The sequence below is a fragment of the Streptomyces misionensis genome (genome assembly GCF_007896895.1).
In the GTDB taxonomy this organism is placed as follows: domain Bacteria; phylum Actinomycetota; class Actinomycetes; order Streptomycetales; family Streptomycetaceae; genus Streptomyces; species Streptomyces misionensis_A.
This window is the reverse complement of record NZ_VOGW01000183.1, coordinates 85,185-127,295: the sequence shown is the minus strand read 5'-3', so window position 1 is coordinate 127,295 and position 42,111 is coordinate 85,185. Positions and strand designations below refer to the sequence as shown.

Genomic DNA, 42,111 nt, shown 5'->3' with positions numbered 1-42,111 from the left:
GTCGAAGGCGGAGGTGGCGGGGAGGCGGAGTCCGGTGGCCTCGGTGAGGCGGTTGCGCAGTTCGACCACGGTGACCGAGGTCAGGCCCAGGTCGGTGAAGGGGCGTCCGGGCTGGACGGCCTGCCTGCCGGTCAGGCCGAGCAGGTCGGCGAGCTGGTCGCGGACCAGGTCGGTGAGGAGCCGGTCGCGGTCGGCGTCTGGAACGTCGGCGAGGCGCTCGCGCAGGGCGTTCGTGACGGCCTCGTCCGCGGTGGCGGTCCGGGCCGGCACATCGATCAGGTCGTGCAGGAGCGGTGAGCCGGGAGCGGCGGACGGGTCGAGCTTCATCACGACGAGCTGGGCGTCGTCCACGGTGAGGGCGGTGTCCAGGGCGGCCATCGCCTGCTGTTCGGTGAGCGCACCGCTCGTCGCGCCGCTCGCCGTGTCACCCTCGCCCTCCCAGGGGCCCCAGGCGAGGGACCGGGCCGGGATGCCCTGGACGCGCAGGTTCTGGGCGTAGGCGTCGAGGAAGGCGGCCGAAGCGGCCTCGGTGGTCTCGCCGGCCGCGCCCAGCAGGCCCTTGGTCGAAGAGGACAGTACGAAGGCGGTGAGGGCGGCGTCGCGGGTGAGGTCGTGCAGGGTGCGGACCTCGGCGGCCACGCGGGTCTCGGAGGGCTCGTCCACGGCGTCCCAGGCGTGGACGACCAGGGTCAGGGGAGAGGGTGCCTTGGCCAGCGCTCGCTTGAGTTTCGCGCGGTCGTCGAGGTCGGCCTCCGCGAGCCGGACCTCCGTGCCCTGCCGGGTGAGCCAGGCGCGCAGGCCGGCCGCTCCGGCGCCCTGTCCGGGCGGGGTGATCAGCAGCAGGCTGCGGGCGCCGTGGGCGGTGGCGAGGTGGCGGGCGATCGCCGTGCCGCGCCGGGTGTCGGCTCCGGTGACGACGGCGGTGCCCGCGCGGTCGAAGGCTTGATCGGGCTGCGCGACCGTGTCCGTCGCGGCGTCGAGGGTCACGCGTTCCAACCGGGGCAGCAGGACGACACCGTCGCGGATGGCGCTCTGCGGTTCACCGGACGCCACCGTGGCGGCCAGGGCGGCCGTGGCCGCGTCGTCGGCCACGTCGTCCAGGTCCACGACGGCGACACGGCCGGGGTGGGCGGCCTGGAGGGAGCGGACCAGGCCCCACAGCGCCGCCTGGCCGAGGTCCCGCACCGTCTCGCCCGGGTGGGTGGCCACGGCGCCGCGGGTGAGCACGACCAGCCGGGGGCCGGCCGGGTCGGCGGACGTGAGCCAGGGTTCGGCCGTACGCAGGAAGTCCTCGACGCTCGTGCCCGCGGCGGCCGGCAGCAGGGCCACAGAGGGCGTGTCGCCGGTCAGGTCGGTGCCGCAGGCCCGGAGGTGGTCGGCGAGGGCGGTGCCGGGGTCACCGAGGAGCGTCCAGTGGCCGTCGGCCGGCGCGGGCGCGGACGGCTGGGGAACCCAATGGGTGCGGAAAAGGGTGTCGTGGTGGGCGTTGCCGACCGCGCGGAGCCGGGCGGGACCGTCCAGGAGCCGGTGCCGGGTGACCTTACCGGTGGCCGTGCGCGGGATGCTCTCGATCTCGTACAGCTCCTCGGGGACCTTGAAGTACGAGAGCCTCTCGCGGCACAGGGAGAGCGCCTGAGCCGGGTCGAAGCCGCCGGGGGCGGGGACGACGAAGGCGACCGGTACTTCGCCGAAGACGTCGTGCGGCTTGCCGGCCACGGCGGCGTCGGTGACGCCGGGGACCTGGCGCAGCACGTCCTCCACCTCACCGGGGTGGATGTTCTCCCCGGCGCGGATGATGAGTTCCTTGAGCCGTCCGGTGACGGTCAGGTAGCCCGCGCGGTCGCGGACGGCGAGGTCACCGGTGTGGAACCAGCCGTCGCGCAGCGCCTCGGCGGTGGCGTCGGGCTGGTCGTGGTAGCCGACCATGATGTTCGGGCCGCGCACCCAGACCTCGCCCTCGGTTCCGTCGGGCACGTCGAGGCCGGTGCGGTGGTCGACGACCCGCAGCGCGAGGCCCGGCACGGGAAGACCGCAGGAGCCTTCGACGCGGGCGCCGGTCGGCCAGTTGATGGCGATGGAACCGGAGGTCTCGGTGGAGCCGTAGGCGTCGATGAGGGGGGCGTCGAAGGTCTCCTCGACGGAGCGGCGCAGCGCGGCGGTGAGGACGGCGCCGCCGACCAGGCCGACCCGCAGCCGGGGCGCGGTGAAACCGGGGGCCCGCGCGGCGCGGACGAGATAGTGGTAGAGCGTGGGGACACCGGCGATGACCGTGGAGCGGTCCTGTTCCCACAGGTCGAGTACGTCGTCGGCGGAGTGGCCGTCGGTGATGCGGGCGGTGGCACCGACGGCCGTCACGGCCAGCACGCAGACGATGTGGGACAGGCTGTGGAACAGCGGCAGCGGCCACAGCACCCGGTCCTCGGCGGTGAGGCCGAGCGCGGGGACGTAGGCGGCGGCGACCGACCACAGGCAGTTGCGCTGGGTGGCGAGGACGCCTTTGGGGCTGCTGGTGGTGCCGGAGGTGAAGAGCATCCAGGCGACGTCGTCGAGCCCCTGGTCGTCGCGGGCCGGGGTGGCGGGCTCGGTAGCGGCGAAGTGCTCGTAGGCGAGGCACCCGGCGGGGACGGGTCCGTCACCGTCCACCACGATCACGGTCAGCGGGCCGGTGCGGGGGGCCAGCCGGCGCACCGCGGGCACGTGGGCGGCGTCGGTGATGACGACTCGGCTGCCGCTGACGGTGAGCAGGTGCTCCAGCTCTGCAGCGGAGAGGTGCGGGTTGACCGGGACGCCGATGCCGCCGGCGCGGACGACCGCGAAGTAGCTCTCCACCGTCTCGACCCGGTTGCCGAGAAACATCGCCACCCGGTCGCCGGGCAGCAGGCCCAGTCCGGCGAGGTGCCCGGCGAGGCGGCGGGTACGGGCTTCCAGACCGGCGTAGCTGACGGCGCGCCGGGCGTCGAGGTAGGCGGTTCTGTCGCCGAGGCGCTTGCTTTGTTCGGTGAGGAGTTCGTGGATCGGGCGGATCAACTCGGCACGCAGCATGCTGCCTCCACACTCCCGTTTGCTGAGGTACGCGTGCCGCTGCGGCGGCTTCGGCCACGTCCAGCTTCACCCGCGCCGGGCCTCGGGGATCCCCTGAATCACCCCCTCAACTCCCCCTACTTGTGACCCGAGGGGCTTTCTCCGCGGTGTGCAGCGGAACGTCGTTGGTAGGTTCGCCGCACTTCCGGAGGGAGGGGCCGATGCGCACGTCGCAGGCGGATGTCCTGATCGTCGGGTACGGGCCCGTGGGTCAGGTGTTGTCGGTACTGCTTGCCGAGCGGGGCCGGCGCGTGACGGTGGTCGAGCGGTGGGAAGCCCCCTACACGCTGCCGCGGGCGACCAGTTTCGACGGCGAGACGGCGAGGACGCTGGCGGCGCTGGGGGTGGGCGACGCGTTCGCGGAGATCGGACTGCCGGCCGACGCCTACGACTGGCGCAACGCCGACGGCGCGTCGCTGCTCCGCGTCGAGCTGGCGCGGCGGGGCGCGCACGGCTGGCCGGAGGCGACGACCATGCACCAGCCCGCCCTGGAGGAGGCACTGTCCGCCCGCGCGCGGCGGCTGCCGGGGATCGAGGTGGTTCGCGGATGCACGGTGACGGAGCTGTCCGACGACGGGGACCGGGTGGCGGTGACGGCGGCCGACGCGGCGGGGCGGGAGCGGCGGTGGACGGCCTCGTGGGTCGTCGGGTGCGACGGCGCGAACAGTTTCGTACGGGAGCGGCTGCGGGTGCGGTGGAACGACCTGGGCTTCTCCTACGACTGGCTGCTGTGTGACGTGACGCTGGACGTGCCGAGGAAGTTCTCGCCGCTCAACGTGCAGTTCTGCGATCCAGCTCGGCCGACGACGGCGGTGGGCAGCGGACCCGGCCGCAGGCGCTGGGAGTTCATGCGGCTGCCCGGGGAGAGCGTGGCCGAGCTGAACCGGGAGGAGACGGCGTGGCGGCTGCTGGCGCCGTTCGACGTGACCCCGGCCAACGCCACGCTGCGGCGGCACGGCGTCTACCGCTTCCGGGCGGCCTGGGCCGAGGAGTGGCGGCGCGGCCGGGTGCTGCTCGCGGGGGACGCGGCCCACCTGATGCCGCCGTTCACCGGCCAGGGCATGTGCGCGGGCGTCCGGGACGTGCTGAACCTGTCGTGGAAACTGGACCTGGTGCTGAGCGGTGACGCTGGTGAGGAACTGCTGGATACGTACGGCCCCGAGCGCGCCGGACATGTGCGGGAGGCGATCGGCACGGCGGTGCGGCTGGGCAAGGTGCTCTGCGTGACCGACGCGGCCGCGGCGGCGGCCAGGGACGCCGCGCTGCTGGCGGGCGCGGACACCGGCCGGGGCGACGGCGTCGGCGTGCCGCTGCGGACCGGTCTGCTGTACACCGGGGCCGGCGCGGAACCGGTGCCGTCGGCCGGGGAGGTGGTGCCGCAGGGCCGGGTGCGGCGGGGAGGTGTGACCGGGTACTTCGACGAGGTGGTCGGCGCCGGTCCGGTGCTGCTGGGGTCGGCCGCTCCGGCGGCGGCACTCGACGGACCGCGGCTCGCCTTCCTCACCGGGCTCGGCACCCGGATCGTGCACCTGGTGGCGGACGGGGCGCCGGACGCCGGGGCCGCGCCGGACGCCGCCGTGGACGTCGACGGCGTGTACCTGCCGCTGCTGCGGGCGGCTCGGGCGCGGTACCTGCTGGTGCGCCCGGACCACCACGTCTACGGCCCGGCCCGCACCTCACGTGAACTGGCGGCGCTGGTCGACGCGTTCCGTTCGGGGCTGACCGGCCGGCCGGTCACAGCAGGTAGGGCAGTTCCTGGCGCCGTTTGACGTTGACCTTGCGGAAGACGCGGGTGAGGTGCTGCTCGACCGTACTGGCGGTGATGTACAGCTTGGCGGCGATCTCCCGGTTGGTGTACCCCTTGGAGGCCAGTGCCGCGATCTTGCGTTCCTGCCGGGTCAGCGAGGAGACGCCCTCGGGGCGTTCCTCCGCGTCGGCGGCGGGCGCGGCCTCGGAGCCGGCCGGGTCGAGGGCGGCCTTGTGGTACAGGTGTTCGATGCCGGTCTGCTTGGCGAGGTGCCAGGCGCGGTGGGCCACCCGGCGGGCGTTGCGCTGGTCGCCGGCGTCACGGAAGGCAGCGCTGAGGTCGATGAGGGCGCGGGTGAGTCCGTAGTCGTCGCCGCTCTCCTTGAGCATGTCGACGGCCTCGGTGAGCAGTTGCGGGCGGCGGGTGACCCGGCTCACCGCGGCCAGGGTGCGCAGGCTCTGCCCACGTTCCCGGGAGGGGCCGGGAAGCAGCCGGGCGAGCTGTTCGCGTACCAGGCGTTTGGCCTGTTCCTGGTCGTTCTGCGCGAGCCAGGCCTCGGCCGCGCTGAGGCGCCAGGGGACCACGTCGGCACCGGGCCTGCCCCAGGTCTCGGCGAAGCGGCCGCAGGCGAGGAAGTCGGCGAGCGCGGCCTGCGGATGGTGGGTGGCGAGCCGATAGTGGCCGCGGGCGTGCAGGTAGGCGGCGCCGTGGCGGCTGTGCAGGGCGTGTTCGGGCAGCGGCAGCGCCACGTACTTCTCGGCCGCCGACAGGTCTCCGGAGCGGGTGGCGGCCAGAATGGCGAACGCCAGAACGCCGGCGAGGCCGACCCCCCAGCCCTGCGGCGGGACGAGGGCCAGGGCGTGGGCGGCCAGGTCGCGGGCGTGGGCGAGGTTGCCGCGCCGCAGGTGGGCCTCGACGCGCACGGCGAGGAACCGGGCCTGTGAGGCGACGGCGTGGTGGGCGGCGGCCTCGGCCTCCAGTTTCTCGCACCAGGCGACCACCTCGTCCGGCCGACCCGCGTGGCAGAGGCCGCGCAGGGCCAGCACCCCGGACTCCACGTTCCACAACGAGTCGTGGTCGAGGCGGTAGGTGCTCAGCAGGAGTTCGGCGCGCTGGACCAGCTGCTCGTGGCGCCCGTCGACGTAGTCGTCGGACAGGGCGACCGCGGAGGGCAGCCATGGGTCGTGGCAGGGGACGGCCGCGGGGGTGGCCGCGGCGACGGAGTGGGCGAGTCTGCGCAGGCCGGTGTGGAGGGGGTAGGCCATCGCCGCCCAGCTCGTCAGGGAGCGGATGTCCTCGGTGCCGGGTCCGGGCCCGGTGTCCTGCCGGTACCGGGTGCGCAGGACGTCGAGCAGGGCGGTCAGGTCGTGCAGGGCGCCGGTGTCGGCGAGACCGAGGACGAGTTCCGAGACGCCCCGCCGGTCCAGGTGGCCGGCCTTGAAGTCGTCGAGCTGGGGGCGGAGGTGGCGGACGGCCGCCTGCGGTTTCAACTGCCGTTCCAGGCGGCTGAGCCGGGTCAGGACGCGGGCGGCGGTGGTGCCGTCGGTCCGGCTGCGCCGGGCGAGGCCGAGACAGCCGAGGGCGGTGCCGACGTCGCCGGCCGCCAGTGCCTCCTGGGAGGCGGTGAGAAGTACGTCGATGCCGTCGTCGATGCCCGCGTCCCCGGCGCTCGTGAGCTGCCGGGCGACCGTGAGAGCGGAGGCGCCGTTCTCCCGCAGCAGTTCCGCGGCGGCGTGGTGCAGCGCGGTCCGGTCGGCGGCGGGCAGGTTGTCCAGGACGGCGGCGGCACCGGCCGGATGCCGGAACGCGTACCGCTCGGCGCGCGCCGGTGCCGCGGTCCCGGTCCCGGCTGCCGGCACCATGACACCGGTACCGGGCAGGCCCGCGTGGGCGCTCGGCACTCGTGCGTCGGCGCTCAGCAAGCCCGCGTCGGCCAGGGCCCGCAGGGCCCAGCGGGTGGTCTTGGTGTCCTGCCCGGCCAGCGGGGCCACGTCGGCCGGCTCCGGGGCGCCGCCGAGCACCGCAAGGGAGCGGACCACGGCCGGTATCGGCGGCCGGGCGTGGGCCACGAGGTCAAGGAGCGCCTGTCCGTACCCTTCCGGGTGGCCGGTGCCGCCCGTCTGCTGATCGACGATCAGAGCACGTACGGCCAGCGGGTTGCCGCCGCTGACGGCGTACAGGTCGGCGGTGAGCCGGGGGGTGGCGGTGCACGGTCCGAGGAGCCGGGTGGCGAGCCTGTGCACGGCGGCTCGGCTGAGCGGGGCCAGAGGGACGCGCTGGACGTGAGGGCTCGGTGCGAGCCCGCCGAGGAGCGGTGAGCGCGGCCGGCGCATGGTCGGGTTGTCGGTGACAAGCACCAGGATGCGGGTGGAGTGCAGCCAGGCCACGACGCCCGCGAGGAAGTGTAAGGAGGGGGCGTCCACGTAGTGGGCGTTGTCGACACAGATCACCAGGGGGGTGCTTTCGGCCAAGTAAGCCAGTTCCACGGTGAGTTTCTGGAACGCGCCCGCGATCCGGGGGTCCGCGGTGTCCTGGGCCGCGGGGGCGGTGCCGCCGTGGAGGAGGGCGTGCTCGACCGCCGCGGCGAGCAGGGAGCGGAACGCCTCCCGGCGGGCCGGCGGGATGGCCAGGCCGTGGGAGAGTTGGGTCAGCACGCCGAACGGCAGCGCCTCTTCGCGCAGCGACGCGGTGGCCCGCAGGACGCGCGCGGTGCCGGGTTCCAGGGTCTCGAGGAACTCGTGGACCAGTCTGCTCTTGCCGCTGCCGAGCGGTCCCTCGACGACGACCAGCCGTCCTTTGCCGCCGGCGGCGTCCGCCAACGACGCGCGCAGCGCGGTCAGTGCGGCGTCGCGCTCGACCAGATCACGTCGGCCGGTGACGGCGGCCGTAGAATCGCGGCATTCTACAAAACCTAATGACATGCCAGCTCCCGACATTCCCTAGTGTTGTGCGGCCGCGAAGGGAACACCGCCGCTCGAACTGCTTGACGTACGGGCAGACGACAGCGGTGACGTTTCACGTCACGGCGAGAATGATGGAGGAAAAAAGACAGGTAAAAACCGGAGTCTTTGTGGTGACGGTGTGTGGTCAAGGCGCGGGTGGGCGCGCACCGAATGAGTGGGAGGACACCGAATGGGTGGGAGCAACTCTCAGAATCATGGATAAATCGCCGCGCACCGAAATGTCAAGCGATTGAGTCGTACGTCACGAACTGCTCCGGCTTCGCGCGCGGGCCGGGTGCGGCGGGGGAACGGGGCACTCGCGCCGAGTGTCCCGTTCTCTCGAAATGTCGGCGTCGTGCCGAGCTGATCCGCTGTCAGACCAGTTGCACGGCTTGCTCGTAGGACGGCCGCGCTCCCCGCTCGCGGAACGCGTTTTCGGCAGGGTGGCCGATGTTGACCAGCAGGATCGACTTCCACCGGCCGTCGGGGAAGAACTCCTCATCGACGGCGCGCGCGTTGAAGCCGCCCATCGGGCCCGCGGCCAGGCCCGCGGCCCGCACGGCCAGCACGAAGTAACCGGCCTGGAGCCTGGCGTTGAGGTCCATCTGGGCCACCCGCAGGGCCTCGTTGGACTCCAGTACCGCCCGGAGCTCAGGGTTGGACGGGGCCAGGAAGGGGACGTACTCCGCGAACTGCGTGTCCGCCGCCAGCACCGCGGTGACCGGGGCCGATGCGGTCTGCTCACGGTTGGGCGGTGCCACGCCGTCGAGGAGTCGGCGCTTGCCGTCCTCGGTGCGGACGTAGAGGATCCGCAGCGGGTTGATATTCGCCGAGGTCGGAGCCCACTTGAAGAGTTCGTATATGGCCTTCAGGTGGTCGTCCCCGACCGGCTCGTCGCGGAAGGCATAGGCCGTCTTCGCCTCGGTGAACAGTAATGCCTGTCCTTCGGGGGAAAGTGCGTACAAGCTCTGGTCCACTTCGGAGACCAGGGTGCTGTCCGACATGTCGAAATGCTCCTCTTTCATGGTACACGCGGTGCGTGATTGCCTGGCACAGCGTACGCGTTCGACGAGCCCGTCCACAGGCCGAAACCCGCTGTTGTGAAGGGGGATTTGGCCGCTGCCGGAAGAAAATGGCGCAAGGACATCGGTGCGGTCTACCGCGGGCTGATCGCACGTGGCAGGCTTGGCGCATGCGCCCGCCGACGATCCGCCGCCGCGACGAGTGGGCGGTCCTTTGAGGGCCGCCGTGCTGACGGAGCCCGGTGTGCTGTCCGTGACCTCCGTGCCGGACCCCACGTGCGGTGCCGGAGAGGTGCTGATCAGGATGCGCGGCACCGGCCTGTGCGGCTCCGACCTCGCGGTGTACGCGGGACGGCGGCCCCCGCCGCGCCGGCCGTGGATCCTGGGCCACGAGGGTGCCGGCCGCGTGGCCGCGATCGGCGTCGGTGTCGAGGGCCTGACGGTCGGTCAGGACGTGGTCATCGAGCCGGACTACTGCTGTCTGGCGTGCCCGCCGTGCCGGGAGGGACGGACGTCGGCCTGTGCCGGCCGGGCCGCGGTCGGGCTGACCGTGCCGGGGCTGCTGAGCGAATACGCGGTGGCGCCGGTGGAGTTCGTGTGGCCGGTCGCGCCGGACGTGCCACTGAAGGACCTGGTCTGCGTGGAGCCGGCGACCGTGGCATGGGCGGCGCTGCGCCGCTCAGGCATCACGCCCGGCCTCTCCTGCCTCGTGACCGGTGCCGGCTCGCAGGGCCTGCTGCTGTGCCGGGCACTGGTCGAGCACGGGGTGACGGTGTACGTCCAGGAGCCCAACGCGGCCCGCCTTGAACGGGCTTGTTCCCTGGGCGCGCTGTCGGCGCCGCAGGGCGGCGAGACATTCCCGTACCTCTTCGAGACCTCCGGCGCCTCCGGAGCCGTCGAGCAGGGGCTGCGGCGCCTCGCCCCGTACGGCACCGCCGTACTGATCGGCCTCGGCACCGCGCCGCTCGAGCTCTCTCCCCGTGACCTGGTGGCCGGGCAGGTCACCCTCATCGGCAGCATGGTCTACGACCACCCCGGAGACTTCGCCCGGACCGTCGGCGCGCTGCGCTCACCGTCATCCTCCCCCCTAGGCGCGGTGGTCAGCGATGGCTACCCCCTGGACGACGTCGACGAGGCGTTCGCCGCGGCGGCCACCGCATCGGGCAAGGTGTGGGTCGACCTCGGGTGACCGGCTGAGGGGGGTGATAGGGGTGGGAACGCCGCTCACGCACAGGGAGACTGTGACGCAGATTGTGACAGGCAAGCGTTCCCAGCGTGCTCCGTGGTTGTCCGTGGAAGGGACTTCTCAGCGACATGGCCGACCCGACCGAGCGGAACAGTGCGTGGATCCGCCGCTACCACCCCCGTTCCGACAGTGACGTCCGGCTGGTCTGTCTGCCCCACGCCGGCGGCTCCGCCTCCTTCTACCACCCGGTCTCGGCGGCGATGCCGCCCTCCGTCGACGTCGTGGCCCTGCAGTACCCGGGCCGGCAGGACCGGCGCGCCGAGCCCTGTGCGACCAGCATCGCCGAGCTGGCCGACGAGGCGGTGGCGGAACTGCTGCCCTGGGCGGACCGGCCATTGCTCTTCTTCGGGCACAGCCTCGGAGCGACCCTCGGCTTCGAGATCGCGCGCCGGCTGGAGAACGACCACGGCATCGTCCTGGGGGGCCTGTTCGTCTCCGCCCGACGTGCACCGTCCCGCGTCCGGGTGGAGACCGTGCACCTGCGGGACGACCAGGGCGTCCTCGCGGAGATACGCCGGCTGAACGGCACGGACGCGGGACTCCTCACCGATCCGGAGGTGCAGCGGATGGTGCTGCCGGCGATCCGCGCCGACTACCGGGCCATCGAGACCTACCGGTACGAGCCGGGGCCGAAGCTGCGGTGCCCGGTGGTGTGCCTGATCGGTGACGACGATCCCAAGGTGACCCTGGACGAGGCGCGGGCCTGGGCCAAGCACACCGAAGGGCCGTTCACGCTCCGGGCCTTCGCCGGCGGCCACTTCTATCTGTCGGCGCACCAGGCGCCGATCGTCGGACTGATCGCGGGGCACGCCGCGACAGCCGTATCCCCGAACACCCCTTACCCCACGGTGCAGGGCCCGACGACGGCGTAAGGGGGGTACCCCTCCTGCACGGGCCCGAGAATCTGGGGTTCCCGCGCTGACCTCGTCACTTTAAGGTGCGGTACGTGGAAGACATGACCAGCGCGCTCCTTTCCGAGGACGTCACCCGGCAGGACTGGGCCGGTGTCCGGATTCCCGATTCCTTCCGCGGCATCGTCACCCGCAAGGACGAGACCGGCCTCTTCGAGGGGGTGGACTCGGCCGACAAGGATCCGCGGAAGTCGCTCCATATGGCGGAAGTGCCGACCCCGTCGCCCGGCCCCGGTGAGGCGCTGGTGGCCGTGATGGCCTCCTCGGTCAACTACAACACCGTGTGGTCGGCCGTCTTCGAACCCCTGCCGACGTTCCGCTTCCTGGAGCGCTACGGCAGGCTCAGTGCGTCGGCCCGCCGGCACGACCTGCCTTACCACGTCCTGGGATCGGACCTGGCGGGCGTGGTGCTGCGCACCGGTCCGGGCGTCAACATCTGGAAGCCCGGCGACGAGGTCGTCGCGCACTGCCTCAGTGTGGAACTGGAGTCCGCCGACGGCCACGGCGACACCATGCTCGACCCCGAGCAGCGCATCTGGGGCTTCGAGACCAACTTCGGCGGCCTGGCGGAGATCGCGCTGGTGAAGTCCAACCAGCTCATGCCCAAGCCCGCGCATCTGAGCTGGGAGGAGGCCGCCGCCCCCGGCCTGGTCAACTCCACCGCCTACCGCCAGCTCGTCTCCCGCAACGGCGCCCAGATGAAGCAGGGCGACAACGTCCTTGTCTGGGGGGCGAGCGGTGGCCTCGGCTCGTACGCCACGCAACTCGTCCTCGCCGGCGGTGCCACACCGGTCTGCGTGGTCTCCTCGCCGCAGAAGGCCGAGATATGCAGGGGGATGGGCGCCGAGGCCGTCATCGACCGCGACGCCGAGGACTACCGCTTCTGGCAGGACGCCCACACCCAGGACCCGAAGGAATGGAAACGGTTCGGCGGCCGCATCCGTGAGCTGACCGGCGGCGAGGACGTCGACATCGTCTTCGAGCACCCCGGCCGCGAGACCTTCGGCGCCAGTGTGTACGTCACGCGCAAGGGGGGCACCGTCGTCACCTGCGCGTCGACGTCCGGCTACGAGCACGTCTACGACAACCGGTACCTGTGGATGTCGCTGAAGCGCATCATCGGCTCGCACTTCGCCAACTACCGCGAGGCGTGGGAGGCCAACCGGCTGATCGCCAAGGGCAGGATCCACCCCACCCTGTCCAAGGTCTACTCCCTCCAGGACACCGGCCAGGCCGCCTACGACGTCCACCGCAACCTGCACCAGGGCAAGGTCGGCGTGCTGTGCCTGGCGCCCGAGGAAGGCCTGGGCGTGCGCGACAAGGAGACGCGGGCCCGGCACATCGAAGCCATCAACCGCTTCCGGGTCACTGAGGACCCGCCCCCGGAGGAGACGGCCACTCCCTGACGACGGGTACCTGCTCACCCGGCGATCACCTTCGGTCACTGTGTACACGTCATGCCGAGAGCCGGGAGCAAGGTTCCTCGGAATCTTCGAGTTCGAGGAGTGCCGATGTACAGTGAACAACGCCCTTGACCTGCACAAAGCAGGCAGGGAGCCGAGTTGAAAATGCTGCGCACCATGTTCAAGTCCAAGATCTAGCATCTGGGCGGATCTGAGCCGGATCACCGGCGCCAAGGCTCCCTCCGGGATGCAGCTCGATGGCGGGCACGCCGTCCCCTGGCCCAAGAACAGCAATGCTCCCTTCCGCAGCCTCGGCACAAGCAAGAGCCCTCCCGCGGCGCCGGTGGCAGGTCCCGAAAGGCGGGCGAGGCCCGCAAGCTCGCCGAGGCCCGCAGGACCGCCCTCGTGCATCGCAACGGCTGAGAGCCGTTGCCCTGGCAGCCTGGCCACGGGATCGACAACTCTTGGCCCGACCCGAAGCCGTCCTGTGTGCCTCACCTACGAAGTCAACGCCGCTGGCCGCGAGAGGGTGCCCGCCGAAACGGACAGGATGATGTTGCCGGCACATCGCACTGCGCCCGGCATGACAAGCTGTGCTTGCCCACCCCCCGAACCCAGGAGGTCAACATGTCCGCAGAGCCCGTATCTACGGAAGGTTCGGAGCCGGCTGCCCCCGAGACGTCTCCTCTGGAGCCGGACAGCGACGGCAACTACGACCTCAAGCGCAAGTTCCGCGAAGCCCTGGCGCGCAAGCGTGGTGTGCAGGCGGATGCCGCTGATATGGCCGCCAAGTCCGATGCATCAAAGGTGCGTTCGGCGCACGGCCCGGCTGCGAGCCAGCGGTCGTTCAGGCGCAAGAGCGGCGGCTGAGTCGATGAGTCCCGCGATCTACTGACCTTGAATGCGTGATGTCGTCATGGTGGCTGGCACCGGAGGCCGGTGCCGGTGAGGCAGGCGTCGAGGACGTCGGGGCGGTACTGGAGCTGGCGTAGGCCGCGCCGGGCAGCGGTGATCAGGTCGTCGGCGTCGGCGAACGCGCGGTTGGCTGTGGTGGTGCGTCGCAGGACGGACCAGATGCCTTCGACCGGGTTGAGGTCGGGTGCGTAGGGCGGCAGTTGGAAGACGGTGAGCCAGTCGCGGTCGGCGATGTAGCGGCGCACTCCGGCCGTCAGGTGTGTGTTGAGACTGTCCCAGACCAGCACGATCGGGCCGCCGAGCTGCCGGTGGGCGGTCTGGCTCAGGTCGCGGTACTCCTTCCAGGAGAAGCTCTTGCGCCCATCAGGCCGGGCGTCCGGGCAGGGACGGTAGATCAGCCGCGAGGGTTCGCCGGCCTTGTAGCAGGCCAGGGCGGCCACCGATAAGCGGCGGCGGGAGCGGCCCCGCACGCGGATCACCGGGGTGTGGCCGCGGCGCGACCAGGTGCGGGTGGTCGGCGGCGTCATCGAGAAACCGGCCTCGTCCTCGAAGACGAGCCAGGCCCCGAGCGCCGCCACGGTCCTTCCACGCTCGGCCAGGTCTCCTTCACCCAGCCGGCCACCGCCGCCTCGTCGCGCTTCACCGCCCGCCGGGCCGCACCTGGCAGCTCGAGCCACGCCTCTTGAGCAGCGCGGCCACACCCTGCACGGTGTAGCTCTTGTGGAACCGGCGCCCGATGAGCGTCTTGATCCGTGACAGGGTCCGGGTCTGGTCCGGCCAGCCGTGTGCCACCGGCCCCTTGGCCAGTTCCCGCTCCAGCACCGCGAACAACTCGTCACTGAGCAGCGGCAATGACGCAGGACCCCTGGATGCCAGGGCTCTCGGCCCGCCCTGGGGCCAGGCCCTGCGCCAGCGCTGCACCGACCGGACACTGACCCGTAGCTCGTGCGCGATGACCGCGTTCTCGTCGCCTTGGACGAACCGCTCGGCCGCCTCCATCCTCAGCTGCTCGCGGAAGGCCCGCCGCTCGTCGGTCAGCCCGCCCCCTTGCGCATACCTCATGCAGTCGGCATACCGCAGGGATCATGAGGCGTCAGCCCCTACGACACCACGCTTTGAAGGTCAGTAACCGCTTCACCGGCACTCGCGCTATCCAGTCGCGCGACCGTGCAGTGGCCCGCGACGTGCGCATGCCCGTGCGCGCGTCGCGGGCGGGGCATAGCCGGGGGACTCGTCTGGGGCCCAGACGCGGTTGGCTCGGGCCGGTGGCGCCGCCGAACTGGAATTCCGGGATGAGGGCACTGCCTTGTCCGAGGGTACGCGGCCGGTGTTGCGCACCTTGCGTGCCCCTGTACCGCTGTCAAAACGACTGCGGCTGTTGTCAGTTCCTCGCCGTCCGGGCCTGAGGCTCGTACGGCGGGGCCACAGCACCGTCTCCTCCACGAAGGCATGGCTGAAGACCAGCTGCACCGCCTGCTTCAGACAGCGTTCCCGCTGATGAAGGTCGTCGAGGGTCAGGTACTGACCCGTCAGCCGCCGTTTCCTCGTGTCACGGCGTTGCCGCACCAGGATGCTGCTGTTTCCACCGAGCTGATCGACGGTCTGGTCCTTGATGGTCTTCGATATGGCCGCTACCGTGCGTGCCGGAGACGGGCCGTGACGCTTGTCGGAACCACCCTGACCTCCACGCCCGCCCGCACCATCTTTTGGGAGAGCAGCCCTTATGCGGGGCGCGCCCCCAGAACGTGCCGAAACGTTGCGCTTCGGCTGGGTCAAAATCTGTGTCCGCGAGCCGAGGTTTCAACGGGACAGGCAGGAAGATTCTCTAACGCATTAAGTGGGGTGGGATTCTTCACCGTACACAGGCCGCTGCGGCGTGCTCCTCTCGATGTCAGTTGCAGTTGTGGTTCCCAAAACTTCAAGTGCTCTCCGGTTCGGCGCCTGCGCTGCTGGAACCGCTTTTGTTATCTGGTTTCTTTTCCGGACGGGGTGATCATCTACTTGTAGCTGGATCCCGCGTCCTTCGGGGTGCGCGCCGCAGCTACTCGCATTTTCCCGGAGTGGTTTCGCCTGCGGGCGACAACCAGGAAAACCGTCGGCTCCCCGCATACGGAGCATCCTTCACGGGTGCCCGCATCCCTTCATCGCGGTGGACTCCCGAACATTGCGTCTGCTTCGCGCCACTCATTCCAGCTCCTGTGCCCGCACGGATTTTTCGTCGGTCAGATTCGCTTTCGCATTCCATCGGTCCATTCTTGCGATTCGCTGTGCTACTGATCCCTGCGGGAATTCCTTGATATGTGCCGCATCGAGGAAGTTTCCGCATGAACCGCACACGCACGAACGACCGCTTCACCCGCACCCGTAACGGCGGCGTCGAATCCGGAAGGGGTGACAGTCGATTCGGTTCGTCGGCCAGGAGCTCCGGCGGGCCGGGCCGTTCCGGTGATTACGGCCGCCGGCCCGCCGCGGTCCAGAAGGAGTTTGCGCTGCCTTCTTCGGGTGACGGGCCGCCCCTCCGCTACATCTCCTGATCGTCCGGCGCGGCTCAGGCCGTCTGACCGCTCGCCCCGGCTCAGGTGGCGTCAGGATCGTAGACGTGCGCGGGAGCCTGCTCCGGCGAGGCTGCTCGGCTCGCCCCACTGTCGGTTCGCGCGCCCCGCTCAGTCGGCTCGCTCGGCTCGTCGTTCACCGCGTCGGCCAGTTCCGCCAACTCCGCCCGTGGGTCCAGGGCGGAGCGGATCTCCTCGATCCCGAGGCCGTCGGCGTCGAGGAGGTGCTTGCGCACGAACGTCTTCGGGTGCAGGTCCGACAGCTCCAGGTCTTTGAACTCCGGACCCAGTTCCGAGCGGACATCCTCCCTGGCGGCCTCAGAGAACGCGCGGACCTTCCGCAGGAACCCGCTCACCTTCTGTATGACCTCGGGCAGCTTGTCGGGGCCGAACAGCAGGATGATCATAATTCCCAGGACGAGCAGGTCCAGGGGGCTCACGTCGAACAACGTCGGTGCCTCCGCTCTGTCACCGAAGGGGATGGCGGGCTCATGGCCGGACCAACTGGGTCTCGGCGGCGCTGACGTCGACGGCCGGTTCCGGCGGAGGTCGGCGGGCCGTGTCGCTGACCTTGATCAGAACAGCGACCAGCAGCCAGTTGGCCACCATGGACGAGCCGCCCTGGGCGAGGAACGGCAGGGCCTTGCCGGTGAGCGGGATGAGCCCGGTGACCCCACCCACGACGACGAAGACCTGGAGAACGAGCGCCGAGGCCAGGCCCCCGGCGAGCAGCTTGCCGAACGGATCGGTGACGGTCAGGGCCGTGCGCAGGCCCCGCTCGGCGAGCAGCGCGTAGAGCAGGATGACGAGCGTCACCCCGACCAGGCCCAGTTCCTCGCCGACCGTGGTGAGGATGAAGTCACTGCGCCCGGCGAACCCGATGAGCTCCGGATGGCCCTCGCCGAGACCGGTGCCGAAGAAGCCGCCCGAGCCGAAGCTGAACAGGGCCTGGGCGGCCTGGTCCGAGATCAGCCCCGGTGGGCGCTTGTCGGGCGGGAGGAAGATGTCCATCGGGTGCAGCCAGGCGACGACACGGCCGTGGACATGCGGTTCGAAGGAGCCGACGACGAAGGCGCCGACGGCGAACATGACGACGCCGAACACCACCCAGCTGGTCCGCTCGGTGGCGACGTACAGCATGATCACGAACAGGCCGAAGAAGATCAGCGAGGTGCCGAGGTCCCGCTCGAAGACCAGGACGAGCAGGCTCAGGATCCACACGGCCGCGACCGGGCCGAGCTGCCGGCCGCGCGGCAGATACATGCCCATGAGCCGCCGCCCGGCGAGCGCGAGGGCGTCCCTGCGCATCGTCAGATACCCGGCGAAGAACACCACGATGACGATCTTCACGAACTCGCCGGGCTGGAAGGACAGCGGCCCGATGAAGATCCACCGCTTGGCACCGTAGACGTCACCGGGGTAGAACGCCGGCGCCATCAACAGGACCATGCCCACGGCGATCGTGACGTACGGATACCGCTGCAGCCTGCGGTGGTCTCGCAGCGGCACCACCGCGGCGGCGAACACCGCCGTAGCTATCCCGCACCACATGAGCTGACCCGGCGCCGCGGCCGTCGAGTGGTGGTAGTGCGACGCGTAGGCGATGTCGAGACGGTGGATCAGGACGAGACCCAGACCGCTCAGCAGGGTGGCCAGGGGCAGGATCAGCGGATCGGCATGCGGCGCGAACCGGCGTACGACAACGTGGCACACCAGGGGCAGCGCGGCTGCGGCCGCGCACGTCGCCGCCATGCCCGGGGGCAGCTTCCCGGTGACGGCGAGGGCCGTCTCGGCGTAACCGTACATGCAGATGAAAATGGCGCCTATCAGCAGGACCAGTTCCAGTCCCCGGTCGCTCAGGCGCCCTGACCGGCCCGACCGCACGGCCAGTTTCGCCGGTCCTTGCCGACCCGTCATGCCTTCCCCCTCGATCGGGTCCATCGCCTTGAACCCCGCTCGGGGACACGGCCAACAGAGTTATATGGTTGCGCAACAGCGCAAACGAACTGTAGTCGAGGCCAGGTAAGAGGAGGGTCGGCGTGGCGGCACGCAGAGGGGGGCGCCGCAAGGCGTGGCCGGTACTGATCGGGCTGGGCGTGGTGCTCGCACTCGTGAGCTATTTCGCCGTCCGGTTCATCCGCTCGACGACTCCCGACGAGTGCACGGCGCACGGCCTGGACGGTACGACGGTCACGCTCGATCTGGACCAGGCGTCCCACGCCGCGACCATCGCGGCCGTGGCCCACGAGCGCGGCCTGCCGGAGCGGGCCGTCACCGTCGCCCTGGCGACCGCGATCCAGGAGTCCAAACTCCGCAATCTCGGCTACGGGGACCGGGATTCCCTCGGCCTGTTCCAGCAGCGCCCGTCCCAGGGCTGGGGCAGCCCTGCGCAGATCCGTGACCCCGTCTACGCGTCTGGCCGGTTCTTCGACGCGCTGGCCAAGGTGCCGGACTACCTCGACCTGCCGGTCACCGTCGCCGCGCAGAAGGTCCAGCGCAGCGGCTATCCCGAGGCGTACGCCCAGCACGAGGACATGGCGGTGACGCTGGCCAACGTGCTGACGGGGCACGACGGACCGGCACTGAGCTGCAGGGTGAGCGCGGCGATGGCGGCCGGAGCCACGGCGGCCGGAACCGAGTCGGGCGCCTCGGGCGAGGAGAGCGCCCCCGCCGGGGGGAACGGCGCAGCGGGCTCGGTGCCGCAGGGCGACGCCGGTGTCGCGGCAGCCGTCCGGCGCGAGTTCGGCCGGGTGCCGGCCGCCCTGCCCGCGACCGGTGGCGGCAACGTCAGCTACCCGATCGCGGCCGATCAGGCGGCCACGGGCTGGTGCCTCGCCCTGTGGCTGGTCTGCCACGCCGCCGAACTGCACGCCACGTCCGTGACGTACGCCGGGCGGCGCTGGAGCAGCACGACGTCAGACCAGGGCTGGACGCACACCGACTCCGCGTCCGTAGCCTCGTCCTCGCCCTCGTCCGGGGAAGTGTCGACGGTGACGGTGACGCTGAGCTAAGCCTGCACGGGCCGCTGGACCTTTATCGACTGGAGCAGCCCCACCGCCACCCACACGGCGAACATGGACGAGCCGCCGTAGGAGACGAACGGCAGCGGGATACCCGCCACCGGCATGATGCCGAGCGCCATCCCGATGTTCTCGAAGGACTGGAACGAGAACCAGGCGACGATCCCCGCGGCGACGACCGTGCTGTACAGCTCGGTCGACTCCCGCGCGATCCGGCAGGCCCGCCACAGGATGACCCCGATCAGGCCGATGATCAGGATGCCGCCGGCGAAGCCCAACTCCTCCCCGGCGACCGTGAACACGAAGTCCGTCTGCTGCTCCGGCACGAACTGCCCGGTGGTCTGCGCCCCGTGGAATAGCCCCTGCCCCGTTAGGCCGCCAGACCCGATGGCGATCCGAGCCTGGTTGGTGTTGTAGCCGACGCCGGAGGGGTCCAGATTCGGGTCGGCGAAGGCCGCGAACCGGTTGATCTGGTACGCGTCCAGCAGATGGAGCTGCCACACCGCGACCGCGCCGACGACCCCGACGGTGAGCAGGCCGAAGATCCACCGGCTGGACGCGCCCGAGGCCAGCAGCACGCCCAGGATCGTCACCGTCATGACCATCGTCGAGCCGAGGTCCGGCATCATCATCACGACCATGATCGGTACGGCGGCCAGCCCCAGTGCCTGGATCACGGTGCGGCTGTCGGGGTATGCCCGGTCGCCCGCGTCGACCTGGGCCGACAGCAGCATAGCCATGCCCAGGACGATCGCGACCTTCACGAACTCCGAGGGCTGGAGCGAGAAGCCGCCGCCCAGCACGATCCAGTTGCGGTTGCCGTTGATGGTGGCACCGAGCGGGGTGAGCACCAGCAGCACGCCGAGGACGGACAGGCCGTAGAGGACCGGCACGGCGTTGCGCAGGGCGCGGTGGCCCAGCCAGATCGTGCCGATCATCAGGACGAACCCGATGCCGAGGTTCATCAGATGCCGGACGAGGAAGTAGTGCGGGTCGCCCTGGTTGATCGTGGTGCGGTTGCGGGTCGCGGAGTAGACCAGCAGCGAGCCGATCAACGACAACGTGAGGGCCGACAACAGTATCGGCCAGTCCAGCCGACGGGTCACGGAGTCGCGCGCGAAGAACCGCGTCCACCACGGGCGTTCGGGGCCGTAGCCGGACACGGAGAAACTCTTCACGCTGGTCATGTCGGCACCCCTCTGGCCAACTGGGCAGTACGGGGATCCGTGCTCCCTTGATCTTCGGATCAGATAGTAGCTGCACAGTTGCGCAAAGCGGCAACTCACAGGGCGTTTCCGGGCTCGGGTCTTGCCGCAGGATACGGATCCTTGCCGACGGTTGACCGGATACGGCCTCACGGCACCTCAGGCCCTCGCGACTCCGGTATGCCGCCGGTCCAGCACCGCAGCGCAGCACTGCCGTATGGCTTGCCGGTTCCCGGCGGATCCTGCCCGTCGGGGACGGAATGCTGGCGGGTGCGCACGCCTGATGACGTCATGCCCCGTGTGCTGGGCCTCAGGAGAGATGCCCTGTGCGCGGATGCGTCGACCCTCCGCTTTGTCGCGCGCTCGGTCAGGAGGAGCCCAGTGCTGTGATCGGAGATGGTGCCCTGCCGATGCGGGCGGCGGACATCCCTCGCCCGGTACGGCGTCCCTGTTTCCGCCGAAGGTCTCATTGCTCGGCGAGGACCACTGCGTCGTTGGCGGTCAGCACCAGCGGCGCTGCCTTGGACGGGTTGAGGAAGACGCCGTACCGGGGTGGCTCCTCGCCATGGCGGACCAGGGCGGTAGCCGATGACATGCTCGGCACTCGGGTCAGTCCCTAGAGTTGCCGAACAGGATGCGGTAGCCGATGAGCAGCACCAGGGAGCCGGCGATCGCCGCACCCCAGGTGTAGGGATCGAAGAAGTTCTTTTCCATGTGGCGGTGGAGGAAGTGGGCGGAGAGCCAGCCGCCGATGAAGGATCCCGCGACGCCGATGAGAGTGGTGCCGATCAGGCCGCCCGGGTCGCGGCCGGGCAGCAGGACCTTGGCGATCCCTCCGGCGAACAGGCCGAGGATGATCCAGCCGATGATGCCCACTTCGTTGTCCTCCAGTCGGGTTGGGTCGGGCGGGGTCCGCCGGACGCCGGTGCTTCGGATTGCTTGTTTGCGCAAGCCTATGGATGGTCGCGAGGACCGGCCAGCCCCTGTGGCGACTGGTAGATAAGCCGTTGAAGTGCTGTCACTGGTTCATGACATTGCGCAAGCCGGGGAGCTGCAAGGGTTTAGGGTCACGTTGATCTCGACGGAGGCGGGGAGCGGAAGCAGCTGCGGAGGACGTGCGTGAGTGCGTCCCTGACCAGGGGCGGCAACGTGTCGCTCAGCAAGCAGGCCCCCGGCCTGACTGCGGCGACGGTCGGGCTGGGCTGGCAGGCGAACACCGGCTACGACTTGGACGCCAGCGCGCTGCTGTGCGACCAGTCGGGCAAGGTGCTGTCCGACGCGCGCTTCGTCTTCCTCAACAACCTGACCAGCCCCGACGGTTCGGTCCGCCACTCCGGCAGCGGCAGCCCCGCCGGCGCAGACGGCCAGCAGATCCACGTCGACCTCACCCTTCGGGGTCTCCGCTCAGGTCGAGAAGATCGTCTTCCCGGTGTCCCTCTACGACGGCGCCCCCCGCAGCCAGACCTTCGGGCAGGTGCACCGGGCGCACATCCGCGTCCTCGACTACGACCTCGCGGCCGGCGGCCTGTCGAGCGAGACCGCGCTGGTCTTCGGCGAGCTGTACCGGCACGGCGCGGAGTGAAAGTTCCGCGCGGTCGGCCAGGGCTACGCCTCGGGGCTCGCCGGAATCGCCACCGACTACGGGGTGGACGTTCTGAGCGAGACGGCGCCGGTCAGGCCGGCCCCGGTCACCCCGCCGCCGACGAGCAGCGCTACATACGCACCGCCGACCCCGACGGCACCGACGCCGACCGTCGTCTCCGCGTCAGCCCCCGCGCTCGCAGGGTCACCGCAACCGACAGGGAGTTCTTCCGTGACGTGTTTCTTCGACCCTAACCACGGCCCGGGCATGATGACCGTGACCTGGTCCCCGCAGTGGGGCGTGCCCCGGCCGGTGCAGGTGTGCGGCGGCTGTGCCCAGCGGGTGCAGACCACGGCGCCGCCGTTCTACACGCCCCCGCAGCAAGAAACGCAACACCGTCGAGCGGACGATCAACCGTCGGAAGCAGTCCCGAGCAGTCGCCACCCGAAACGACAAACGCGGGTACGTCTTCCTCCGCACCGCCACACCAGTGGCCCTGGTCATCTGGCTGCGCACTTGATCGCCCGGACAAGTCCTAGCCGGACGTGGTGGTCAACAACTACTACGAGGACTGATTCCTGCGTCCTGGGTGCGGGAACGCCGGGCATTCGGCCGCCTACACTGGGTGGGCACATGGGTGTCGGCTGTGTAGAAGGCGGGACGGGAGAGAGCTGTGACGGGGAACGTCGGTGGTGTGGAGGATCCGTCCGCCGAGGTTCTCGCCCAGGCGGCTGCCGCGTTCGGACTGCTCGCCTCCGAAGCCCGGCTCCATCTGATGTGGGCGCTGTCGCAGGGCGAGAGCGACGTCACGCACCTCGCCGACCGGGTCGGCGGAGCACTTCCCGCCGTCAGCCAGCATCTGGCCAAGCTGAAGCTGGCCGGGCTCGTGAACTCCCGCCGCGAGGGCCGGCGGCAGGTGTACTACGTCGATGACCCGGACGTCGTCACCGTGGTGCGGGTGATGGTCGGGCAGCTGACGGCACGGTCGCAGCATGCCCTCGCGCTGGTGCGCGAGCTGCGCGGGACCGGTGGCTGAGACCACCGCGGCACCGGGGCAGGACGCGGAGCTGCCTGGCCCGTCGGCCGTATGCGCACCCCGGGAAGGGGCTCCGCAGATCCTGTCCGCGCCGACCGTGCTGGAGACGTTGCGCCGGCTGGACAGCGGGCCGCGTGGTCTGACCGAGGCGCAGGCCGAGGAGCGGCTGGCGCGGCTTGGGGAGAACACCGGCCCGGGCTGGCGCGCGGCCTCCTGGCCACGGCTGTTCCTGAGAAGCCTGCGGGACCCGTTCACCGCGGTGCTGGCCTGCCTCGGGCTGGTTTCGGCGGCGGTCTCCGCCTGGAGTACCGCCTCGGTGATCCTGCTGCTCGTCGTGGTGAGCTGCGTCCTGCGGGCCTCCGGGGAACACCGGGCCGACCGGTCCACGGCGGCACTGCGTGAGCTGGTCGCTACGACCGCCACCGTGCTCCGGCGGGCCGACGAGGAGGCGGCCCCGGCGACCCGTGAGGTACCGGTGGCCGAGCTGGTGCCCGGAGACGTGATCCGGCTGGGGCCGGGCGACCTGGTGCCGGCGGACGTACGCCTGCTGCGGGCGAGCGGCCTCACCGTGCACCAGGCCGCGCTGACCGGGGAGTCCGCACCCGTCGCCAAATCCGCAGACGACCTGCCTCGCGCGGCCGGCGGCGGGCTGTTCTCCCAGCCGCAGCTCTGCTTCCAGGGCAGCAGCGTGGCCTCCGGAAGTGCCACCGCGGTGATTTCCGCGACCGGCGCGCGCACCCGGTTCGCCGCGGCGCACGAGCGCAGGGCCGGTCGGTCGGAGGCGAGTGCCTTCGACCGTTCCGTCCACGGCATCTCCTGGATCCTCATCCGGTTCATGCTGCTCACCCCGCCGCTGGTGCTGATGGCGAACGCGGCGCTGCGCGATCGCGGCCTGGAGACGCTGCCGTTCGCCGTGGCGGTCGCGGTCGGGCTGACCCCGGAGATGCTGCCGGTCCTCGTCACTCTCTGCCTGGCCCGTGGTGCCTCGCTGCTGGCCCGCACGCACGGCGTGATCGTCAAGCGCCTGCCGGCCCTGCACGACGTCGGCGCCGTCGACGTGCTGTGCCTGGACAAGACCGGTACCCTCACCCAGGATCGGCCCGTCACCGACCGCTCCCTGGGCCCGGACGGTCGGGAGGACTCCGAGGTCCTGCACTGGGCCGCCGTCAACGCCTGGTGGACCCTCCAACTTGCCGACCTGCCAGAACCCGACGCCTTCGACGAGGCGATCCTGGACGCCGTCGACGAGGACGCGCTCACGGCCTATGACGGGGTCGCGACCGTGCCCTTCGCCCCGGACCGACGTCTCTCCGTGGCGGTCGTGCGCACCCCCGGCCGGCTCGGCATGCACACGCTGGTCGTCAAGGGAGACGTCGAGGCCGTTCTGGACCGCTGTTTCCTCGCGGACGACGAGCGGGAACGGCTGCGCGCCCTCGCCGCCCGGCAGGCCGACGGCGGGGTACGCGTCCTGGCGGTCGCCACCGCGGAGCGATCCTCTCGCCGGCGCGACTACACGCTGACCGATGCACGCGGCCTGACCTTCCGGGGCCTGATCACCCTGCGGGACGCGCTCGCGCCCACCGCCGCCGATGCCCTGAAGGTCCTCACCAACCGGAGCGTCACCGTCAAGGTCCTCACCGGCGACCATCCGGGAACGGCCGTCCGCGCCTGCATCGATCTGGGGATCCCGGTCGCCGCGGATGCCGTCCTCACCGCCGACGGCATCGACCTCCTGTCGGACGCCGAGCTCGCCGCGGTCGCCTCCCGTACGACCGTCTTCGCGCGCTGCACCCCGGAGCACAAGGCCCGGATCACCGAGGCCCTGCGCACCGTCGGACACACCGTGGGCTTCCTCGGCGACGGCGTCAACGACCTGCCCGCGCTGCGCGCCGCCGACGTCGGCATCGCCCCCCGCAATGCCGCCGACGTGGCCCGGGAAGGCGCCGACGTGGTGCTGGCCGAGAAGGACCTCACCGCGATCGCGCACGCCGTCGCCGCGGGCCGGCACGCGGGCGGCAACATCGTCACCTACCTGCGCATCACGCTGTCGTCCAACCTGGGCAACGTCCTCGCGATGCTCTGCGCCGGTCTGCTGCTGCCCTTCCTGTCGATGCTCCCGGCCCAGGTCCTGCTGCAGAACCTGTGCTTCGACGCCGCCCAGCTCACCTTCGCACACGACCGACCCGCCCCCACCGCCCTACGCCGGCCGACCGTACTGGACCCAAGGGACCTGCTGGGCTTCATCACCGGCTTCGGTGTCCTCAACGCCGTCGCCGACCTGGCCACCTTCGGTGTCCTCGCCCTCGCGATGCACGGGACGGGGACACTGAACGACGAGGCGGTGTTCCACTCCGGGTGGTTCACGGAGAACCTGATCACCCAGGCCATGGTGATGATGTTGCTGCGCGTGGGCCGCCGTACGGCTGAATTCCGCAGACCGGGCCCGGTCGCCTGGGCGGCACTGGCCCTTGCCGTCATCGGCCTGGCGCTTCCCCCTTCACCGCTGGGCCCGATGCTCGGCCTGACCGCCATGTCCGCCGTGTTCTACCTGCTGCTCACCGCTGTTCTGATCCTCTACGCCGCAGGTCTCCTGGCGGCCAGGGCACACTTCGAGCGCCGTGGAGGCAGCGGCTCTGCTCCGGTGAGCCGACCCGAGCGCTCGCCGATGCCCGGCGCCGGCTCACGCCCGTCTTAATCCCCCTGCTGTACAAGGCTGTCGACCGAAGGCGGGGCACGAGGAAGGCGCGACATGACAGAGTCCCGGACCCCGAAGCGCCAACGGTTACTGCTCGTGCTGGCCTTCGCCCTGGTCGTGTACGTCATCGTGCGCGCGGCCGACACCCCGCAGGGCGATCCACCGCCCCACGGGAAGACGTCTGTCTCCCCATCGAGCCCGTCGGCCGGCTCCCCTACACCCTCCCCGTCGTCCGCGACCTCGTCGTACGACCCCGCCGACTACGCCATCCAGGTCCGTACCCGGGCCCGACAGGCCGATGTCAGCGCCCAGCTGGTGATGGCGATCCTCTACAACGAGGCGTACAAGCCACACGACCCGTCCTTCGAACGGGCCTGGCAGAAGTACAAACCGGATGCGGCTTTCGGTATCGCCAACATGCACCGCGCCGCCTTCGACGAGGTCAAGCGGAGCCGGGACTTCGCAGGCCGCCGTTGGGATCAACTGCCGGACGACCGTGACCTCGCCATCGAATCCGAGGCCTGGTACCTGCACGACCTGTCGGCCCAGCTCCCGGCTCACTGGACCGCCCCCTATACGAAGAGCGACCTGCTCGCCCTCGGGTACAACGCCGGGCCGGGCAACATGCTCGCCTTCGCCCGCGGTGCGACCCCGGCCGCCCAGGCCCGCTCGTACCTGGACCGGCTGCATACGAACTGGGCCAAGGCGGGCAAGGCTGTAGAAGCGTCCTGATGCTCCTGGATTGCAGAGTTGCGTAATAATCGAAGTTCAGCGGGGGTCCGCCCCCGGTATCGGGGGGAAGGATGGGCGTGCATGCCGCGCGGGGAGTACCGGCGAGTGCGTGAGGCGAACCTGCGGCTGGGCGCTGCTGTGGCCGAGGTCGAGGGACTCTATTCGGCGTTATTGAGGGCGAGTTCTTCCGAACGGCGGCGGAGGCTGCAGGCGGAACTGGCGCGTTCCGCGGGCCGTCTCGCCGATCTGGCGACTTCGCCACCGCAGGCACGGTCCTCGTCCGTTGGTGTGCGGCGGTCACGGTGGGGACGCAGGCGAGCACTGGCCGAGCGCGGTGCCGCGTGGATCACAGCGCGGTTCGGACAGGACACGCACTGAGATCACCTTCAGCCAAGTCCACCGGTCGCCGGAAAGTACGCATGGGCTGCTGTCCCTTCCAGTAACCCGCTCACGTACGCTGCCGCCACACCCACCGAGCGATCACCCCTGCGTCGGCACAGGCGGACGCATCGCGGCTCGTAGGCGATTCCATGAGATGCCTCACCTGGAATGTGTGGCCGGGGCCGTGCTCCTCGGGCTACAAGTTTGCTAGATTGCGCAACTACGCAACTGAGGCGAGTACCTGCTTCGCCTACCCGTGCACCGCCGCTGACGCCGGGCCGTACATCGACGGCCGGCCTCGCAGGCCCGACCGTTCGTGGGAGTGGTAGATGAGCGACCCGTGGGACGGCCCGGCCGGCCAGGCTACGCGCAGCCGCACCGGCCAGGTGCCCGGACAGCGTAGGGCCGAGATCGACGGGGCGCGTCAGCCGGGCGGTCGGGCTGCGGCACGGGCGGCGTCCCGTGCGCGTGGAGGCCGCAGTCGGTTGCGGCGCCGGACCCGTCCGGCAGGCCGCGGCAGAAGGGTGCTGAAGGCCCTCGGGATCTGCCTGTCGGTGATCATCATGGTCACGGCCGGCGCGGGCTGGTGGTTCTACCAGCACTTGAACGGCAACATCCACAGCTTCGCACTCGACGGCAAGGGCGGCACCGAGAAAGCCGACGCCTTCGGCCGCACCCCGATCAACATCCTGGTCATGGGCTCGGACGGCCGCACCAGCGCAGCCGACTGCAAGCTCGGAGGCGGCTGTTCGAAGACCGGCGTGCAGAGCGGCAACGGGAACGCGGACGTGGAGATGGTGGTGCACATAGCAGCGGACCGCTCCAACGCGACGGTGATGAGCATCCCGCGCGACACCATGATCCAGGTTCCGGCCTGCAGGGACAGTGAGTCCGGTCAGTCCACGTCCGGCTACTACGGCATGATCAACAGTGCGCTGCAGTACGGCCCCGCCTGCCAGGTGGCCACGGTCCACCAGCTCACCGGCATCCCGATCGACCACTTCGTCAAGCTCGACTTCTCCGGCGTGGTGAAGATGTCCGACGCCGTCGGCGGTGTCTCCGTCTGTGTCAGCGACGACGTCTACGACACCTACTCCCACCTGAAGCTGTCCAAGGGCACCCACACCCTCAAGGGCGAGGCGGCGCTGGAGTTCGTCCGCTCCCGGCACGGTTTCGGCGACGGCAGCGACCTCGGCCGTACGGTCTCGCAGCACATCTTCCTCAGCGCGATGATCCGCAAGTTCAAGAGCGCGGGCACCCTCACCGACCCCACCGCGGTCTACGACCTGGCCGACGCCGCCACCAAGGCGCTGACCGTGGACGACGGTCTGGGCAGCGTGAAGAAGCTGATCTCGCTCGCGGACGACGTGAACAAGGTGCCGACGAAGCGGATGACCTTCACGACGATGCAGACGGCCCAGGACCCCAACAACAAGGACCGGCTGGTCGTGGGCCCGGGCGCGAAGACTTTGTTCTCGACCATCGCCAATGACCAGTCACTGACCACCGGTTCCGGCAAGGAGGCCGCGGCGGCCTCGGCGACCGCGAAGGCCACCGCCCCGGCCGTACCCGCGTCGCAGATCGCCGTCACCGTGGAGAACGGCACCACGGTCACCGGCCGCGCCTCCGACATCGCCGGTGCGCTGACCGACCAGGGCTTCAGCTCGGCCACAACCACCGCCAACGCACCGAGCCCCGCCACGACCACCACGCTCACCTACGGCACCGGTCAGAAGGCCGAAGCCCAGATGGTCGCCAAGGCACTCGGGCTGTCCGGTTCGCATCTGGAGCAGGGGAGCAGCACGGGCCTGACCCTGGTGATCGGCGCCGACTGGCCCAGCGGCACCACCTTCCCGGGCGGCAGATCCTCGCCCGCGCCGGCTGACACGAAGGCCGCGGTCGGGGGCGCCCGTGCCTCGACCGCCGACCAGGCCAAGACCTGCGCCAAGGTCAGCACGTACAGGACGGTCGAAATCAACGGCGTCTCCATGACCCCGTCGCAGGCGTATGCGGCGGCGCGCGGCAAGCCCGACTCCGACAGCTGAGATCAGCGTGCGCCCTGTCCGTGGGCTGATGTTGCGGTGCTGGGGGTTTGGATAATTCGCTACTTGCGCAATCACTGAAGAGAGGACGGTCGGCGCAGCTCTCAGGATTCCGGCCAGGACGCCGCCCGCCGCCTGTGACTTCCTGGGAGCCCTGATGCTGCTGCGCCGTCTCTTCCGACGCACAAGCCGTCGGCGGAACCAACCGCAGCACGTCGTCGTGCGGCTTTCCGGAGAGAGCACCTCGAAGAACACCGGGCGCATCGAGGAGGACCTGCGCCATGCCCTTCGTTCGAAGCCCGGGCTCCTGGAAGTCGATCTGCTCCGGGTGACCTACCTCGGCGGCGACGGGGGCAGGTTTTCCTGACCGCGCCGCGAGCGGCACAGCCACTCGGTACCACAGTGATCGCCACCCACGTGAGCCCCCGTAGCACGCTCACTCGCCTCGGCCTCGATCCTCTGCTCACCATCTACGAGGGAGCGGCACCCGGGGCATCGTGAAGGTTCACGTCCCTTGCGGCTCCCTCCACAGTGGCCGACTCCCGGGGTAGTGAGCGAGCGCTCCGATGTCGGGTGGAGTCGGGGTGTTCGTCGTCGCCGACGGCGTCACCAGACTCGTACCTCTCACCGGCAAGGCCCTGCCCTTCCTGACCCAGGGTGGCTCGCCCATGGTCGCCAACTGGCTCCTCGTCGCCTGGTCAAGATCGGCGACACCGCGCGCCGCCCCACCCTCACCCCTGCCACCGACATGAGCGGGCCGTGCGGCGGGTGCACCACCGCGCGCCTGAACGCTTTACCATCTGCGCAACTCTTAAAGTCTCCCCATGGAGAGGCGAACACCGCGTGCCCAGGGCAGCAGCGCCAGAACCCGTACGGTCCCGCGAATCGAAGGCGGCTCTGACGCGGTGGAACGGAGGTACTCAGGTCGCGACACGAGAGCCGCACGGTCGCGGCAAAGTCCCGTCGCCCCATACGCGTTCCGCATGCGGCGCGCCTGGGACCGGCCGTTGACCGCCTACTACCTGGTGGCAGGCAGTGCGGTACTGATCGCCGGCCTCGGTCTGGTGATGGTCTACTCGGCCTCCCAGATCCAGGCAATGCGCTACGGGCTTCCGCCGTCGTACTACCTGCGCCGGCAGGTTGAGGCGGCTGTGATCGGCCTCGCCGTCCTCCTGCTGGCCTCCCGCACGCCGGTGCTGTGGCACCGGTGGACGGCCTACCCGCTCCTGGCCGGAGCCCTGATACTGCTCGGACTGGTACAGGTACCTGGGCTGGGACGGACCGTCAACGGCAGCACCAACTGGCTCGCGCTCGGCGGACCGTTCGTGCTCCAGCCCAGCGAGTTCGGAAAGGCCGCGTTCGTCGTCTGGGGTGCGGACCTGCTGGCCCGCAAGGAGTGCCACCGCCTGCTCAATCAATGGAAGCACCTTCTCGTCCCCCTGGTACCCGGGGCGTTGATTCTGCTCGGCATGGTGCTCATGGGAGGAGACATGGGAACCGCGGTGATCCTCAGCGCGGTGCTGTTCGCCCTCTTGTGGCTGGCCGGCGCGCCGTCGCGACTGTTCCTGAACGTCTTGGTGGGAGCAGGTCTGCTCGCCGCCGTGCTCATCACCAACAGCCAGCACCGCATGTCCCGCTTCGCCTGCCTCGGTGCCACCGACCCAGGACCCGACGACCGCTGCTGGCAGGTGGTGCACGGCCTGTACGCCCTCTCCACCGGCGGCCTGTTGGGCAACGGCATCGGAGCGAGCATCGAGAAATGGGGGCAACTGCCCGAGCCACACACCGACTTCATCTTCGCCGTCACCGGCGAGGAACTCGGCCTGCTGGGCACCCTGTCCGTACTCGGCCTGCTCGCGGCACTGTGCGCGAGCGGACTGCGGATCGCCGCCCGCGCGCAGGAACCCTTCGCGCGGTTCGTCGCCGGAGGAATCGTGATCTGGCTCTCGGTCCAGGCTTCGATCAATCTCGGTGGCGTCCTGGGACTGGTGCCGGTCGCGGGTGTGCCCCTGCCGCTGTTCTCCTACGGCGGCAGTGCCCTCGTGGCAGCCCTCTACGCGATGGGGCTGTTGCTTGCCGTCGCCAGGAGTGAGCCCCCGGTCCGGGCCGCACTCACCGCCCGGACACGCAAGAGAAACGCGACGTTCGTTGGTTTCCGGTCACAGCGCCGCCGACCACGCAACAAGTGAACACCGCGCGCAATCTCCCACCATGCGCAACGGATCCCCTTCGGCTCCGGGACCGCTGTTGGCGTGAGGAAACGTCCTGACGAGGGGCGACCGGCTGTGCGAAACCGACGACGCGGTACCCGGCGCCCCAGACACTGCCGGCTACGCAGCTCCCGGCCCGCCCCAGTCCACCACCCGCGGGGCGGGCCCTCTTCGAAACCGAGACCTGCGCACACGAATCGCACACGCACCGAAGGGGCCACGCCCGTGATCACCACAGGACGCGGCCCCTTCCCATGAACGATGCAGCCGGTCAGCCGGCGGTACCGGCACCGGCGGTCTTGCGGCGGCGCACGATGAACACGGCGCCCGCGCCGACGGCCACCGCGGCGCCACCCGCGAGGGCGATAGCCGGGAGCATGGAGCTGGAACCGGTCTGGGCGAGGTGGCCCTGCGGTTCGATCTTGTTGTTGCCCGTGGGCTGGTGCTTGGGCAGCGGCTTCTTGCCGCCCTGCGGTTTGGCGTCGCCGGGGGTGCCGGGGGCCGTGCCGGCCTTGAGTATGCCGAACTCGTAGTAGCTGTCGTCGCCGGAGAAGACGCAGTTGCCCTTGTCGTCGGCGTACATGCCGATACTGATGGCGTAACCGAGGCCGGCCGGGGCGGTCTTGTCCACGGCCAGGCGCAAGTCGATGGTGAAGGACTCGTGGGCCTTGACGTCGGTGTAGCCGAGGTACCCGGCGCCCTCGTCGTTCTCGTCCAGGGAGATGTTTACCCACTTGCCCGAGGACGGGTCCTTGTACTGCAGGGTGAGGTGGCTGGTGTCGACGAAGTAGTCCTTCTCGTCCACCTGGGCGGCGAAGACACCGAGGTCCACGCGCTGGTAGGCGCGGTCACCGGTGTTGTTCACGTTCAGCTCGAAACCGTGGAAGCCGCTCCCTGCGACGATCTTCGAGGGCAGGCCGGACAGACTGGTGTGGAGGTTCTTGTCGGTCTTGACCTCGTCGCCGTTGCATTCCACGGGGCCCGTCGACGCGGACGCGGACACCGACGGGGGAGCCGAGACGGCCGCGGAAGCCGAGGCGGAGGCGCTGGGCGAGGAGGGCTGAGAGGCGGCCGGGGTGCTCTCGTCCGAGACGGGTATGGACTCCTGCGCGGCCGGGGTCGTGCCATCGGCGGCCGGAGTCGTCTCATCGGCCGTAGGCGTGGACCCATCCGAGGCCGGGGTCGTCTCACTGGTGGTGGGTGCCGGGCTGTCGCCGTCCGACGCGTACGCGATCGGGGCCGCGAGCAGGACGGCCGGGGCGATGGCGGCCGTCGCGGCGGCGAGGGTCAGGGAACGGCGAAGCTTCATGCGAACCTCGGGGTAGGAGTGATCGGGGCGTTCGCAGACATGACCCACAGACCACATAAAGAGTTGCCCAAGCTCTCACGGAATTCTTACGTGACGTGAGTCACGGCGCCGACGGAAGGGAATACGGATCCGGACCCCGGACAGTCGAACACAGGAGGGGGTTGCACCTGGGAGGACCGGATCGTCAGCCATGGCCCGGCAAAGGCTGCGTGAACGATGCGGTGATGCGTCGGCCGGCAGAGCTGGAGGCCGTTCTCCTCGATCCCGATCAGCAGGCGGCGGGCCGGCTGCGTTTCCAGCTCCGCCCCGGCTGCTGCACAGGCCGGGTTGACCCGGGCGGTCCGCCCTCGTTTGGCCGACAGCGCGTGCAGCGCCCCGCTCGTTGAGCCGGTGTGGACGACGAGCGGAGGGTTCTGGACCGGTGGCCGTACGGGGCGGGGCGGCTGCGCCGCGCGCTGAGGCTCCGCATCGAGACGGCCCTCGCCGGGCGCCTGGGGGTGCTGCTGCCCAAGCCGTCAGAGTGGCCCGACCCGGTGAGCGCCAGCGGGACCAGGCCGTGCGACGGCAAATGCCGGGTTCTAGGCTGCGGCCCATGAGCGAGATAAAGACGCCGACGCGCCTTCGAACTGCTGCTGGCCGGTAACCAGCGCTTCGTGGCCATCAGGTGGCGTTCACAGGTCCGGGCGGTCGAGCCGGTCGACATCTCTTCCTGTCGGCGCCGCGTATCTCGTCGTCGAGGCCGCCGAAGTCGGATGATCCGGATCATCTGAATCAGAGGCATGAGGGCGTCGCGACAGTCGCTTGGGGGTCAGCGTCATCAAGGTCTCGTCAAATAGATGCCCGATGTCGTTACGGTGCCGCTAATGAGGCTCGCCGAGTGCGTGACGCAGAACTGTACTAAATAGGTCGGTACTTACCGCCATGCATCCTTTTCCCTGCACCCGCATTGTTTCGCCGTAGCCCAGCGTTCCCATCCCGTCGTCGCTACGGGGGTGACCCGCATGTCAGATCTTGGATTCATCGTTCTCGCCATCGCCGCGTTCGCCCTGATCGGTCTGATTGCCAAGGGGGTGAGCCGGCTGTGAGCGTCGACAACGTGGTCGGCTTGGCCGTCGCCGTCTGCCTGGTGATCTACCTGGTCCTGTGTCTGATCTTCCCCGAGAAGTTCTAGCCGCGTCCCGTATGGTCCGTAGCTGGAGAGGGTCTCCATGAACGCCACTCTCGCGGGCTGGCTGCAGATCATCGCCCTGGTCGGTGCGCTGGGCCTGACCTTCCGACCGCTCGGCGACTACATGGCCCATGTCCTCACCTCCCCCCGTCACTGGCGGGCGGAGCGCCTGGTCTACCGGGCCGGCGGCGTGCACGCGGACGCCGAGCAGACGTGGCCCGGCTATCTGCGCAGCGTGCTGGCGTTCTCCATGGTTTCGGTGCTGTTCCTGTACGGCTTCCTGCGGCTGCAGAACCATCTGCTGCTCTCCCTGGGCACAGAGCCGGTCGCCCCCGACCTGTCCTTCAACACGGCCGCTTCCTTCGTCACCAACACCAATTGGCAGGCTTACTCCGGAGAGTCGGCCCTGGGCCATCTGGTGCAGATGGCGGGCCTGGCGGTGCAGAACTTCGTGTCGGCGGCTGTCGGGATCGCCGTGGTCGCGGCTCTGATCCGCGGATTCACCCGCAAGAAGACCGACCGGGTCGGCAACTTCTGGCAGGACCTCACCAGGATCGTGCTGCGGGTATTGCTGCCGATCTCGTTGGTGATGGCGGTCGTGCTGGTCGCCGCGGGCTCGATCGAGAACTTCCACGGCTTCGAGTCGATCACCACCATCGCCGGGCGGCACCAGTCCGTCCCCGGTGGTCCGGTCGCCTCCCAGGAGGTCATCAAGGAACTGGGTACCAACGGCGGCGGGTTCTACAACGCGAACTCCGCGCACCCCTTCGAGAACCCCAACGCGTTCACCAACTGGCTGGAGATCTACCTGCTGCTGGTGATCGGCTTCGCTCTGCCACGGACCTTCGGGAAGATGGTCGGTGACAACCGCCAGGGCTACGCCATCGTCGCCGTGATGGCGCTGATCTGGGCCGCCTCGGTGGCCATCGTCACGGCCAACGAGCTGCACAGCGTGAGCAGTACGGCCGGGCACGCGGCGGGCGGAATGCTGGAGGGCAAGGAGCAGCGGTTCGGGATCTGGGCCTCGGCTCTGTTCGCCGTGTCCACGACCCTGACCTCGTGCGGTGCGATCAACTCCGCCCATGACTCGCTCACCCCGGGCGGCGGCGGCCTGACGATCTTCAACATGATGCTCGGAGAGATCGCGCCGGGCGGTACCGGGTCCGGCCTCTACGGGATCCTGATCCTGGCCGTCGTGGCAGTGTTCATCGCCGGCCTCATGGTCGGCCGCACCCCCGAGTACCTGGGCAAGAAGCTGCGCGGCCGGGAGATGAAGTACGCCTCGCTGTACATCCTCACCACCCCGGCGATCGTGCTGGCCGGCACCGGTGTCGCGATGGCCCTGCCGGGCGAGCGGGCGGCGATGCTCAACCACGGTCCGCACGGCTTCTCCGAAGTGCTCTACGCCTTCACCTCGGCCGCCAACAACAACGGTTCCGCGTTCGCCGGGCTGAGCGCCAACACGGTCTGGTACAACACCGCGCTCGGGCTTGCGATGATCCTGGGCAGGTTCCTGCCGATGGTGTTCGTGCTTGCGCTGGCCGGATCGCTTGCCCAGCAGCAGCCGGTGCCCGTCACGGCGGGCACGCTGCCCACGCACCGGCCGCAGTTCGTCGGCCTGCTGTCCGCCGTGATCCTCATCGTCGTCGGCCTCACCTACCTGCCCGCGCTCGCGCTGGGACCGCTCGCGGAAGGGTTGCACTGATGCCCACCACCTTGGAAGCCAAGACGTCGAAGCGCCCGCCGGGTGCTGCACCACACCGGATCTCCGCGGGAATGCTGGATCCCAGGCTGGTCATCGGCTCCGCCCCCGGCGCGCTGCGCAAGCTCGACCCGCGCCTCATGGTCAAGAACCCCGTGATGTTCGTGGTCGAGGTCGGCGCCGTGCTGACCACCTTGTCGGCCATCAGGGACCCGAGCGTCTTCGCCTGGGTGATCACTGTCTGGCTCTGGCTGACCGTGGTCTTCGCCAACCTCTCGGAGGCGGTGGCGGAAGGACGCGGGAAGGCGCAGGCGGAGACACTGCGCCGGGCGAAGAAGGACACCATGGCCCGCCGCGTCGTCCGTGCCCGGGAAGCCGGCGCACCGGAGGTCACCGAGGAGGTGCCGGGGACCGAACTGCGGCCGGGCGATCTGGTCGTGGTCGAAGCCGGTGAGATCATTCCCGCTGACGGCGATGTGGTCGAGGGCATCGCGAGCGTGGACGAGTCCGCGATCACGGGTGAGTCTGCACCGGTGATCCGCGAATCGGGCGGCGACCGCTCGGCGGTGACGGGCGGGACGAAGGTGCTTTCCGACCGCATCGTGGTGCGGATCACCTCGAAACCCGGGGAGACCTTCATCGACCGGATGATCGCACTGGTGGAGGGTGCGGCCCGGCAGAAGACCCCTAACGAGATCGCACTCAACATCGTCCTGGCCTCGCTGACCATCATCTTCCTGATCGCTGTGGTGACCCTGCAACCCTTCGCGATCTTCGCCGGCGCCGAACAGTCCATCGTCATCCTCGTGGCGCTGGTCGTCGCCCTGATCCCGACCACGATCGGCGCGCTGCTCTCCGCGATCGGCATCGCGGGAATGGACCGGCTGGTGCAGCGCAACGTGCTGGCCATGTCCGGCCGCGCCGTGGAGGCCGCGGGCGATGTCAACACCCTGCTGCTGGACAAGACCGGCACCATCACCCTGGGCAACCGGCAGGCCGCCGAGTTCCTGCCGGTCAGCGGTGTGGACCTGGGGACGCTGGCGGACGCCGCCCAGCTGTCCTCGATCGCCGACGAGACACCCGAAGGGCGCTCGATCGTGGTCCTCGCCAAGGAACGCCACGCGCTGCGCGCACGGACCGAAGGCGAGTTGGCGCACGCCGAGTTCGTCCCGTTCACCGCGCAGACCCGGATGTCTGGGGTGGACCTCGATGGCGAGCTGGACAATCGCTCCCTGCGCAAGGGCGCGGCCACCGCGGTCATGCGCTGGGTCCGCGAACATGGCGGCCACCCCACCGACGAGGTCGGCCCGCTGGTCGACGGCATCTCTGCCACCGGCGGCACGCCGCTGGTCGTCGGCGAGGTGGTACGGCGGGCAGGGGCCGAGAGCGCCCGGATCCTCGGCGTCATCCACCTCAAGGACGTCGTCAAGCACGGCATGCGCGAACGCTTCGAAGAGCTGCGCCGCATGGGCATCCGCACGGTGATGATCACCGGTGACAACCCGCTCACTGCCAGGGCGATCGCGGAGGAAGCCGACGTCGACGACTTCCTCGCCGAGGCCACCCCCGAGGACAAGATGGCCCTCATCAAGCGGGAACAGGCCGGCGGCAAGCTCGTCGCCATGACCGGTGACGGCACCAACGACGCGCCCGCGCTCGCCCAGGCGGACGTCGGGGTGGCGATGAACACCGGTACGTCGGCCGCCAAGGAGGCCGGCAACATGGTCGACCTCGACTCCAACCCGACCAAGCTGATCGAGATCGTGGAAATCGGCAAGCAGTTGCTGATCACCCGGGGCTCGTTGACGACCTTCTCCATCGCCAACGACATCGCGAAGTATTTCGCGATCATTCCCGCGATGTTCGCGAGCGTCTACCCGGGGCTGCGGCATCTCAACGTCATGGGTCTGCACAGCCCGACCTCGGCCATCTCCTCCGCGATCATCTTCAACGCACTGATCATCATCGCGCTGATCCCGCTGGCCCTGCGCGGGGTGCGCTACCGGCCGTCCTCGGCGGCCGCGCTGCTCAGCCGCAACATCTGGATCTACGGCCTCGGCGGCCTGGTGCTGCCGTTCCTCGGCATCAAGGCCATCGACCTGATCATCCAGTTCGTCCCCGGACTGCACTGACCGACAAGGAGGGCGATCCTCATGCTCGGCTCTCTCGCCCACGTGGTCCGCCACCACCTGGCGGCGCTGCGCATGCTGCTGGTCTTCACCGTGATCACCGGCATCGCCTATCCGCTGGTCGTCACCGGCATTGCCCAGGGACTCTTTCCGCACCAGGCAAACGGATCCATGATCAAGGACAGCGGACGCCCGGTCGCCTCCGCCCTCATCGGGCAGAACTTCGACCACCCGCCGCGCACAGACCAGACCACACCGGCGCCCGACCCCAGGTGGTTCCAGCCCCGCCCGTCGGCGGCGGGAAGCACCGGCTACGACCCGACCAGATCCGGCGCATCCAACCTCGGCCCCAACAACGCCACACTGTCCAAGACGATCGCCCAGCGCCGCACTGCGGTGGCCGCGTTCGACGGCGTTCGGCCGGGCAGCGTGCCCGCCGACGCGGTCACCGCCTCCGGCTCAGGTCTCGACCCGGACATCTCACCCGCGTACGCCTACGAGCAGGTGAACCGGGTGGCGAGGACCCGGGGACTGGACCCGGCCGCGGTCCGCAGGCTCGTCGCCGCGCACGTCAGTGGCCGCCAGCTGGGCTTCCTGGGGCAGGAAAGCGTCAACGTCGTCCAGCTCAACCACGATCTGGCCGCGTTGAAGTGACGATGAATCCCGGTGTGAGAGGCCGTCCGGCGCAAGGAGAGAGACAGAAGGGACAGAGATGACGCGACACGTGCTGGTCATCGACCACGAGCCGCACCTGTTGCGTGCCCTGGATGTCGGTCTCACCGCGCAGAGCTACGCAGTCGCCACCGCGCCCGACGTGGGCGACGCCCTGCGCCTGGCCGCCGGCAAGCCGCCGGACGCGGTCATCGTCGACCTCGACGATCTCGACCCCCCGGATGCGGACGGCACCGACCTCATCACCGGCCTGCGGTCCTGGTCGTCCACGCCGGTCATCGCGCTGTCGGAGCATGCCGCACCCGCCGACGTCGTCGAGGTGCTGGACGCGGGCGCCGACGACTACGTGACCAAGCCGTTCGCCATGGAGGAACTGCTGGCCCGGTTGCGTGCCGTGCTGCGTCGTACGGACCGCGGTGGCGGACCGGCGACGGTCAGCGTCGGTGACTACGCCGTCGACCTGACCGCCCGTACCGTGGTGGGCGCTGCGGGCCGCGGCGAGCCCGTCCACCTCTCACCCACGGAATGGCGGCTTCTCACCCCCCTGCTGCGCAATCCGGGACGGCTGGTCACCGGCCATCAGCTGCTGCGCGACATCTGGGGGCCGGGCCACGACGAGCACTCCAACTACCTGCGCATCTACATCTCGGGCCTGCGCCACAAACTCGAACCCGACCCGACGCACCCGCGCTACCTGATCACCGAGCCGGGCATGGGCTACCGCTTCGAACCCGGCGACGCCCATGCGGCTCCACCAGCCCGATGACCACATCGGTCCCGTGTCCCCGGCGGCGTTGGCCCTCGGCAAGCATGGCGTAGGACTTCCCCACACCCGGGGCGGCCCCAGATACACACGCAGACGCCCGCGAGCCACCGCCGACCACCTTCCCGATCCGGTCGTGCACGAGCCCGGACCGGCCCGTATCCGGCCGCTGATCCGATTCCCATACTGCGGCCGCCACGGCCCAAGCGCCACGACGGTCTGCCAGGCGCGGAAGCGAAGGGGACAGAAAGGTTCCATGCCGAAGCATCGGCCCTTTACGGAGGATCTGCGAGCAGGGGGCCGGTCCCGAGGTGGTGACAAGACGTTGTTGCTGGTCCAGGGGCTGGATCCGGTACCGAGATCCGTAACAAGGGGCCGGGGGCTATCGCTCCCGTGGGCTGGGCCCCGCTGTGTCCAGGGCGGCAGCGGCCTGGTCGGCGAGGGTGACGGCGACCAGGCGGGCTTGGAGATCGGGTCGGGTACCTGGAGCGGGCGCGAGCATGAACCTGCCTTGGAAGCGGCCGCCTGCGCTGGCCCGCAGTTCGATCTCTTGGCGGGGCCAGCCGCGCTGGTCAATGTCCCACCGCTTGCGGCCGACGGTGATGCCGCCGTCTTGTTCAAGACGGGCGGGGTGGCCGAGGAGAGAGCCGTACTCGAACCGGCACCCCCGCAGTTGCAGCAGCTCGGTGAGTTGCTGCTTGACGTGGTCGACCACCGCGTCGGCGGACCTGGCGGTCTGGGCGAGCCGTGCGGTGTCGTGGACGCGGGCCAGGTAGTCGGCATCCGTGACGACGAGCACCTCCAGCCGCCGGGCGCGGGCGGCCAGTTGCGACACGGCCAGGCCCACGGCCAGCAGCAGGACCGCCGTGGTGATGTCCGCGCCGCGGTTGATGGTGAAGCTCTGGTAGGGGCGGGTGAGGAAGAAGTCGAACCATGCGGCCGAGGACAGGGCTGCCAGGCCGCCGGCGAGGCGGTTGCCGGCGGCGGCGATCGCGACGATGGCCACGACCATGATCAGGGCCAGGTTCGTGCTTGACACCCCGCCCCGGAACGGCACCAGGATGAGCGCCAAAAGCAGCGGACCGGCCACGGCTGCTGCCAGCGCGATGCGGTCACGAAGCGGAAACCCGGTCACCGGCGTACCTCCCGTCCCTTGCTTACCACGCTGTGTCCGTTATGTCCCTGCGGCGTGCGTGCGGCGACCTACAGCACCGCACAGGCTGAGGTATCCCTCGCGGTGGCCCTGCACCGCCGTCGGCAAGAGGCGCTCACCGGCGGCGCCACACGAGTGCGCTTAACGCTCTTCTGGCGCCCTGAGCAGGGTCAGCGGGAAACCGGCGGCCTAGAGTCGTGGGGGACCGACTGACTGGCAGAACTTGAGGGGCCTGGTGTCTGCACGCGCTGAGAACGCCGACGGCTCGGGCGGCCATCTGCCAGGTTCCGGCACCCAGCGCGGGGAGCGGGACCGGCTGACGGTGCCACAGGGGCTGGCGGCACTGTCGCTGGATGCTCTGGCGTCCGTGGCCTACGGCCCGGAGGCGATCGTGGTCGTGCTGGCAGCGGCCGGCAGCCGAGGTCTCGGCTTCACCTTGCCGGTCACACTGGCGATCGTTGTACTTCTGGCCGCGCTGACGTTCTCCTACCGCCAGGTGATCGCCGCCTTCCCCAACGGCGGCGGCGCGTATGCGGTGGCCGGGCGCCACCTGGGACGGCGCCTCAGCCTGATCGCCGCAGCCTCGCTGATCATCGACTACGTGCTGAACGTCGCGGTATCGGTCTCCGCCGGCATCGCGGCGCTCACCTCGGCCTTCCCCACCCTGTACGGCGACCGTGTACTGCTGTGCCTCGTGGTCCTGTTTATGATCACTGCGGTCAACTTGTACGGGGTGGCCGAGTCGGCAAAGGTGATGATCGTCCCGACCGTGGTGTTCATCGCGGCGATCGCAGCGGTGATCCTGGGCGGCCTGCTGCGATCACACCCGGTTGTCCAGCCCGTGCACCCCACCGCCTCCGCTGTCCAGACGGTCGGGGTGTTGCTGCTCCTGCGCGCCTTCGCCTCCGGGTGCTCGGCCCTGACGGGGGTGGAGGCGATCGCCAATGCCGTTCCCACCTTCCGCAGCCCCCGGGTCAGCCGGGCCCAGCGCACCGAGCTCGCCCTTGGCGGGCTCCTGGGTGCGATGCTGATCGGCCTGTCGGTGCTGATCGGCAGGTTCCACGTCGCGCCGAGCGGGACCAAAACCGTCCTGGCCCAGCTGGCCGAGGCATCCCTTGGCCACAACATCGGCTTCTTCATCGTCCAGTTCGCCACCATGGTGCTGCTCGCGCTGGCAGCCAACACCTCCTTCGGAGGCATGCCCGTGCTCGCCTCGCTGCTGGCCCGGGACAACCACCTGCCCCACGTCTTCGGGCTGCGCGCCGACCGGCAGGTCTACCGCTACGGTGTCGTCGCCCTCGCGGCAATCGCCGCGGTGCTGCTCGTCGCCGCCGGAGGCGACACGCAAAAGCTCGTGCCGGTCTTCGCCATCGGCGTCTTCATCGGCTTCACGCTCTCCCAGGCCGGCATGGTCCGGCACTGGCATGAGGAAGGCGGCACCGGCTGGCTCGGACGCGCGGCCCTCAACGGCCTGGGCGCGCTCCTGACCGCCGCGGCCCTGGTCATCGAGATGGTGTCCAAGTTCCACGAAGGCGGCTGGCTGGTCCTCGTCACCGTCGCGGTACTGGTCATGCTGTTCGAAGCGGTGCACCACACCTACCAGCGCATCGGCACAGCCCTGCACCTGGGCGAGGTCCCCGACCGCCCGGAACATCGCCGCTCCCTCGTCGTCGTCCCGGTGGGAGCGGTCAACAAACTCACCCAGGAGGCGATCAGCGCCGCCCTCTCACTGGGTGACCAGGTGCGCGCCGTCACGGTCGTCCACCCCGAGGACCCAGAGGCGCCCTCCGCCGACGAGGTCCGCCAGGCATGGAACGCCTGGCAACCCGACGTGCCGCTCACCGTCCTGCACAGCCGCACCCGGTCACTGACGCGGCCGATCGTCGACTACCTGTGCGCCCTCGCCGCGGAGGACGGCCACGACCACCTGGTGGTCCTGATCCCCGAGATGCACCTGCCCAAGCCATGGCAGCGCCTGTTGCAGAACCAGCGCGGCGCGGTCCTGGACCGCGCCATCCGCCGCCACACCGAGGCGGTCATCTGCCGCTTGCGCTTCCGGATCACACTGCCCCGCTGATCACGTCCCCCCCCCCAAGGCATTTCAGGCCGCGATAGGTAGCTGACCTGGTCTTTTTGTGACTGGCTCAGACCTACATCCGCGGGCAGCCCGCCGCCCTGGGGCAGTTGTGCCGATCCACCGTCCTTGCCGTTCAGGAGCCGTTCGAGCAGCCGCGCGGCGTGCAGCCCCGATGCCTCGGCGGCCGCGTTGACGGAGGCCACGAGGCTCGTCTTGCCGCCGGAGTCGCTACCGGTCCAGGGTGCGGACCCACTTCTGCACGCTCTTCGCCCGTCGTCACGGCGCCGCCGCCTCGCCCGTCATATCGGACTTGAAGGGGACCATGCCCGCGTGGACGAAGAGCAGTGTCGGGTCGGGGTGGGCAGCGGGGGCTGGGGACGACGGTGTGACCGCGTTCAGCGAAAACGGCGGCGGAT

The 42,111-nt window shown here is 69.9% G+C and carries 31 protein-coding genes and 4 pseudogenes; 23 read left to right on the top strand and 12 right to left on the bottom strand.

Annotated elements, in window-relative coordinates; genetic code table 11:
- The coding region (locus FRZ03_RS31495) for an AMP-binding protein (protein WP_146468483.1) at positions 1–3,042 on the bottom strand (3,042 nt) is incomplete at its 3' end.
- 200 nt (positions 3,043–3,242) lie between these two features.
- Between FRZ03_RS31495 and mhpA the strand changes: the two genes are divergently transcribed.
- Entirely contained in the window at positions 3,243–4,850 is a 1,608-nt protein-coding gene (mhpA, locus tag FRZ03_RS31490) for a bifunctional 3-(3-hydroxy-phenyl)propionate/3-hydroxycinnamic acid hydroxylase MhpA (protein ID WP_146468482.1), read from the top strand.
- Here the strand turns inward: mhpA and FRZ03_RS31485 are convergent.
- Together FRZ03_RS31485 and FRZ03_RS31480 are read right to left on the bottom strand one after the other, a co-directional pair.
- Positions 4,816–7,749 carry a helix-turn-helix transcriptional regulator gene (locus FRZ03_RS31485; protein ID WP_186785721.1) on the bottom strand — a complete coding sequence of 978 codons (2,934 nt, stop codon included), beginning with the start codon at positions 7,747–7,749 and terminating at the stop codon, positions 4,816–4,818. The two genes, mhpA and FRZ03_RS31485, sit on opposite strands and share 35 nt — an antisense overlap.
- A 395-nt stretch (positions 7,750–8,144) precedes the next feature.
- The gene (locus FRZ03_RS31480) at positions 8,145–8,774 is read right to left on the bottom strand and encodes a malonic semialdehyde reductase (RefSeq protein ID WP_146468480.1); all 630 of its coding nucleotides are present in this window, start codon (positions 8,772–8,774) and stop codon (positions 8,145–8,147) included.
- A gap of 262 nt (positions 8,775–9,036) precedes the next feature.
- Here FRZ03_RS31480 and FRZ03_RS31475 point away from each other — a divergent pair, with 262 nt between their 5' ends.
- From FRZ03_RS31475 to FRZ03_RS31455, 5 genes and pseudogenes are all read left to right on the top strand, one after another.
- A complete protein-coding gene (locus tag FRZ03_RS31475; RefSeq protein WP_261399418.1) occupies positions 9,037–9,981 on the top strand; it encodes a zinc-dependent alcohol dehydrogenase in 945 nt (314 codons plus the stop codon).
- A 125-nt stretch (positions 9,982–10,106) separates the two neighbouring features.
- On the top strand, positions 10,107–10,910 hold the full coding sequence (locus FRZ03_RS31470; RefSeq protein ID WP_146468478.1) for a thioesterase II family protein: 804 nt from the start codon (positions 10,107–10,109) through the stop codon (positions 10,908–10,910).
- 83 nt (positions 10,911–10,993) lie between these two features.
- Complete coding sequence (gene ccrA / locus FRZ03_RS31465; protein WP_146468492.1) at positions 10,994–12,355, top strand: crotonyl-CoA carboxylase/reductase; 1,362 nt, start codon at positions 10,994–10,996, stop codon at positions 12,353–12,355.
- Positions 12,356–12,557: 202 nt separating this feature from the next.
- Positions 12,558–12,775 (top strand): annotated as a pseudogene (locus FRZ03_RS40690) (DEAD/DEAH box helicase); the annotation flags it as partial.
- A 204-nt stretch (positions 12,776–12,979) separates the two neighbouring features.
- Complete coding sequence (locus FRZ03_RS31455) at positions 12,980–13,222, top strand: DUF5302 domain-containing protein (protein WP_146468477.1); 243 nt, start codon at positions 12,980–12,982, stop codon at positions 13,220–13,222.
- A 44-nt stretch (positions 13,223–13,266) separates the two neighbouring features.
- Here FRZ03_RS31455 and FRZ03_RS41480 read toward each other — a convergent pair.
- Positions 13,267–14,329: pseudogene (locus FRZ03_RS41480) on the bottom strand (IS630 family transposase).
- 387 nt (positions 14,330–14,716) lie between these two features.
- Here FRZ03_RS41480 and FRZ03_RS39860 point away from each other — a divergent pair.
- Positions 14,717–15,274, top strand: coding sequence for a hypothetical protein (locus tag FRZ03_RS39860; protein ID WP_222443354.1), 558 nt, complete (start codon positions 14,717–14,719; stop codon positions 15,272–15,274).
- 317 nt (positions 15,275–15,591) lie between these two features.
- On the top strand, positions 15,592–15,801 hold the full coding sequence (locus FRZ03_RS31440; protein WP_261398793.1) for a hypothetical protein: 210 nt from the start codon (positions 15,592–15,594) through the stop codon (positions 15,799–15,801).
- Between the two features lie 41 nt (positions 15,802–15,842).
- On the opposite strand, the gene FRZ03_RS31435 is transcribed toward FRZ03_RS31440, so the two are convergent.
- The gene (locus FRZ03_RS31435) at positions 15,843–16,259 is read right to left on the bottom strand and encodes a Sec-independent protein translocase subunit TatB (RefSeq protein ID WP_315902630.1); all 417 of its coding nucleotides are present in this window, start codon (positions 16,257–16,259) and stop codon (positions 15,843–15,845) included.
- Positions 16,260–16,308: 49 nt separating this feature from the next.
- Entirely contained in the window at positions 16,309–17,625 is a 1,317-nt protein-coding gene (locus FRZ03_RS31430; protein ID WP_261398796.1) for an FtsW/RodA/SpoVE family cell cycle protein, read from the bottom strand.
- 233 nt (positions 17,626–17,858) lie between these two features.
- Between FRZ03_RS31430 and FRZ03_RS31425 the strand changes: the two genes are divergently transcribed.
- A complete protein-coding gene (locus FRZ03_RS31425) occupies positions 17,859–18,830 on the top strand; it encodes a heavy metal transporter (protein WP_146468475.1) in 972 nt (323 codons plus the stop codon).
- Here FRZ03_RS31425 and rodA read toward each other — a convergent pair.
- The 3 genes from rodA to FRZ03_RS31415 all read right to left on the bottom strand — a co-directional run bounded on the left by rodA (position 18,827) and on the right by FRZ03_RS31415 (position 20,920).
- Positions 18,827–20,026, bottom strand: a complete 1,200-nt coding sequence (rodA, locus tag FRZ03_RS31420; protein WP_146468474.1) for a rod shape-determining protein RodA — start codon at positions 20,024–20,026, stop codon at positions 18,827–18,829. The genes FRZ03_RS31425 and rodA overlap by 4 nt on opposite strands.
- A 484-nt stretch (positions 20,027–20,510) precedes the next feature.
- A complete protein-coding gene (locus FRZ03_RS40685) occupies positions 20,511–20,639 on the bottom strand; it encodes a hypothetical protein (RefSeq protein ID WP_261399417.1) in 129 nt (42 codons plus the stop codon).
- Between the two features lie 14 nt (positions 20,640–20,653).
- On the bottom strand, positions 20,654–20,920 hold the full coding sequence (locus FRZ03_RS31415; RefSeq protein WP_146468473.1) for a GlsB/YeaQ/YmgE family stress response membrane protein: 267 nt from the start codon (positions 20,918–20,920) through the stop codon (positions 20,654–20,656).
- 243 nt (positions 20,921–21,163) lie between these two features.
- Here FRZ03_RS31415 and FRZ03_RS40680 point away from each other — a divergent pair.
- The 8 genes and pseudogenes from FRZ03_RS40680 to ftsW form a co-directional block, all read left to right on the top strand.
- A pseudogene (locus FRZ03_RS40680) lies at positions 21,164–21,698 on the top strand (TerD family protein); the annotation flags it as partial.
- A gap of 601 nt (positions 21,699–22,299) precedes the next feature.
- Positions 22,300–22,662, top strand: coding sequence for an ArsR/SmtB family transcription factor (locus FRZ03_RS31390; RefSeq protein WP_146468471.1), 363 nt, complete (start codon positions 22,300–22,302; stop codon positions 22,660–22,662).
- A complete protein-coding gene (gene mgtA, locus FRZ03_RS31385) occupies positions 22,655–25,357 on the top strand; it encodes a magnesium-translocating P-type ATPase (RefSeq protein WP_146468470.1) in 2,703 nt (900 codons plus the stop codon). Before FRZ03_RS31390 ends, mgtA begins: the two co-directional genes overlap by 8 nt.
- A 54-nt stretch (positions 25,358–25,411) precedes the next feature.
- Complete coding sequence (locus FRZ03_RS31380; RefSeq protein WP_146468469.1) at positions 25,412–26,089, top strand: lytic transglycosylase domain-containing protein; 678 nt, start codon at positions 25,412–25,414, stop codon at positions 26,087–26,089.
- 710 nt (positions 26,090–26,799) lie between these two features.
- Positions 26,800–28,515: an LCP family protein gene (locus tag FRZ03_RS31375; protein ID WP_398661496.1), complete on the top strand. Its 1,716-nt coding sequence runs from the start codon at positions 26,800–26,802 to the stop codon at positions 28,513–28,515.
- A 154-nt stretch (positions 28,516–28,669) separates the two neighbouring features.
- Positions 28,670–28,879, top strand: coding sequence for an STAS domain-containing protein (locus FRZ03_RS31370; protein ID WP_146468467.1), 210 nt, complete (start codon positions 28,670–28,672; stop codon positions 28,877–28,879).
- A gap of 199 nt (positions 28,880–29,078) precedes the next feature.
- The gene (locus FRZ03_RS31365) at positions 29,079–29,264 is read left to right on the top strand and encodes a hypothetical protein (protein ID WP_261399423.1); all 186 of its coding nucleotides are present in this window, start codon (positions 29,079–29,081) and stop codon (positions 29,262–29,264) included.
- A gap of 231 nt (positions 29,265–29,495) precedes the next feature.
- Positions 29,496–30,701 (top strand): putative lipid II flippase FtsW, encoded by a 1,206-nt coding sequence (ftsW, locus tag FRZ03_RS31360; RefSeq protein WP_146468466.1) that lies wholly within the window; start codon positions 29,496–29,498, stop codon positions 30,699–30,701.
- A 292-nt stretch (positions 30,702–30,993) separates the two neighbouring features.
- Here ftsW and FRZ03_RS31355 read toward each other — a convergent pair whose 3' ends face one another.
- Positions 30,994–32,031, bottom strand: coding sequence for an LAETG motif-containing sortase-dependent surface protein (locus FRZ03_RS31355; protein WP_146468465.1), 1,038 nt, complete (start codon positions 32,029–32,031; stop codon positions 30,994–30,996).
- Between the two features lie 1,081 nt (positions 32,032–33,112).
- Here FRZ03_RS31355 and kdpF point away from each other — a divergent pair.
- The 5 genes from kdpF to FRZ03_RS31330 all read left to right on the top strand — a co-directional run bounded on the left by kdpF (position 33,113) and on the right by FRZ03_RS31330 (position 38,468).
- Entirely contained in the window at positions 33,113–33,202 is a 90-nt protein-coding gene (gene kdpF / locus FRZ03_RS31350; protein ID WP_146468464.1) for a K(+)-transporting ATPase subunit F, read from the top strand.
- A gap of 37 nt (positions 33,203–33,239) precedes the next feature.
- Complete coding sequence (gene kdpA / locus FRZ03_RS31345) at positions 33,240–34,904, top strand: potassium-transporting ATPase subunit KdpA (protein ID WP_146468463.1); 1,665 nt, start codon at positions 33,240–33,242, stop codon at positions 34,902–34,904.
- Between the two features lie 71 nt (positions 34,905–34,975).
- Complete coding sequence (gene kdpB, locus FRZ03_RS31340; protein ID WP_398661491.1) at positions 34,976–37,033, top strand: potassium-transporting ATPase subunit KdpB; 2,058 nt, start codon at positions 34,976–34,978, stop codon at positions 37,031–37,033.
- Between the two features lie 21 nt (positions 37,034–37,054).
- Positions 37,055–37,684: a potassium-transporting ATPase subunit KdpC gene (gene kdpC / locus FRZ03_RS31335; RefSeq protein ID WP_146468461.1), complete on the top strand. Its 630-nt coding sequence runs from the start codon at positions 37,055–37,057 to the stop codon at positions 37,682–37,684.
- Between the two features lie 58 nt (positions 37,685–37,742).
- On the top strand, positions 37,743–38,468 hold the full coding sequence (locus FRZ03_RS31330; RefSeq protein WP_146468460.1) for a response regulator: 726 nt from the start codon (positions 37,743–37,745) through the stop codon (positions 38,466–38,468).
- On the opposite strand, the pseudogene FRZ03_RS41340 reads toward FRZ03_RS31330, so the two are convergent.
- Positions 38,437–38,576, bottom strand: a pseudogene (locus tag FRZ03_RS41340) (sensor histidine kinase KdpD); the annotation flags it as partial. The gene FRZ03_RS31330 and the pseudogene FRZ03_RS41340 overlap by 32 nt on opposite strands.
- Before the next feature lie 271 nt (positions 38,577–38,847).
- Entirely contained in the window at positions 38,848–39,600 is a 753-nt protein-coding gene (locus FRZ03_RS31320) for a DUF4118 domain-containing protein (RefSeq protein WP_146468459.1), read from the bottom strand.
- A gap of 253 nt (positions 39,601–39,853) precedes the next feature.
- On the opposite strand from FRZ03_RS31320, the gene FRZ03_RS31315 reads away from it, so the two are divergent.
- The gene (locus FRZ03_RS31315) at positions 39,854–41,695 is read left to right on the top strand and encodes an APC family permease (RefSeq protein ID WP_398661487.1); all 1,842 of its coding nucleotides are present in this window, start codon (positions 39,854–39,856) and stop codon (positions 41,693–41,695) included.
- The last annotated feature ends 416 nt before the right edge of the window (positions 41,696–42,111 follow it).

Coding starts and splice junctions, on each gene's coding strand:
- mhpA (WP_146468482.1), top strand. CDS start 3,243: ATGCGCACGTCGCAGGCGGATGTCCTGATCGTCGGGTACGGGCCCGTG.
- FRZ03_RS31485 (WP_186785721.1), bottom strand. CDS start 7,749: ATGTCATTAGGTTTTGTAGAATGCCGCGATTCTACGGCCGCCGTCACC.
- FRZ03_RS31480 (WP_146468480.1), bottom strand. CDS start 8,774: ATGTCGGACAGCACCCTGGTCTCCGAAGTGGACCAGAGCTTGTACGCA.
- FRZ03_RS31470 (WP_146468478.1), top strand. CDS start 10,107: ATGGCCGACCCGACCGAGCGGAACAGTGCGTGGATCCGCCGCTACCAC.
- ccrA (WP_146468492.1), top strand. CDS start 10,994: ATGACCAGCGCGCTCCTTTCCGAGGACGTCACCCGGCAGGACTGGGCC.
- FRZ03_RS31455 (WP_146468477.1), top strand. CDS start 12,980: ATGTCCGCAGAGCCCGTATCTACGGAAGGTTCGGAGCCGGCTGCCCCC.
- FRZ03_RS39860 (WP_222443354.1), top strand. CDS start 14,717: ATGGCTGAAGACCAGCTGCACCGCCTGCTTCAGACAGCGTTCCCGCTG.
- FRZ03_RS31440 (WP_261398793.1), top strand. CDS start 15,592: ATGAACCGCACACGCACGAACGACCGCTTCACCCGCACCCGTAACGGC.
- FRZ03_RS31430 (WP_261398796.1), bottom strand. CDS start 17,625: ATGTACGGTTACGCCGAGACGGCCCTCGCCGTCACCGGGAAGCTGCCC.
- rodA (WP_146468474.1), bottom strand. CDS start 20,026: ATGACCAGCGTGAAGAGTTTCTCCGTGTCCGGCTACGGCCCCGAACGC.
- FRZ03_RS40685 (WP_261399417.1), bottom strand. CDS start 20,639: ATGTCATCGGCTACCGCCCTGGTCCGCCATGGCGAGGAGCCACCCCGG.
- FRZ03_RS31380 (WP_146468469.1), top strand. CDS start 25,412: ATGACAGAGTCCCGGACCCCGAAGCGCCAACGGTTACTGCTCGTGCTG.
- FRZ03_RS31375 (WP_398661496.1), top strand. CDS start 26,800: ATGAGCGACCCGTGGGACGGCCCGGCCGGCCAGGCTACGCGCAGCCGC.
- FRZ03_RS31370 (WP_146468467.1), top strand. CDS start 28,670: ATGCTGCTGCGCCGTCTCTTCCGACGCACAAGCCGTCGGCGGAACCAA.
- FRZ03_RS31365 (WP_261399423.1), top strand. CDS start 29,079: ATGTCGGGTGGAGTCGGGGTGTTCGTCGTCGCCGACGGCGTCACCAGA.
- ftsW (WP_146468466.1), top strand. CDS start 29,496: ATGCGGCGCGCCTGGGACCGGCCGTTGACCGCCTACTACCTGGTGGCA.
- FRZ03_RS31355 (WP_146468465.1), bottom strand. CDS start 32,031: ATGAAGCTTCGCCGTTCCCTGACCCTCGCCGCCGCGACGGCCGCCATC.
- kdpA (WP_146468463.1), top strand. CDS start 33,240: ATGAACGCCACTCTCGCGGGCTGGCTGCAGATCATCGCCCTGGTCGGT.
- kdpB (WP_398661491.1), top strand. CDS start 34,976: ATGCTGGATCCCAGGCTGGTCATCGGCTCCGCCCCCGGCGCGCTGCGC.
- kdpC (WP_146468461.1), top strand. CDS start 37,055: ATGCTCGGCTCTCTCGCCCACGTGGTCCGCCACCACCTGGCGGCGCTG.
- FRZ03_RS31330 (WP_146468460.1), top strand. CDS start 37,743: ATGACGCGACACGTGCTGGTCATCGACCACGAGCCGCACCTGTTGCGT.